Source organism: Aeromicrobium sp. YIM 150415 (assembly GCF_016918125.1).
Lineage (GTDB): Bacteria > Actinomycetota > Actinomycetes > Propionibacteriales > Nocardioidaceae > Aeromicrobium > Aeromicrobium piscarium.
The window spans coordinates 1-54098 of record NZ_JAERWM010000031.1 but is presented as its reverse complement, the minus strand read 5'-3'; the positions used below and the strand labels follow the sequence as shown (position 1 = coordinate 54098).

Below are 54098 nucleotides of genomic sequence, written 5' to 3'. Positions count from 1 at the left end.
CCGTCCCATCATGGGTGACGACTTCGCGTGACGACGAGCTCGCTGATCGAGGACCTGCTGCGCCAGGAGGCGCCGCAGGTCCTCGGTGCGATCGTGCGGCGGTTCGGCCACTTCGATATCGCCGAGGAGGCCACTCAGGAGGCGCTGATCGCCGCCAGCCAGCAATGGCGGGACGACGCGATCCCCGATGACCCGAGATCGTGGCTCATCCGCGTCGCCTATCGGCGCATGGTGGACGCGCTGCGGGCTGAGTCATCCGACCGCCGGCGCGAAGAGCAGTACGTCGTCGCGGCGTCACCCGAACCCGCGCGGCTCTCCGGTCACGACGACAGCCTGAACCTCCTGCTCCTCTGCTGCCACGAATCGCTCTCATTCGGATCGAAGATCGCTCTCACGCTGCGTGCGGTCGGAGGACTCACCACCGCCGAGATCGCCCGCGCCTACGGTGTCACCGAACAGACGATGGCCGTGCGGATCAGCCGCGCCAAACGACACATCCGCGCGAGCGGGACACGTTTCGAGATGGCGGCGGAGGACGACGTCGAGCATCGGGTCTCGGCGGTCATGCGGGTGCTGTACCTCATCTTCAACGAGGGCTACACGGCGACAGCCGGTGACCGGCTCAGTCGCACCGACCTCACCGCTGAGGCGATCCGGCTCGCCCGGCTGCTGCGCGACCTTGCCCCAGAGCGCGCCGAGCCCACAGCGCTGCTCGCCCTCATGCTCCTCACCGACTCGCGCCGTGCGGCGCGGACCACGGCGGACGGCGAGCTGATCCCCCTCGCGGAGCAGGACCGCAGCCGTTGGGATCACGCGATGATCGCCGAAGGGACCGAACTCGCCCGTGCGGCCTGGGCCTCAGATGGCACCGGCCCCTATCGGCTGCAAGCCGCCATCGCAGCGCTCCATGCGTCCGCGCGCACGGCGGAGGAGACCGACTGGGAGCAGATCGCCGCCCTCTACGTGCCCCTCGAACAGCTCGAGCCCACCGGTCCGGTGATGCTCTCGCGCGTCGTGGCCGTGGCGCACGCCTTCGGCGCGGGGCACGCCCTCGACCTGCTCCATCGCCTCGACAGCGAACACGGCCTGCTTCAGCGCCCGCTCACCCGGCATCGGGCTCATGCGATCCGCGCCCATCTCCAGGACGCGGTGGGCAGGGGAGCGGAGGCGCGCGCCGACTTCCTGGCTGCCGCCGACATGACCCAGAACGAGACCGAGATCCGCTATCTGTCGGGGCAGGCGGGTCGAGCTCTGTTCTCGGGCTCAGACCCGGACTCGCAGGCGTAATCTGATCTCATGTCCGATGTGGCGCGGTGGCGTGCGGACCTGATGCGGCTGGACCGGTCGTCCTGGCCGGAGTTCCTCGACGCGCACTCGGGTCTGCCGGGCCCCCGCGCGAATCTTGCGCTGGCCGCCGCGGTGGCGGATCTCGCCGATGCCGAGCTGACCGACGCTCTCCTCGGCAGCGACGATGAGTACCGCGTCCTGTGCGGCGCGGTCGCGCTCGGGGCGCTCGCGGCCCAGCCGGGGGTGGCGGCACGGCTGCGGGAGCTGGCTGCCGACCACCGGTGGCGCGTGCGCGAGGGGGTCGCGATGGGGCTCCAGCGCCTCGGGGACACCGATGTCGCCGCGCTGGAATCGCTGGTACTGGACTGGGCCGATGATCCCGAGCCCTTGGTCCAACGGGCCGCCGCCGCGGCGATCTGCGAACCTCGGTTGCTCGGCACGGCCGCGGCCGCCGCGACGGCCATCGAGGTCTGCCGCCGCGCGACGGCGAGTCTGGCCGCCAGGCCGCCGTCCATGCGTCGACAATCCGAGCTGCGCACGCTCCGCCAGGGTCTCGGCTATTGCTGGAGCGTCGCCATCGCCGCCGATCCGGGCCCGGGGCTGGCCGCCTTCCGGGAGCTCGACGAGCGCGATCGCGATGTCGCGTGGATCGTGACCCAGAACCGGCGCAAGGCTCGGTTGGCACGCCTCGTCGAGGACACGTGATGCCCGACGAGCGGTCCCCTTCGGCCGCGCCGACGGAACACTCCGGGGTCGGCCAGGCGATGGTCGTGCTGTGGTGGATCCCCGTCGGGGCCGGGGGACACGTGGTGCGCCGTACGAGCCGCTGGTGGGAGCTGGCGCATGCCACGATCGAGCACCGAGCGCCTCGGCGGCTGTTCCACGCCGCGCTGGAGGTGGCGGCGGACGGCGCACGGTATGTGATCGAGGTGACCCCGGCATGGGGTGTTCCGCCGGGACCGGATCGCGGGGTCGTCCGGGTCGGGCCCGTGGGGATCGGGGTCCTGGGACGTTGGCGTCTGTTCCGTTACGAGATCCGATGCTGGCGCGATGGCATCATCCCCGACCTGAGGTGGGCCGTGGGCGGCCCGGTCATGCTGACCGACGACGCGCTGATCGCTCGCCAGCTCGTCGAACGGGTCCAGGAGGTGCCGGCGCCGGTGTGGGGGCGCGCGGTCGGGACCACAGGAGACATGTGGAACTCGAACTCGGTGGTCTCCTGGCTCATCGCCACCGCAGGGCTCGACGCATCGGGCCTCCGCCCGCCCGATGGCGGGTGGGCCCCCGGCTGGGAGGCCGGACTGGTCACTGCCGAGGATCGAACGACCGGCGCGGTGGGGTCACCCGGCCAGGGCGACGTAGGCGACGACGACGGCGACGATCACATCGAGCACGGCGCAGAACTCGGCGAGCGACCGGTTCACGACCCGTCCCGTCCTGCGGTGGTGCACGTCCCAGCCCGCGTGCCCGAGGAGGGCCGCCGCGACGACCAGCCCGCCGGCGACGGCATCGAGCCGGGTGGCGACGAGGGCAGCCGTCGCGAGCACGAGCATCGCCGCGGTCTGCAGCGGTAACGACCACAGTGGTCGTCGTCGGCGACCGGCGATGCCGACGAGGACGAGGACGGCCGCGAAGGCGAGCAGCCACGGTGTCGCATCGAGCCCGACGGCGGTGTCGAGTCCGATGAGAACGAAGGTGACGCCGAACGCTGCCCAGCCCGCCCAGCGGCGTCCGGTGGCGGCGGCCGCCAGGTAGACGACCCCGGACGCTGCGACGACGGCGGCCAACTCCCGCCCGTCGGTCACTCCGTACGTCGTGCCCGCGGCCACCACCACCCCGAGGGCGGCCGGCCAGGCCGCGCGCCAGTGCGTGCCGGGGCGGACAGGCCTCGTGCGGGTCGTCGAGCTCTCCATCGTCGCCTCTTTTCTTGAACAGCCATGTTCGAGTTACTCCGACTGTACGTCCTGGACCGGGCGGAGGGAAGGGGCCGCGAGACGTCAAGGGGCACGGGCAGCGGGTAATCTGAACACCGATGTCCACGCTCGGAGAAGGTCGCGCCACCGGATCGGATGACGCTCGCGCTCGTCCGAAGCGCGCCGACGCGCTGCGCAATATCGAAGCGATCATTGAGGCGGCGACGCGGCTTTTGGCGGTCGACCCCGATGTCAGTGTGAACGAGATCGCCCGCGAGGCCGGGGTGGGGCGGATCACGCTCTACGGGCACTTCGACTCTCGCGCCACGCTGCTGCGCGAGGTGACGGACCGAGCGATCGCCCAGACCGAGGAGGCCTTGGCGCAGGTCGATGTCGAAGGGGACCCCCGGCAGGTGCTCGGCCGTCTCGTGGAAGAGACCTGGCACCTGGCGCACCGCTTCGGTGCCCTGGTGGTCGCCGCCTCGCAGGCGCTGTCGCCCGAGCAGGTGCGGCGAGCGCATGATGAGCCCGCCGCCCGTGTCCGTGCGCTGCTGGAGCGCGGACGGTCGATCGGTGAGTTCCGCGATGATGTGCCGGTCGAGTGGCAGATCAGCGTGATCCAGGCGATCCTGCACGGCGCGTCCGCCGCGGTGCACCGCGGGGAGATCGACGTCGCCGACGCGCCGGTGCTGGTGCGCGACACCGTGCTGGCGGCGCTCGCCGCCTGAGCGGCGCCCGTCCCTTCCTCGACGCTCTTGTCGTACACGCATGTTCGGCTTAAATTAGCCGTACAACGCTGTTCGATATGGCCGCGAGGTGGTGACCGTGACGACATCTCTGCTCCCCGATGGAGCCGGATCTCTGTCCACGGGTAGATGTGCGACTCGGCCCGTGACCGCTTCGCTGGGGACCATGGATGTTCTGCAGGGCACCGAGCCCGATGACAGTGCCGTCGTGAGCGTGCGGGGACTCTCCAAGTCCTACGGCGGGACCCTCGTGGTCGATGCCCTCGACCTCGACGTCTTCCCCGGCGAGATCGTCGGCATCATCGGCGCCAACGGTGCCGGCAAGACCACCGCGGTCGAGTGTCTTCAGGGCCTGCGTCGCCCGGATGCCGGCCGCCTGCGCGTCCTCGGGCTCGACCCTTCGCGTGACGGGCAACGGCTCCGGACGCGGATCGGCAGCCAGCTGCAGGACTCCGGGCTGCCGGACAGGATGCGCGTGCGCGAGGCTGTGGACCTGTTCGCCGGCCCCGGCGCCGCCGACCCGGACGCGCTGATGGAGAAGTTCGGGATCGCACACCGGGCGAGAACCGCGTTCGCTGGGCTCAGCGGGGGAGAGCGCCAACGCCTCTTCCTGGTGCTCGCGCTGCTGAACCGACCCCGACTCGTGATCCTCGACGAGCTCACCCAGGGCCTCGATCCCGCGGCCCGGCGCGGTGTGTGGGCCGCCGTCGACCAGCTCCGCGCCGCCGGCGTCACCGTCCTGCTGGTCACCCATGAGCTGTCCGAGGCAGAGGTCCTGTGCGACCGCGTCATCGCGATGCGTGCCGGACGCGTCCTCGACCGCGGAACCCCGGCCGAGCTCATCGGGCGTCATGCCGGACAGGCCGTCATCCGGTTCAGCCTGCCCGAGACCGATGACGCGAGCCTCGCCCTCGCCGTGCGTGAGCTAGCAGCCTTGCTCGACGTCCAGTCGGTCGACCAGCACGGGAACACGATCACGGTGAGGGGCACTCGGAGCTCGATCGCCCACGTCGGCGCATGGCTGACCTCGCGCTCCAGACCGATCCCATCGGATCTCGACGTCGATCTGCCCGATCTGGAGGAAGCGCTGCTCACGCTCCTCGAACGCGATGAGGACGAGGTGGTCTCATGACCACGGCCGACCTCGACATCCCCGCCACCGACCGGCGATCGCGATCGGTGACCCGGCGGCTGCTCACCCAGGAGCTCCGGCTCGTCGCCCGCGATCCCTTCACCCTCGCGTTCACGCTGGCCTTCCCGATCGTGGCGATGCTGATCGTCGGCGGCGCCTTCGGCAGCGAGACGGCCCACGGATTCCCGCTGAACCCGTCGCACTGGTACATCGCCTCCTATTTCACCGTGATGATCGGTGCCACCGGCCTGGTCCTGCTGCCGGTGCACATCGCCTCGTACCGGGAACGAGGCGTCCTGCGGCGCTTCGTGGCCGCCGGCTTTCCTCGCTGGTCCTTCGCGCTCGCCGAGCTGTGCCTCGGACTCATCGCCATCACCATCGCCGGTATCGCGTTGCTCCTCGTCGCCGCCCCGGTCTACGGGATTCCACCCGTCCAGGACCCGCTCCGGGTGGCGGCGGGCATGGTCGTCGGCTCCCTGGCCTTCGTCGGCATCGGCGTGTTCCTCGGCACGCTGCTTCCCTCCGCGCGTGCGGCACAGGCCGTCGGACTGCTGCTGTACTTCCCATCGTTGCTGCTGGGAGTCGGCGGCCCGCCACCCTTCGTGATGCCGCCCGGGCTCCGATCGATCGCCGAGCATCTTCCCCTCGCCCTCGTCAATCAGTCGATCCGCGACCCCTGGCTCAGATTGGGGAACGGCACCTCCGCACTGCTGATCGTCACCGTCATCGCGGTGATCGCGATCGTCCTCGCCAGCTGGCGGAGCCGGCTGTGAACGGGCCCCGGCCGATCAGCCACGCACGCAGCATCGCCCCGGCGGTGCTGGCGGTGCTCACGGCGATCGGCGCGAGCCGGACGGAGACCCCTCCTGGCGTGACCGTGTGGCTCGCGGTGATCGTCCTCGGCGCCTCCGGCGTGACCGCCTGGCGCGTGGCCGCCGCGGGGCCGACGATCATCGGACTCACCGTCGTGGCGGCCGGCGTCACCGTCGCCTGTTACGGCGACCCGCGGAATCTCGGATGGTTCGGCCTGTGCGTCGTCGCCGGATGGGTCGCACTCGAGATGCCGCGACCGATCGCGGTACTCGCCGGCATGGGGGTGGCCGCCGTCTTCGTCGTCCAGCTGGTCACCGTGAGCGCGGAGCCCGGGTGGGTCACCTGGATCGCCGGGATCGCGTTCACGACCGGGGCGTGCATCTTCGCCCGACGCCAGCGGATCCTCGTCGAGCGACTGCACCGGGCACAGGCGGAACTGACCCAGCGTGCGCGAGACGACGAGCGGCACCGGATCGCCCGGGAGATGCACGATCTCGTCGGCCACCGGCTGACCGTCGCGGTGCTGCACGTCGGCAGCGCCCGGCTGGCCCTCGACGACGACCTCGGGTCCGCGCGGTCGTCCTTGGCGGCAGCCGAACAGGCGGCCCGCGACGGTCTCGACGATGTGCGCGCCGCCCTCGGGCTCCTACGCGGCGCCGGTTCGCCCACCGGCTTCCCGGCCCCGGCGTCCGCGGACGTCGGCGATCTCGTCGAGTCCTATCGGAACGCGGGGGCCCGGATCGAGCTCGACCAGCGCGGTGACCTCGACGCGCTCTCACCGAATCGGAGCCTCGCCGCCTTCCGCATCGTCCAAGAGTCACTCACCAATGCCGTCCGTCATGGCGACGGCCGTCCGATCGAGGTGCGGATCCATGTCGTGGCGGGCCGGGTCCGGATCGTCGTCCGCAACACCACCCGGGCACGTCCCACCCGCCGGTCCGGTACCGGCATCGTCGCGATGGGCGAGCGTGCGGGAGCCCTCGGCGGGCACCTCGCTGCCGGGCCCGGACCGGACGGCTGGCTGGTGGAGGCGGTGATCCCGGCGTGACCGATCACCTCGTGCGTGTCCTCGTCGTCGACGATCAGGAGCTCGTCCGCGCCGGGCTGCGCGGCATCCTGCGCGAACGCTATGGATTCACGGTCGTCGGCGAGCTCGGTACCGGCGCCGGGCTGCTCGACGCCGTCATCCGCACGCGCCCGGACATCGTGGTGATGGATGTGCGGATGCCCGAGGTCGACGGTGTCGCCGCGACACAGGCGCTCACCGCCGCGGCTGAGGCGCCACCGGTGCTCATCCTCACGACCTTCGACGATGACGCGGTCCTCGCCGGCTCACTCCGGGCGGGAGCGGCGGGCTTCCTGCTCAAGGATGCTCCGGCCGAGGACCTTCAGCGTGCCGTCCGTGCTGTGGTCGCGGGCGGAAGCTGGCTCGACCCCGCCGTGACCGGCCGCGTGCTCAGCGGCTACCGGGAGCGAGCGCTGACGACCGGGTCGAGTCCCCGGGTGGAGCTCCTCACGCCGCGCGAGAAGGACGTCCTCGACCTCATCGGCGCCGGTTTCACCAATGCCGAGATCGCGGCCGAGCTCTTCCTCGGCGAGGGCACGGTGAAGACCCACGTCGGCCACATCTTCGCCAAGCTCCACCTCCGTGACCGTTCCGCCGCGGTCGTCTTCGCCTTCGATCACGGACTCGTCAGGCCCGGTGAGCGACGGCCGTCGGCCGCTGCGGACGGACGCGCCGGGGCGCGGGGGCCGCAACGCCATCTCCAGGAGATCCCATGAGAACCCGTACCACCGCCGATATCGTCGCCCGTTTCCATCGAGCCTTCGCCGACCACGACGCCGGCCTGCTCGCCGGCCTCATCGGGGAGGAGTGCGTCATGGAGGCCATCTCACCGGTGCCGGACGGCGCCCGCACCGAGGGGCGCGACGCCTGCCTGGCCTTCTGGCGGGCGCTGGCGGAGGACCGCACGACGCAGTTCGAGGCCGAGGAGGTCGACGTGTCCGGCGAACGGGCCACGATCCGCTGGCGCTACCGGTTCGGCACCAGTCCATCGGAGTCGGTGCGCGGCGTGACGCTGATGCGCGTCGTCGGGGGCGTCATCGTCGAGGCTCTCGGCTATAGCAAGACCGGGGAGGTGCCCCTCGCCGCGGAGACCGAGGGCGGCAGGAGCGAGGACCACGCGGCCGGTACCCGCACCGTGCGCGAGGTGCTCGACCGATACAACGAGGCCTTCGAGGAGCGCGACCCCGGCCTGCTGACCGATCTCATCGCGGACGACTGCGTGATCGAGGACTCCGGGCCGGCGCCGGACGGAGCGCGGCATGTGGGCGGGGCAGCCTGCCGCGCTCGATGGACGGGCCTCATCGAGGATCCCTCGTTGACGTTCGCCCCGGACTCGCCGGAGATCTTCGGCGATCTGGCGATCCAGCCGTGGACCTTGCGCTGGGGGAGCGCCGAGGACGAGCGGCTCCGTGGAGTCAACCTGCTCCGCATCCGTGAGGGGAAGATCGTCGAGGCCCGCGGCTACGTCAAGTCCTGACCGAGGGGCCCTTCCGGACACCGACCACCGACCTGAGGAGAGAGATGATCATCATCGCCGGCCATGAGATCGTGGCGGCCGATCGCCGCGACACCTTCGTCGACGCCTTCCGCGGCATGGTCGCGCGGGCTCGCGATGCCGATGGATGCCTGCACGCCTCCATCACCGCCGACTCCGTGGACCCCGAGCGAGTCGACGTGCTCGAGATCTGGCGCGACGAGAAGGCGCTGAAGGCCTGGCGCAAGCGGGCGAGAGGACCACGGGTCGAGCAGCCGGAGCACGTCGAGATCCGCCGCTACGAGGCCACGGAGGGCGGCCCGCTCTTCTGAGCCGGCCCGCCGGCAGACCGGCGGAATGTCGGTGCTCGGTGGGAGGATGCGGGCATGATGCTCTCGGAGCTGGTCGCCGCGACCCAGGAGGTGACCGCCACCTCCTCACGGCTCGCGAAGGTCGACGCCCTCGCGCGCGTGCTGGAGCGAGCGGAGGCCGAGGAGATCGAGCCGGCCGTCGGGATGCTGATCGCGGCGCCCAGGCAGGGGCGCATCGGCGTGGGATGGCGGGGCATCGCGGCTCTCTCGGTGCGGCACACCGATGCCCCACGATTGACGATCGCCGATGTCGATGCGGTGGTGGACGCACTCGCCGCGGTCGCCGGGAAGGGCTCGGTCGCGGCGCGGGGCGAGCTTCTCGAGGATCTCGCGTCCCGTGCCACCCCCGAGGAGTGGGACTTCCTCGTGCGGGTGATGCTCGGCGAACTACGGACCGGCGCCCTCGACGGCGTGCTCCTCGATGCGGTCGCCCGGGCCTCGGAACGCCCGAAGGACGCGGTCCGGCGGGCGGCGATGCTCTCCGGTGATCTCGGCGAGACGGCGCGGATCGCGCTCACCGGCACCGCCGAGGATCTCGACGCGATCGGTCTGGTGGTCGGACGCCCCGTGCTGCCGATGCTCGCGTCCACCGCCGCCACACCCGCGGACGCACTCGGCATCACCGGCGAGGCATCGGCCGAGTACAAGCTCGACGGCGCCCGTATCCAGGTGCATCGCCGAGGCGACGAGGTCGGCATCTTCACCCGCAACCTCGCCGACATCACGCACCGTGTGCCCGAGATCGTCGAGATCGTCCGCGGCCTCCCCGCCCGCGAGCTCATCCTCGACGGCGAGACCCTGTCGCTGAGCGAGGACGGCAGCCCCCGCCCGTTCCAGGAGACGATGGCGCGCTTCGGTGCCGAGGTCGCGCGCGATGTGGCGTTGCGACCGTGGTTCTTCGACCTGCTCCACATCGACGGCCGCGACCTCATCGACGAGCCGCTGCGCACCCGGCTGGCCCAGCTCGACCGTGTCGCGGGGCAGTGGCGTATGCCCGGCGTCGTCACCGCAGATGCGGATGAGGTCGAGCGACTGTCGAAGGATGCCCTCGCAGCCGGCCACGAGGGCATCGTCGTCAAAGCCATCGACTCCGCCTATGTCGCGGGCCGGCGCGGCAAGGCCTGGGTCAAGGCCAAGCCGGTGCACACCTATGACCTCGTCGTGCTGGCCGCGGAATGGGGATCGGGACGCCGTCGCGGATGGCTGTCGAATCTGCACCTCGGGGCCCACGATCCGACGGGGGAGTTCGGCGATCCAGGGGGCTTCGTCATGGTCGGCAAGACCTTCAAGGGGCTCACGGACGACCTCCTGCGCTGGCAGACCGAGCATTTCGCGGAGTTGGAGACCCGCAGCACCCAGTCCACGGTGTTCCTGCGCCCGGAGACCGTCGTGGAGATCGCGATCGACGGGGTGCAGCGTTCGCCGCGCTATCCGGGAGGCATCGCCCTGCGCTTCGCCCGGGTGAAGCGCTACCGCCCCGACAAGCGTGCCGAGGACGCCGACACCATCCAGACGCTCCGCGGGCTGGGATGATCGATCCCATGATCGCTGATCCGGGTCGATCTGTCGGTCAGTGCGCGGGGGACCCGACATGACCGACGCGATCGACCTCAAGAAGATGCTTCCCGGCTATCGGGCGCCACGGGGGCGCTTCGAGATCATCGATCTCCCCGAGATGCGCTACCTCATGGTCGACGGCCACGGCGACCCGAACACCTCGCCGGCCTATGCCGACGCCCTCGCGGCCCTCTACCCGGTCGCCTACACCCTCAAGTTCACCAGCAGACAAGAGCTGGGGCGGGACTATGTGGTGCCCCCACTGGAAGGGCTGTGGTGGGCGGAGGACATGGAGGTCTTCACCACCGCGCGGGACAAGTCTCAGTGGAGCTGGACGATGATGTTGATGGTGCCCGACTGGCTGGACGAGGACGATGTCGAGTCGGCGCTCGACCGTGTGCGCGCCACGAAGGCCCCCTCCCGCCTGGCGGACCTCCGCGTCGCATCGCTGGCTGAAGGACGCTGCGTACAGACCCTCCATGTCGGCCCCTTCGAGGACGAAGGACCGGTGCTCGCGCGGATGCACCACGAGTTCATCCCCGATCAGGGGCTCCGCCTCGCCGGTACACACCATGAGATCTATCTCGGCGATCCCCGCAGGGCCGCGCCCGAACGGCTCCGCACCATCCTGCGCCAGCCCGTCACGGCCGCTTGATGCCTTAGCGCGGTCCGTATCGCTCGTAGGCGGTGTGGAACAGCCGCACCGTCTCGTCCTCGCTCAGCCCGTCGATGCCGGGCAGCAGCAGATAGGGCACGTCGGCACGCAGATAGGGTCTGGGGCCGACGAGCAGCGCCTGCGCCGTGACGTGCGCGTTGATCCGCGCGTGGCCCTGCGGGGTGAGCGGCATGACCGCGCACCGTCCGTTCACATCGTTCTTGGTCACGATCCTGCGGTACTCGGGCGGAAAGAGATCGCTCCAGAGGAGCGGGCCGATGCCCCGCAACCAGACCCCTGCGGGGTCGAGGACGACCGGAGCCGTCTCCGCCTCCCTTCGGAAGCCGTGGGCGCTGCTCACCAGCGCGAGGACGCCGGCGATGATCAGACCGGCGAACACGAGAAAGCCACCGACGGGGAGCAGGATGGCCCAGACCCCGACCTCGCGCAGCACCAAGCCGATGACGATTCCCACGACACCCGCGACCGCGATGAGCACGGCTACCAGGAGAGTGGCACGACGGCGACCGACCCACCGCCGGAACGGCTCGGAAGGGCGACCGTCCGCCGCGACGGTGCCGTGGAGGTCGAGCTGACGCAGCAGATCGGGTAGCTGCTGAGTGGCCATGCGGACAGGCTACTGCGCCCTGCGTCTCGCGACGCTCGTCGGCGCACGCTGCTCACAGTCCCTCCACGTCGGCCACGTCGACGACCGAATACCGGTGCTCGCGCGGGTGCACCACGGGTTCATCCCGAGACAGGGGTCCCACCTCGCCGGGACGCGCCGAACGGCTCCGCACCGTCGCGTGGCAGCCGGTGAGAAGAGGTGCGTTCCGGCGGCGCGCCTACGATGCTGCTAGCGTGCTGCGCAATCGAGGGGATCTGGGAGGTAGGTTCGCTCATGCTCTCGGCCGATGATCTGGGGATCTTCCTCGAAGTCGCGCGCCGCGGTCGGCTGACCGAGGCCGCCAAGCATCTCGGGATCAATCACACCACGGTCGGTCGCCACATCTCGCGCCTGGAGCGGATGGTCGAACAGCGATTGTTCGCCCGCGAGCCGTCCGGCTGGGTGCTGACCGAGCCCGGGACACGCCTTCTCGCCCATGCCGAGGCCGTCGAGGCCGCGGTCCTCGCCGCGCGCGAGGACTGCCTCGAAGGCGGTTCGATGCTCTCCGGCTCGGTGCGCGTCATCGCGCCTGACGGTTTCGGCTCGTTCCTGCTGCTGCCCGGACTCGCCTCGATGGTCGACGAGTTCCCCGAACTGACCGTCGAAGTGGTCACGGCCAACCGCCACGCGTCGCTGACGTCCCGAGAATTCGACCTCGCGGTCACGATCGAGCGGCCCGAGGCGCGTGCGGTGTCGGTGCGCCGGCTCGGCGACTATCAACTGCGGCTGTACGGCGCGCCGGAGTATCTACGCCGGGTGCCGCGGGTGAGCGTGCTCGAGGAGCTCACCGTGCACCACGACTTCATCTGGTATGTGGACGAGGCTCTCGGCGCCGCGACCTTCCGCACCCTCTACCAACTCGTGCCGGAGGCTCGCCCCCGCATCCAGACCAATAGCATCGCCGGGCAGATCGAGGCGGCACGCCAGGGCCTCGGGCTGGCCTTCCTGCCCAGCTACCTGGCCGACCGTGTCGAGGGGATCGAACGTCTCACCGATGTCGATGCCTTCGTGCCTCACAGCTACTGGCTGCTGACACCCAATAATCTGGACCGGCTGGCCCGGGTGAACGCCGTCGGCCGCTGGATCACTCGACTGGTCGCCTCCACTGAAGGTCTCGAGCTGAACCTTTCGGCTTCCTGACCAGCGGCCTTTCTCGCTGGTATCGCAGGGCGTGTGCACTTCTGCACAGCGCTGTGACGAGTTGGTCGTTGCCCTGAACGGTGGCGCATTGCTTATCTGGTCATGCCGCAGGGTGTGACGCAGGACACCCTCGCAGAAGACCCAGCGGCGTGAGATCTCACGGTTCTGATCGGACCGCCTCCGTCATGTCCAGTCGACACCGGCACTGCCGGGTGTCCGCTTCTGTCGAAGCGCCATCGAACGGTGAAACCAATGACACAATCCGCTACGCCTCCACCGAGGAACTCCGTCAAGAAAGTGGCCCTCGGAAGCTTCGTGGGCACCACCATCGAGTGGTACGACTTCTTTCTCTACGGCACCGCCGCGGCACTGGTCTTCAGTCCGCTGTTCTTCCCCGATGTCTCACCCGCGGTCGGCCTCATCGCCTCCTTCGCCACCTATGCCGTCGGCTTCCTGGCCCGCCCGCTCGGCGCCCTCGTCGGCGGCCACGTCGGGGACCGTGTCGGCCGCAAGGCGATGCTCGTCGCCTCGTTGCTCATCATGGGCGTCAGCACCACCCTGATCGGCGTGTTGCCGACCTACGGGCAGGTCGGCATCTGGGCCCCGATCATGCTGCTGGTCCTGCGCCTGGCGCAGGGCTTCGGCGTCGGCGGCGAATGGGGTGGCGCGGCCCTCATGTCGGTCGAATCGGCCCCCGCCGACAAGCGCGGCTTCTACGGCAGCTTCACCCAGATCGGCGTGTCCGGTGGCATGCTCCTCGCGACCGGGATCTTCATGCTCACCCGTATGTCGATGTCCCACGAGGCCTTCCTCAGCTGGGGCTGGCGACTGCCCTTCCTGCTCAGCGGCGTGCTGGTCCTCGTCGGGTTCATCATCCGCGCCAAACTGCACGAACCCGAGTCCTTCCAGCAGATGAAGGATGACAACACCCTCGCCGCCAACCCTCTGGCCGATGTCGTCAAGAACGAGCAGCGGGCGGTCTGGCTGACGGCCGGCATGCGGATGTCGCAGAATGCGATCTACTACCTGCTCACGACCTTCGGGATCGCCTATATCGCCCGTTCGGTCGGCGACGAGTCCAATATCGGCCTGAACTCCGTGCTGATCGCCTCGGCCATCGGGCTGGTCTCCGTTCCGATCTGGGCGGCACTCTCGGACCGGGTCGGACGCCGCCCCCTCTATCTCTTCGGCACCGTGACCTCGGCACTCTTCGTGGGCCCCTTCTTCCTCCTGGCCGATACGGGAAACCCGGTACTCATCACGCTTGCCATGGTCATCGGGCTGAACGTCTTCCACGACGCGATGTACGGACCGCAGGCGGCCTTCTTCTCCGAGATGTTCTCCACCGGCGTCCGCTACAGCGGCGCATCGATGGGCTACCAGTTCGGTGCCGTCCTGTCGGGCGGGTTCGCCCCGCTCATCGCCACCTCCTTGCTCGCGGCCAACAACGGACGGCCGTGGTTCGTCGTCATCTACTTCCTGTTCCTCAGCCTCATCACCGGGGTCTGCGCGTATCTCGCACCGGAGACGAACCGCCACGACATCGACGAGGTCTCGACGTCTCGCGGCCACGCGGCTCGTGTCTGACCCCGCCTTGACCACCCGCATCACCACGAAGGAGACATCCATGACCACCGACCATGCGACCACCGATCTCAACGGCGTCGACCTGACAGCACTGCGCGAGACGCAGGACGCCGTGCGGGCACGACCAGAGCTCGCGCAGGTGACCTTCGCCCTCGGCTCACAGTGGCTCACCGGTTGCCGCCAGCAGGCGACCACCGGTGAGGTGCTGCAGAATGGCGCCGTCGTCGAGGACCGTACGGCCCGCTACACGCTCGAATCCGACGAGCCGGCCGCGCTCCTGGGAAGCGACCACGCGGCAAGTCCGGGCGAGTACGTGTTGCAGGCTCTCGCGGGATGCTATGCGGTCACCTTCGCGGCGAACGCCACCTCCCGCGGTATCGAGCTCAGCGCACTGTCGCTCGACCTGGAGGTCGACTTCGATCTCCAGGGGTTCCTGGGTACTGACGATCGGGTGCGGCCGGGAGCGCAGGCGATCCGGGTGACGGTGCGCGCCGCCTCACCGAATGCATCTCGCGAGGAGCTAGAGAGCCTGGTCGGCGCCGTCGAGGCGCATTCGCCCGTCCGCGACACCCTGGCGAATCCCGTCGAGGTCGTCACGACTCTGGCGGACTGATGTCGTTCCCCTTGACGATCGACCATCTGTTGTGGCGGATGCGCCATGTGCATCCCGATGCGCGGGTGCTCGACGTGGTCGGCAGCGCTGATGGTCGCGACATTCAGTCGATGACCTTCGCCGGTCTGGCGGACCGGGTTCGCGCCCTGTCCGCCGGGCTGGCGAGGCGCGCCGGCGTCGCACCCGGTTCGACCGTCGTCACGATGAGCTTCAACACCCGGGTGCAAGCCGAGCTGATGTTCGCCGTCCCCGCGGCCGGAGCCCGGCTGGAGTGCTTGAACGTCCGGATGTCCAGCGACGTGCTCCTCGAGCAGATCGCCAGCTCGGATCCGGTTCTGGTCGTCGTCGACCGTGAGGTGCTTGATCACCCGGGTATCGGGCCGGTCGCCGCGGAGGTCGTTGCTCAGATGGCACCCGGCATCCACGTCCTGCGGGTCGATTCCCGCGGAGGTCCGGAGTACGACGAGATCATCGCGACGGGGGAGACCGCGAGCGGGGAGACGCCGGTCGTGGATGAGAACGTCCCCGCCTTCGTCTTTCACAGCAGCGGCACCACCGGCCGCCCGAAGGCCTATGAGGTCAGCCACCGCGAGCTCGTCCTGCACAGTCTCAGTCAGGCAGCGGACGGTGCCTCTGGGCTCACGACGACCGATCGTGTGCTGCCGCTCGCGCCGTTCTTCCACGTCAACGGGTGGGGGCTGCTGTTCACCAGCACGATGACGGGCGCCGACGTGGTCCTCATCGGAGGCGACCTGGCGCCTGGGCGGATCGCTGATGTGATGAGCGACCTCGGCGTCACCGTGGCCGCCGCGGTGCCGACGGTCTGGCACGACGTGTGCGGGGTCATCGCACAGAGCCCGGAACGGCGTCCGGCGCGTCTTCGCGAGGTGCTCAGTGGCGGAAGCGCGGTACCCCAGTCGGTCGTCGGCGATATCGAGCGACATCTCGGCGCCACGGTGGCGACCGCATGGGGCATGACCGAGACGATGGCCTGCAGCACCTATGAACGGTCTGAACCGGCGACCACCGCTGGCCGGCCGATCCCCCTGATGGAGATGCGCATCGCCGGGCCCGCGGGCCCGGCGGACGCCGGAGAACCGGGCAGCCTGGAGGTCCGCGGTGCCTTCGTCATCGGAGCCGCGTCGGACGACGGCTGGATGAGCACCGGCGACATCGCCTCGTTGGACGCTCGAGGACGACTGACCCTCCACGATCGCGAGAAGGACATGATCAAGTCCGGCGGCGAGTGGATCCCGTCGGCCGAGATCGAGCTGTGCCTGTGCGAGATCACCGGTGTGCAGACGGCGGCGGTCGTCGCCCGACCCGATGCGCGATGGGTCGAGCGGCCGGTCGCCTTCGTCGTGCTCGATCCGGCCGGTGGCGCGCCCATCGGACACGAGGTCCTGCGAGCCCATCTACAGCAGCACCTCCCGCGGTGGTGGGTGCCCGACGAGATCACCATCATCGATGACCTTCCCAAGACGGCGGTGGGCAAGATCGACAAGGTCGCCCTCCGCAGAGCACAGCACGCCGAGACGAAGAGCGAGGAAATGGCATGACCACACGACAGTACGAGTTCGTCGAGACCGAGGTCCGCGACAACATCGCCTGGCTGACGATCTCCCGGCCCCGCAAGCTGAACGCCCTGTCGGTTCAACTGATGGGTGAGCTCAAGGATGCTCTGGCGCGAGCCGAGGCCGATGACGCGGTGAGCGTCGTGGTGCTGCGCGGCGGCGAGACCTCCTTCAGCGTGGGGTACGACATCGCCGAGGAGGTCGAGCTCGGCGTATCCACAGCCGAGCAGTGGCACGCCGGCCTGACCAACAACATCGGCCTGACGATGCAGGTCTGGGGGCTCAGCAAGCCCGTCATCGGCGCGGTGTCCGGATGGTGCCTCGCGGGGGGATGCGAGCTGGCCATGGCCTGTGACATCCTCATCGCCACCCCGGACGCCCAGTTTGGCGAGCCCGAGATCAGATTCGGCTCCGGTCCGGTGACGCTCCTGATGCCCTTCCTCATCGGCCAGAAGATGACCAATGAGCTGTTGTTCACCGGAGACATCGTCGACGCCGAACGTGCTCGTGAGCTCGGGCTGATCAACCGGGTCGTACCTGCAGGCGAGCTGGAGGAGACGGTGTCCCGGCTGGCGGCCACGATCGCTCTGACACCGCTGTCGATCCTGCGTTATACCAAGCGTGCTCTCACCCGTGCCTACGAGGAGATGGGACTGCGTGGGGCCGTCGAGGCCAATCACGACATCGCCGCCGTGCTCAACTCCGCGGACACCCCCGAGCGGGCCGAGTTCACCGAGCTCGTCGCGACGCGGGGGCTCGGCGCAGCCCTCGCCTGGCGCGATGCCCGCTATGCGCCCAGCGAGTGATCCGTCCGCTCCAGCACCCACCCTTCGCACGACCACGAGATTGGAAGATCGCCATGACTGACCCCACCGACCGCAACCCCGTCGCCCACGGCCCGGAAAGCGCCGCCGATCTCGGTACGCTCCCGCCGCTGGGAGAGGTGCCACGGCAGATGCACGCGCAGATCGTGCGGCCGGACCGCTACGGAGACCCGACGCACGCCTTCCGGCACGAGGTGGTCGACACGCCGGCCATCGGCCCCGACGAGGTACTGGTGGCCGTCATGGCCGCCGGCGTCAACTACAACAATGTCTGGGCGGCGCGCGGCTATCCGGTCGACCAGGTCGCGGTGCGCCAGAAGCGCGGCGAGACCGAGGACTTCCATATCGGCGGATCGGATGCCTCCGGCATCGTCTACGCCGTCGGCGATCGGGTGGAGGGCTGGTCGATCGGCGACGAGGTCGTGGTGCATCCGGGTGTGTGGGATGCCGATGACCCCTGGATCGCTTCCGGCAAGGACCAGATGATCGCCCCGAGCGCGAAGATCTGGGGTTACGACACGAACTTCGGTGCTTTCGGGCAGTTCGCGCGGGTCCAGTCCCATCAACTCATGCCGAAGGCGGAACACCTGACCTGGGCCGAGGCCGCGGCACCGACCCTCGTCGGCACGACCGCGTACCGGATGCTGCACGGGTGGCAGGGCAACACGGTGCAGGAAGGCGACCTCGTCCTCGTCTGGGGAGGGTCGGGAGGTCTTGGCACCCAGGCCAGCCAGTTGGTGAGCGCCGCCGGCGGACGGGCCGTAGCGGTGGTCTCGGACGACGAGCGGGGCGCGTACGCGATGAAGCACGGGGCGATCGGCTATATCGATCGCCGCGATTTCGGCCACTGGGGTGTTCCGCCGCTCGTCGATGACGCGGCCGGGCAGAAGGAGTGGACCTCCGGTGCGCGCGCCTTCGGCAAGAAGCTGTGGGAGATCGCCGGCGGTCGCGAGGATCCCGCGATCGTCTTCGAGCACCCCGGGGCAGCGACCATCCCCACGAGCATCTTCTTGTGCCAACCCGGCGGGATGGTCGCCATCTGCGCGGGTACGACGGGCTTCGATGCGATGGTGGACCTGCGCTATCACTGGACCCGGCAGAAGCGACTGCAAGGTTCGCACGGCACGAACGACGCTCAGGCGTACGCGTACAACGATCTGGTCCGCCAGGGCACGATCGACCCGGTCCTCGGTCGGGTTCTCGCCTTCGACGAGATTCCTCGGTCCCACGCGGAGATGGGGCGCGGGGAGGAGGTCTTCGGCAACACCGTCCACCTCGTTGGCGCCGCTGATCCCGAGTCCGGGCGTCGGTAGTCTCGCGGCGACGTGTCCCCTCGGCCCGCGGCGCCAGCCGCCGCGGGCCGATGGGACACGATCTAGGCTGGTCGCGCCCAGTGGGCAGACCAGCCAGGGTTCGGCGATACCGTCCGATCTCGACCAGGACGGAGCACGATGGCAGAACCGATGGCTCGACGGACATGGGTGCGTCGGCGCGGCTGGCTTCTCGTCCTCGTCAGCGTCATGCTCGGGGCGGCCGCCCTCGGCGCGCGTTACGTTCCCCAGTACTTGGACCGCCGCGAGGTGACCGCGACGGTGTCCGGGGCTGCCGAGGTGGTCGAGGCACTCCCCGGAGTCACCTCGGCCGAGGCGACGGTCGATCACCGCATCCGCAGCCACCGCCAGGAACGCCGCGAGCGACTCACCGGCGCCGTCAGACCGCGCGGCGAGGTCACCGTCGACATCGTCCTGGCCTCGGACATCGTCCCTGAGCAGCTCGCCGAGGTGCTGCGGCATGTGCGTTCCGAGCTCGCCGACTCCGCGCTCGAGCGTCACGCGGTCTCGATGGAGTACACCCAACTCGGCAGCGAGCGGCGGGTCTTCGATGGTTGGGGAGTGGCCGAACCCGTGGTCTCCCGCTCGGCCGAGCAGCTCGACCGGATTGCGGCCTATGCGCTCGGCCTGCCCGACGGCGCGTGGTTCGATCTCGATCCGGCCACCTTCGAGCAGGGGCAGTTCACCGACGCAGGGCCGCCGTTGTTCCGCGAGCTCCTCGGACGAGAGGTTCACGGTGGTTTCACCGTCGGGGCGCGCCTCGGCTCCGTGACCGTCGGCGAGGCACTCGACGAGGCGGTTCGTCTGACGAGCGATGCCGCAGACGTCCTCGACGGTCCGACCGCTCTGCATCTGCTCGGCCCGAACGACATGATCGTACGTACGGCGACGGAGCCGGAGGGACTCGATGAGGCATGGCGCGAGATCGCGGTGCGTGCACATCAGCTCGCCGAGGCCGATGAGCTGAGCCTGTCATTCGAGGCCGCACGGGAATGGCCGATCGGCGGGGACGCCCTCGAGGGCACGACGACGGTGACCCTCACACTGGAGGGTGCCGGAAGCTGCGCGGACGACGATGCCTATCGGTCGTTGAGCCGCGACGCGGCGCGGATCCTCGATGAGCAGTCGATCCAGCACGCTGTCGACATCGTCGGTTGCCCGTAGACGTCAGGGCGGCGGTTCGCCGGGAGCGTACTGACCGGAGATCCACCGGCAGATCGCCTCGACGACGTAGTCCCTCTCCGCCTCGTCGAGGGCGCGGCCGGCGGGGATGCCGTGCCAACGGGCCAGGCAGGTGCGGCAGCAGGTCGCGGTCGCGTGCTGTGCCACGAACACCGGGTGTCCGCGATACGGCGTCTGGCGTCCGTCGTTGCGTGGCTCGGCCGGGGCCAGCCGACGATCGATCAGATCCCGGGCGTGCCGGCGGACGGTGGCGATCCCGCGTAGGTCGACGACGGCCCGGTCCCGGCCGTACAACCGGAATCGTGCGCGGAACCGCTGTCGGCCGATCCGGTGCAGGCGGGCGTCCAGCTCGTCGGTCACCGAGCAGCCCGTGTCGCGCAGCCGATGCACCGGCGCGCGGCCGGCTGGGCCAGTAACCGCTCGTGGGCGATGGGCTCGCCGCAGTCCTCGCATCGCCCGTACCTGCCCTCGGTGATCCGCGTCAGAGCGGCGTCGACATCGTTCAGGTGAGTGGTGGCAGACGCAAGCAGAGCGCTAGCCTGCGAACGGTCGAAGGCGATCGTGGAGCCCTCGGGATCGTGCTCGTCGTCGTTGGCGCCGAGTTGTGTCGTCTCGACGATCGACGTGACATCGCGTCCGAGCGCGGCCATCCTGCGCACGGTGCGCTCGCGGTCGGCGGCGAGCAGTCGCTCCAGCTCGGCGAGGTCCGCGGGGGAGAACGCCGGGTCGTTCTGGTTCGCCGGTGTCATCGGTCTCGCCTCCTGACGGGATCGTCGATATCGGTCCGTGCGTCGGCGCCCGAGTGGCGCGTGGAGACCGATGATGATGCGTTACGGCCGCTATAGCCGCCGTAACGCATCATCATCGATCCCCGGCTCCCATCAGTGCCGGGCGTTTCCCAGGGATCAGATCGTGCGGCGGACCTTGCGGACGCCGATGACCAGGCCGACCGCGCAGGTCGCGATTGCGGCGAGGAGTCCTTGGAGCACGTCGGCGTGCCAGAGCGTACCGGTGAAGAGCATCCGCTCCGCGTCCACGATGTAGGTCAGCGGATTCGCCTTCGAGACGATCTGCATCCACGTCGGTCCGGTGTCGAGGGGGAGCATCATCCCGCCGAGCAGCAGTAGCGGGAAGATGACCGACTGCTGGACGCCCCAGAACAGCCACTCGCGGTCCTTGGACAGCAACCCCAGCGTGTACGACAGCGAGCCGAGGCCGATGCCGAAGATGCCGAGGATCACGAGGCCGACGAGCACGTGTCCGGGATAGAAGGTCAGGCCGAAGGGGATCGCGACCAGCGTGATCACGAGGGCCTGCACGACCAGCGGGGCGAACTCCTTCAGCGCACGGCCGACGAGGATCGAGGCGCGGCTGATCGGCGTCGCGAGGATGCGCTCGTAGGCCCCGGTCATCAGCTCGTAGAGCAGGTTGCTGCCCACCATGCCGGTACCGAAGACGGCGATCATCACCAGGATTCCGGGCAGAAACCATTGCAGGGCGGATGAGCCGTCGATCCCTGAGCCACCGAGCAGGCCGTCGAGCAATGGGCCGAAGAGCGCCAGGAACATCAGCGGCTGGAGGAGGGAGAAGATCAGCGAGAAGGGGTCGCGTAGGAGGAGCAGGATCTCCCGGGTGAAGACCGCGCCGGTGTCGTGGGCGAAGGTGCCCACCGGCGAGCGCTGGAGAAGTGGCGTCGCGAGCGAGGGCATGGGTGTGTCGGTGGTGGTCATGCTGCGTCCTCTCGAAGGCTACGACCGGTGAGGTTCAGGAAGACATCGTCGAGGCTGGCCTGTCTCACGTCAGCCGACGCCACGGTGAGACCGGACGCCTCGAGTGCCCGGAGCGCCGGCGGGACCAGGTCGGGCCCGTTCGCCGAGCGCAGGCGCAATCGCACCGATCCATCGGGCCGAGCGGTGTGCTCGCTCGACGCGGCCAGTGCCGGGATCGCCGAGAGGGCGCGCTCCGCGATATCCCCGCCCTCGCCGGTGAGCTCGAGGGTGACCACGTCGTCGGCGTATTCGCGTTTCAGCGCCGCGGGTGTGGCATCGGCGATCACCGTGCCGTGATCGATCAGGACGATCCTCTCGGCCATCGAGTCGGCCTCGTCGAGGTAGTGGGTCGTCAGCAGCATCGTCATGCCGGTCTCCTCGCGGAGTCGCAGGATGTGCTCCCACAGATTGGCGCGGGCATGCGGATCGAGGCCCGTCGTCGGCTCGTCCAGGAAGAGCAGTCCCGGACGGTTCATGAGCCCCATCGCGACGTCGAGGCGTCGTCGCTGCCCGCCCGATAGCGACACGACCGAGCGTTTCTCGAGTCCGGTGAGCTCCAGCGCCGCCAGCAGCTCGGCGGCGCGTGTCTGCGTGGTCGCACGGGGGACCGAGTAGAAGCGTCCCTGATTGTGCAGCTCGTCGAGGACGCGGTAGGAGTGCCCGGCCGCATTGCCCTGGCCGATGTAGCCGATGCGGGCGCGTACCTCGCTCGGATGGGTGCGGATGTCGTAGCCGGCGACCGTGGCGGTGCCGGCGGTCGGGTGGAGGAGGGAGGTGAGCATGCGGAGGGTGGTGGACTTGCCGGCCCCGTTGGGACCGAGGAAGGCCACCAGCTCTCCGTCGCCGACCTCGAGATCGATGCCCTTGACGGCTTCGACGGTCTCTTTCTTGCGGGTGAAGGTCTTGGTGAGGCCGCGGGCCTGCACCATCGGATTTATCGTACGGCGTACTGAATCTGCCATAGGGATAATGGTACGGCGTACGATAAAGGCACGCAAGCGCCGGGTGAGATGCTGGTGGGGTGGACCCGATGAGTGACGAGAGCGCGGCCGTCGAGCAGGCGAGACGGCGCATCGCCGCGCTCTGGGGCCAGGCCCCGGCCCCGACACGGGGTCGCCCCGCGCGGATCACGAGGGACGAGGTGATCGAGGCGGGGATCGCCCTGGCCGACGCCGAGGGGCTCGATGCCGTCTCCATGCGCTCGGTGGCACGGAGGCTCGAGGTCGGCGCCATGACGCTCTACTCCCATGTCGACGGCCGCCGCGAGCTGCTCGACGCGATGGTCGACCGCGCCTATGCCGATTTCACGATCCCCGATCCGGATCTGCCGTGGCGCGCCGGACTGGAGCGCTATGCCCGAGAGATGTGGGCGCACCGTCGTCGTCATCCCTGGCTGGCGGATGTGAACTCCTGGCGGCTGCCGCTGGGACCGCACGTGTTCGATGTCGAGGAGGCGGGCTACCGCACGCTGGTGGACACCGGCCTCAGTGCGCGGCGGGTCGCCGAGATCGTGGGCGTCGTCCAGAACTTCGTGCTCGGCTTCGCGCGTTCCGTGGCCGCCGAGGAGGCCGAGGCCCGCGACGAAGGCATCGACTACGAGACCTACTGGCGATCCACCTCGGACTTCTGGGAGCACCACTTCGACCCTGAGCGGTACCCGAGCATGACCCGGCTGTGGTCCTCCGGCGCCTTCGACGAGGATCAGGGCCCCTTCGACGTGCCGCTCAGTGGTCTCCTGGACACCATCGAGGTGCTCATCGAGCGGGCCCAGGCCGAGGGCGCATCACCGATCCCCAGCTATGAGGACTGCATGGCGCGCTACGACGAGGAGGTCGCGCGTCAGATCGAGGAGTTCGAGGGCCGGGCGTGATGGCGTGACATCAGCCGGTGGCGCGCTGCACGAGGGTGCGGAGGCGGGACATCATTCGCCATGTCATCACGGCGCTCACGAGGCTAACGATCTCGCCGCCGAGCCGGTCGCTGCGACGGCTCGCGGCGTACCGCTCACGCAGGTGAAGCCGGGTGAGGGGACGCCCGCCGGGCCCTCGTGACGGCGAGAGGCAGAACGCCCAGGTCATGTCGAAGTCTGCATGGCCCGGGGCATCCCCACCTTGTGAGGTCACGACGAGATGGTGGCCCGGCTCGACGGTGGCGACTCTCAGCGCCACCTGCGGATGCAAGCGGAAGGGATCGCCGACGTGCAGCTCCTGCCACTCATCGTGCACCCGGTCGGCGCCGACGATGCGACAGCCGACAAGGTTCTCCAGCAGTTCGAAGGAGTAGAAGCCAGCTTTGTCCTGTCCGAGCTGGACGATCCAGGGCCACACGTCCTCGGGAGCAGCCCCGATAGTGCAGGCGCGGTCGGCCTGCACGATCGGGCCGGCAAGGAGTTGGTCGCCGGGACGTGGAGCGGTGGCCTCATCGAGACTGGCTCCGAGCCGTCGGTGCCGGCCCCGGGCCGCGATGGCTCCAACGGCTGTGATGGCGGCTCCGGCGACCAACGCTCGTGGACCAGGACCCTTCATCTCATTCCTCCCTCAGCAGCTGCCGGAGCACAGCGGCGTGGCTGATCTCGACGCTCTTCGTCGCGGTCAGCAGAGTGAGGGAGCCGGCGTCGGCATAGCGACGCAGCTCGTCGAGGGCCTCGGGATGGTCGCCCAGCTCGACGCGGTAGCGCTCGGCGAACTCCTCGAAGCGATCCGGATCGTGTCGGTACCACCGGCGCAGCTCGGTCGAAGGAGCCGCGCCCTTGCACCATGAGTCGAGCTGCGCGCGCTCCTTGCTGATGCCGCGCGGCCAGAGCCGGTCGACGAGGACACGGGCTCCGTCCGTGGACTCGGGATCCTCGTAGATCCGACGGATCCGCACCGTCATGAGGACTCGCTGGTCAATCCGGCCAACCCGCGGGCGTGGGTGAGGACGTCCTCGAGCATCGCCGGCGTGAGACGTCCGGTGAAGGTGTTCTGCTGGCTGACGTGGAAACATCCCAGCACCGTCAGGGTGCGTCCGTCGGGATGGACGAGTTCCACTACGGCGCCGTGCCCGAAGCGCGGTCGTGGCCGCGGCACCTGCCAGCCGGCCTGGCTGAGGACGCCGAACAGCGCCTGCCAGCCGAAGCCGCCGAGCACCACCGCGACCTCGAGGGTGGAGGCCAGCAGCTCGAGCTCGCGAGTGAGGAACGGCGCGCAGGCGTGCCGTTCGGCCGGTGTCGGCTTGTTGTCCGGGGGTGCGCAGTGCACCGGAGACGTCACCCGCGCGTCGATCAGTCGTAGCCCGTCGCCGGCGCTCACGGCATGCGGCTGACTGGCGAGCCCCACGGCATGCATGGCGGCGAACAGCACGTCGCCGCTGCGATCGCCGGTGAACATCCTCCCGGTGCGATTCGCGCCGTGGGCGGCCGGTGCCAGACCGACGATGAGGATCGAGGCATCGGACGGGCCGAAGCCAGGCACGGGTCGCCCCCAGTACTCCTGATCGCGGAAGGCCGCACGCTTCTCACGGGCCACCTTCTCCCGCCAGGCCACGAGGCGCGGACAAGCGCGGCAAGAGGTGATCAGCGCCGCGAGACCGTCGATATCGGTGACGCGGTCGGCCCGGTCGGGCGCGGTCGTGGGATCGGCCATCTCCCTCACTGTAGGACCACGTCGCCCTTCCGGCACGGCCTCAGCGTCACAGCTCGGGCGGAGGGGACACGGGGATGACCTCGCCGGTGGCGAGACCGTCGTCATCGAGGAGATGTCCGAGGTGCTTGTGGATGCGCATGACCACCGAGCGATCGTCGATATGAGCACCGGGGACCGCCCGTTCGAGCGCGGCCTCGAAGCCGTGGATGGAGGCCAGGTCGCGCAGCCATACGGCCAGCACCAGGTTGTAGCGTCCGGCAGTCAGTGCGGCGAGCCGCACCTCCGGGACGGTCGTGAGCGCGGCGCGCAAACGCGGGACCGCGCTCGACGGCACCTGGACGAAGTACCAGGTGTAGACCGGCCAGTCCGAGACCCGCCGCGAGATGTCCGTGCGCATCCGTAGCCGGCCGTCCTGGCGCAGCACCGCGATCGTGTCGCTCACGCGCTGCGCCGGGACGTCCCACCGCCGACCGATCTCGGTGGGGGTGGCGCGCCCGTCGAGGGAGAGCTCGTGGCGCACGACGTCGACGAGGTGCGGTGGCAGCGTCTTCGGAGCGCGCGGGCGCGGCTTGGCCGGGCCGGGGATGGCTGCGGCCTCGGCGGGGGAGAGCTCGCGGAGCCGCCAGGTGCCGCCCTCGATGAAGATGTCGACCACGATGTGGGTGCGCACCGCCCGCACCCCCGTGGTCTGCGTCAGCCGGTCGACGATGAAGCGCGACAGCTGGTCGGCCGACCCTGCGTTGACGGTCAGGAGCAGATCACGGCCTCCCGCGGTCCGCTCGATCGTGATGATCGCGTGATCGCGGGCGAGCTCGTCCGCGACGGCGGTCAGGCGGCTCGGCTCGCAGTCCACGTCGATGAGGGCGAAGCCATCGAGACCGCGGGTGCCGGACACGCCGGTGATCCAGACGTACCCTCCCTCGCGCAGCCGGCTCCAACGCCGCGACACCGTCGCCGGGTCGGTGCGCAGCGCCGCGGCGATATCCGAGAACGAGGCCCGCGGGTCGATCTGCAGCGCATGCAAGAGGCGCAGATCGGCGGGATCGAGCGTGGAAACGTGCATCGAACCGATTGTATCGCCGGTTTTCATGCAATGTCACCGGGTGGAAACCTCCTCCCGCGCACCATCGTTCCCGTACGTCATCCCTGTGTGAGGAGTCACATGTCATCGCCGACCGAACCCGCGACCACCGTCACGACCACGTTGAAGGGCCGCGTGGCCGAGGAGCTCGCCGCACGACGCGAGCAGCTCCTGGCGCTCAGCCACGCCATCCACGCCGATCCCGAGCTCTCATGGCAGGAACACCGTGCCGCCGCCCGGGTCGCCGACATCCTGCGGGAGGCCGGGTTCGCCGTCGAGGTCGGTGCCTACGGTGTCGAGACCGCGGTCGAGGCGGTGATCGGCGACGGTGACCTCTCGGTCGTCATCTGCGCCGAGTACGACGCCCTCCCCGGGGTCGGACACGCCTGCGGCCACAATGTCATCGCGAGCGCCGGCGTCGGCGCGGCCCTCGCCCTCGCTCCGGTGGCGGAGGAGGCCGGCCTGCGGGTCACTCTGCTCGGAACGCCCGCTGAGGAGCACGGCGGCGGCAAGGTCTCGCTGCTGCAGGCGGGCGCGTGGGAGCACGCCGACTTCTCGATGATGGTCCACGGGATGACCGGTCCGGATCGCGGCGCGGCCAGCTTCCGCTCGACCGCCGTCGACCGTTTCGAGGTCGAGTTCACCGGGGTGGCCGCCCACGCCGCCGGAGCACCGGAGCACGCGGTGAACGCGGGTGCGGCCGCCTCCCTCGCCATCACGGCGATCGCGATGCTGCGCCAGCACATCGTGTCGACATCGAACCTGAATGCCTTCATCTCCTTCGGCGGTGAGGCCACGAATGTGATCGCCGATCGTGCCGTCCTCCAGGTCGAGGTCCGCGCCGCCGAGCTCGACGAGTGGGCCGAGCTGAGGCGACGTGCGCTGGCCTGCTTCGAGGGCGCGGCGATCGCCACCGGCTGCTCCTGGAGCCACCGGCCGACCGAGCATGCCTACGCACCGATGCGACCCGACGAGACCCTCGCCGGGCTGTGGGACGCCAACCTCGAAGCACGCGGACGGACCATCGTCCACGAGGAGGGCATCGGCGGCGGATCCACGGACATGGGCAATGTGTCCTGGGTCGTGCCGACGATCCACCCCGTCATCTCCTTCATCGGGGAGGAGACGGTGCCGCATCATCCCGACTTCGCGGCCTCCGCCGTCACCCCCGCGGCCGATGACGCCGTCATGGACGGCGCGGCGGCCCTCGCCTGGACTACCCTCGACATCGCCCTCGACCCGGTCGTGCGCGAGGACTTCCGCCAGCACACCGCGCAGCGTCCCGCGGGTGCGACCACCCAGCCGCTTCCCGGTGCTCCCGCCACCCTCACCCATGCCGACATGGAGGCCCTGCGATGAGCGACTCGACCAAGCCACAGCCGGCCACCACGCCGATGTCATCGCGGACTCATCGGCTGGTGCCTGCCGCCCGTCCGCTCGGGGTGCTGATCGCTCTCATCGCGCTGATCTCGGTGGGAGCCCAGCTCATCGGCCCGCTGGTGATCCCCGTCGGAGTCGCCGCGATCACCTTCCTGCCGATGATCTGGGGGCTGTTGACCGGCATCCTGGTCTCGGCCCAGCGGGTCCGTCCGATGCCGGTCTACCTGCAGGACGCCGCCGGTGTCATCATGAGCGTCGCCGTCCTGGTGCTCTGCGCCCGTCTCGCGTTCACCATCGGGCCGAACATCCCGCTCGTGCTCGACGCCGGCCCGGCGCTTCTCCTGCAGGAGGTCGGTCACCTCTTCGGCACGATCCTGCTCGCGCTGCCGCTCGCGGTCCTGCTGAAGATGGGACCGGCGACGATCGGCGCCACCTTCTCGATCGATCGCGAAGGCTCCTTCGCGATGGTCAGCGAGCGCTACGGCCCGTCGTCGCCGCAGTATCGCGGCGTGTTGTCGATGTACGTCTTCGGCACCGTGTTCGGTGCGCTGCTGGTCAGCCTCATCGCCTCGCTGGCGTCCTCGCTGGGGATCTTCGATGCCCGGGCGCTCGCCATGGGGGCCGGCGTCGGCTCCGGGTCGATGATGGCCGCCGCGGCCGCGGCGGTGGTGGCACAGCATCCGGACCTGAGCGACCAGGTGCTCGCACTCGCCGCCACCTCGAATCTCATCACCGGCTTCCTCGGCCTCTACGTGGGTGTCTGGATCGCCCTGCCGTTGGCCGAGAAGTTCTACCGCTTGCTGGCCCGTGACCACGGCGATCTGTCCGATGACGAGGGGACGGCCACCACGCCCGAGCCCACGCAGACGGCGGTCGTCGCCCCTCCGCGCGTGCACGTTCCGCTGCTGACCACGATGGCGGTGCTGATCGGGATCGGCTTCATCGTCTCCTCGGTGGCGGCAGGCCGGATCTCGCTGTCGATCCTGGTGGGCTATCTGGTCATGGCGGCCCTGGTGGCCGTCGGCATCGGGGTCGCGCGGGTCACCCGCGGCAAGCTGCCCGCCATCATCGTCGTCGTCACCGTCGGAGCCCTGCTCAGTTCGCCGGCCTCGCCCGTCGACACCTGGATGATCGGGCAACTGGAGAGCATCGACTTCCTGTCGGTGTGCACTCTGCTGCTCAGCGTCGCAGGCCTGAGCCTCGGCAAGGAGCTGCCGATGCTGCGCAAGATCGGCTGGAAGATCATCCCGGTGGGCGTCGTCTCGATCACCGCGTCCTTCCTGCTCTCGGCGGTGGTCGCCGAGTTCGCGCTCGGGCTGTGGGGCTGACGGCCACCCAGGTCGGGCACGGGGTCTACGTCTCCGTGCTCGACCTGTTCTCCATCGGCATCGGCCCGTCGAGCTCGCACACGGTGGGGCCCATGCGGGCAGCGGCCCGCTTCCGGCAGGTGCTGGGCGATCGGCCGGTGGACGCTCTCCAGTGCACTCTGCACGGCTCCCTCGGTGCGACGGGCCACGGACACGGCACGCCCGCGGCGGTCGTCGCGGGACTGGCGGGGGCTGCCCCAGAGTCGGTCGACCCCGACACGGTCCTGGAGCGCTGGACACGGCTGCAGGCCGGTGGCGTCGAGACGATCCTCGGCGCGCGACTCACCGCCCGCGACATCGTGTTCGCTCCGCGCGAGCGGCCCTTCGGTCACCCCAACTCGATGACCTTCGAGGCGTGGGCAGGGGAACGGCTGATCGAGAGCCGGTCGTATCTGTCGGTCGGGGGCGGGTTCATCGAGGAGATCGGCGCGGAGAACGCGGCTCCGGAGGGACCGGCATCCTCGTACTCGTCCATGACGGAGCTGCTCGTGCTCTGCGCGGAGGCGAGCATCCACGAGATCGCGTGGGCGGACGAGATCGGTCTGCGCGACGCCGAGACGCTGCGATCAGGCATCGCCGAGATCTGGTCGACGATGTGCGGCTGCATCGAGGAGGGCCTGAGTCTGCGCGGAGAGCTGCCGGGTCCGTTGCGGGTCCGTCGTCGTGCCGCGGAGGGATGGGCGACGCTTCCGTCGGAGGCTGTGGAGGAGCGGCTGGCGCTCTACGCGATGGCCGTGAACGAGCAGAACGCGGCGGGCCGCCGGGTGGTGACCGCCCCGACGAACGGCGCGGCGGGAGTGATCCCGGCCGTCATGTACCACGCCCTGGGCGGTGGGGCCGCGCCGCGGAAGCACGTGGAGACCTTCCTGCTCACGGCGACCGCGGTCGGCTCCATCATCAAGGCGCGAGCCTCGATCTCGGGAGCTGAGGCAGGGTGCCAGGCCGAGGTCGGGAGCGCCTGCGCGATGGCCGCGGCGGGGCTGACCGCTGTCCGCGGCGGCACCCCGGCGCAGGTGGAGAATGCCGCCGAGATCGCGATCGAGCATCACCTGGGCCTGACCTGCGATCCCGTCGGTGGGCTCGTGCAGATCCCGTGTATCGAGCGCAATGCGGTGGCGGCGTCGACCGCGCTCACCGCCTCGCGGCTCGCACTGCTCGGCGACGGATCCCACGTGGTGCCTCTGGACACCGCGCTGGAGACGATGCGCCAGACCGGCGCGGACATGTCGAGCCGGTACAAGGAGACCAGCCTCGGCGGCCTGGCGGTCAACGTCGTCGAATGCTGACGGGTCAGACGTAGAAGCCCTCGCGCAGGTTGATGCCGTGCTCGACCCAGGCCTTGAGCGCGGCGAGCATCCCGGTCCAGCCCTGGCAGTTGCCCATCGCCGCACCGAGCCCCTCGGGAGTGACGGTCCAGGAGGACTCGGTGATGGTCACGAGGGTGCGGGTGTCCCCGTCGAGGGGTTCGAGCTCGAATACGACGGTCGTGGTGCCGGAGGCTTCGACCGCGCCCTCGCTGTCCCAGGCGATGACGATGCGTCGCGGCGGTGTCGCCTCGACGACGCGCACCGGGAAGGCTCCGGGGAAGTCGGCGAAGTCCCACGTCACGGTGGCACCGGATTCGAGACGGCCACGCGCTCCGGCCGTCGTGAAGTACTGCGAAAGCTGGGCGGGGTCCGCGATCGCCTCGTAGACCTCTGCGCAGGGACGGGCGACGCGCCCGGACACCGTGAAGGTGATCTCATCGAGTTCAGACATGTTGTAAAATTACAACATGTCTTCGACGAAGGCCAGCGATGCCGAGGACGACCGTGTGTTCAAGGCTCTCGCCTCGGCGACCCGGCGTCGCATGCTCGATGCTCTCCGTGCGTCGTCCTGCACGACGGGGGAGTTGTGCGGGCAGTTCCCCGAGCTGGATCGCACCACCGTGCTGCAGCACCTCCGAGTCCTGGAGGATGCCGAGCTGGTCACCGGGCGCAAGGTGGGCCGCGAGCGGCACCTGGCGCTCGCTCCGTTGCCCATCCGGCGCATCCATGACCGGTGGATCGGCGAGTATGCTCGGGCAGCGGTCGACCTGCTCGACCGACTCGACCAGGAGGGTGCATGAGCGATGTGGAGGGGATCGACCCCGATCTCCCGTCTCCACGCCCCGCGTACCACGCCCCTTCGTCGATCGCTCTGGTGTTCGCCGGCGGCGTGCTGGGCACCGGTGGGCGAGAGGCGTTGAGCCTCGCCATCCCACCCGTGGACGGTGTGCCGCTCACGATCCTGGGTATCAACGTGGCGGGCGCCTTCTGTCTGGGTCTGCTGCTCGAGGGACTGCACCGCCGCGGACCGGACCACGGTCGCCGGCGGCGGTTGCGGTTGCTGGCGGGCACCGGCTTCCTCGGTGGGTTCACGACCTATAGCGCGCTCGCTGCCGACACCGCGATGCTCCTCGGCGACCGCCCGTCCGGCGTGGGCCTGGCCTATGCGCTGGGGACCCTCGTCCTCGGCGCTGCCGCGACGTGGGCGGGGATCGCCGCCGCCTCCGCCCGCACGGGAGGTCGAGCGCGATGACCGCCCTGGTCTTCACGGCCACGGCCCTGGCCGGCGGCCTTGGCGCGGTCTGCCGGCTGTTGCTCGACGGACTGATCCAGGGCCGTGCCTCCGGGCGCTTCCCGTGGGGCACGATCGCGATCAACCTCACCGGATCCTTCGCGCTCGGATGCGCGATGGGATGGGCGGGCGGAGAACTGGTCCCCGGCGGGATCGCCTTCGTGGTCGGCACCGGCTTCCTCGGCGGCTACACCACCTTCTCGACGGCGAGCCATGAGACCGTGCGGCTCGCCCGGGAGGGGCGCTGGGCGGCGAGTGTCGCGAACGGACTCGGCGTGCTCGTCCTCGCGGTGCTCGCCGCCGGCTGCGGCCTGGCCATCACCAGCTGATCGTGCGGGGATGAGGCGTCACGCCGCCGGCGAGGCCGCTCAACTCGTGTTGTGGGCGCCTGGCCCCCGAGTGCGGCTCCTTCACGAGGTCGCGCATGACGTCAGGGGAGAACTCCACGATCGGCCAGACATAGACGCCCTCTGGTGCCTTGAACTGCAGCGTCACCAGTGCCGGATTGCCATCGTGCTCGGTGTAGAAGTACAAGAAGCGGCAGAGCGTGAACGCCGAGCAAAGCTGATCTCGTGGCTAGGTGGTGAGCGTCACGCCGCCTGCGGGTCGAGTTCGCCGCGGAGCCGGTCGAGGATCCGGCGGAGCCGTCGGCAGACCTGCATCTGACTGCACCCGATCGCCGTCGCGATCTCACGTTGACTGAGCTCCTGGCCGAAACGCATCTGCAGCAGACGGGCGTCTTCCGGTTCCAGGTAGCGCAAGGCGCGGCGGAGCTCGACGCGGTCGACCACGCGGTCGAGGGCGTCGTCCTCCCTCCCGAGCTGTTCGATCGCCTGCTCGCCGTCCGATGTGGTGGGGGAGGTCGGCGCGAAGCAGTAGTGGAGCGAGGCCGCGCGCCGGACCTCGTCGACCGGCTCGCCCAGCCGCTGCGCCAGCAGGGCGGTGGACACCTCGTCGCCGTGACGGCTCTCGATCTCCTCGCGGAGCGAGTTCAATCGTGTCTGGAGCTCCTGCAGGCGGCGGGGCGGACGGATCGTCCAGCCGGAGTCACGGAAGTAGTGCTTGATCTCGCCGTGGATCGTCGCGGTGGCGAACGGCGCGAAGACGCCCTGGTCGGCGTCGAAGCGCTGCGCCGCGCGCACGAGCCCGGTCAGCGCCACCTGTTCGAGGTCCGCGAGCTCGACTCCGCGCTGACGGTAACGCCGTGCGAGAGCCAGGGCGAGATGGTGGTGGTCGTGGACGAGAGCGTCCACATCGTCACGATGAGTCAGGGTGCGCATGGCACTCCTCGGATACGTGATCGGAAGGCCGCGTCCTGACCTGCTCTCACTGTGCCCCGCCTCGGCGTCCCTCGCAACGTCGTGGATCGCGGATCCCTGGATATACCCGCGTTACGAGCGAAAGAGAGGAGTGGCCGACATCGCCACCGGTGAGACCGGATTCGACGGCGCCACCCGGGAGATCGCCGACCTCTTCGAGCGGGTACGTGAACCGGCGACGGGTCCGCTCAGCCCGCCGGCGTCCCCCGCGAGGACATCGCGGTCCCAGCGGAGATGCCCGCCCAGCAGCTCGAGATCTCGGTCGCCACCCCAAAAACCCGGCGCCTTCGCGTGCCGGTAGGCCTCGGCGATCATGGGGCGTGCCGACTTACCCCTCGGGTGGTGGTGAGACGGCGTCCGGTTGGGCGTCGACCTCACGCCCTGTCGCGGTCCGAGGCCCGGGAGCGCTCTGGTCGGGCTTCGGATAGGGCTTCTCGTCACCTGGTTCGGTCGGCTGCTCGCGTGGAGGGGGCACGGCCCCGGGAGCGCCGGGCGGCCGCATCGGTTCTTGGCTCATGATCGGTTCCTCTCTCGCGATGTCATCGCTCGCCTGGCGTGACGTGGCGATGTGCTGCGAGTGCCCGGTTGGGGGCCGAGGTGAATCAGCCGGCCGCCTCTGGGGCGGACACCGATGAGCCGTCGACCGGTCGTGGATCCCCGGGCCGTTGCGCCGGACCGGACAGGCCGTCGACGCTGCCGCTGGTGACCAGCTCGTCGGCGAGGTCGGCGAGCTTCACATTGCGGTGCTGGGAGATGCGACGGAGGACGGCGAAGGCGGGCTCCGGCCGCAATCCGAATCGCTCCATGGTGATGCCTTGGGCCTGCCCGACCACCGTCCGCGTGGTGAGGGCTCGCATCAGATGCTCGTGCCGCCGGACCAGCGCGAAATGCGCCGCGACGTGCGCGGGCAGCGTGCGCGGCAAGTGGGCGGCGTCCTCCGGCCGGTCCGTCCAGAGCTCCAGGACGCCGACGATGGACGTTCCGTGGTGCAACGGGAAGGCCCGCACCGCGCCGGCGTCACGGACATCCGCCCACGTGGCCGCCGACCATCGCGGCCAGCGGTGGCGGAGATCGATCGCGCTCGCGCTGACGGTCGCCTCACGCTCGAAGGCCTCCATGGAGGGACCCTCGCGGAGCCGGAACTGCTCCTGCCAGGGGGTCGGGTCGAGGCGACCCGCGGCCCGCAGGGGAGTGAGCCGGCCTTTGCGTCCGGCCTGGCTGAGCCCGGCGAGCACCCCGCCGGAGATCTCGACACAGAATCGGACACAGTCGTGGGCGAAGCTCGCCAGGTCGTCGTGGTGCGACCAGTGGGCAACAGCGGAGGCGAGCTTCTCGGCGAAGCTGTCGTTCAACGCGCGCCTAACGTCTCGACGCCCGATGGCCACGTTCTGACCGATGCGTCGAGTGAAGGTTACGCGTCTCGTAGAGTGGAAGAGTCGGCAGGCCAGGATGTCGCCGGCGTCGCGGCGGACGGAGGAGGGGCCATGGAGTTCGAGATGCGCGATCTGACCGGCCTCGTCATGGAGCTCGCCGACTTTCCCGGGTTGGACAAGTCGGTGGCACGGATCACCGAGACCGCCCGTTGGCTCTTCGAGGCGGACGATGCCGGCATCACCCTGATTCGCGGCAAGCGTCTCGAGACGGTCGGGCCGACCCAGCTGGTCGCCCTCCGCGCCGATGAGCTGCAATACGAATGGCGCGAGGGCCCCTGCGTCGACGCGGCCACCGAGCAGCAGCTGGTGATGTCGGATGACCCGGCCGGTGACAGCCGCTGGCCGCGATGGGGTCCCGCGATCAGCGGGCTCGGCATCCGCAGCGTGCTCGCTGCCGATCTGACGACCGAGAACCGTCGCTTCGGTGCACTCAACCTCTACGGGCACCGGCACGAGCAGTTCGCCCACCTCGATCATGACGAGCTGCGTCTCTTCGCCCACCATGTCACCGCCTCGCTGGCGGCGGCGAAGGCGATCGACTCACTGGAGACCGCGCTCGTCCAGCGCACGGTGATCGGACGCGCCGAGGGGATCTTGATGGAGCGCTTCTCGATCGACGCGGTGGCGGCGTTCGCCGTCCTGAAGCGGGCATCCCAGCAGTCGAACGTCAAGATCGGCGAGATCGCCCGGCTGCTCGCCGATGAGGGCGATGACTCGTACATCCGCGGCGACGATCGCTGAGCCGACGCCGCGCACGCGCGCGTAACAGCACCCCGCCGGCTCCGTGGTGGGCGGTGATCCTCCGGCGCTCGTTCCGGTCTCGTTAGCGTGGCATCACTCAGATTCGCCTCCCGAGACGAAGGAGTCACCGCCATGAACGACACCCATCCGATCCTCGCGCGGCTCTACGCGCTGAAGGACGCCGACGAGGCCCGCGAGGTGTACGACGCCTGGGCCGCCGACTACGACCACGACACCGTCGACGACATGGGATACGTCGCCCCGGCGCTGGCCGCCGAGGCGCTGGCCGAGCGCATCTCCGACGGCGCCACGGTGCTCGATGCGGGCTGCGGTACCGGCCTGGTCGGAGCCGAGCTCTCCCAGCGCCGTGAGGTGGCCCTCGACGGCATGGACCTCTCCCCGGGAATGCTGGAACGGGCTCGCGCGCGTGAGGTCTACCGCACCCTGGAGACCGCCGACCTGACACGAGAGCTCGCTGTAACTGACGATGCCTACGATGCGGTGATCTGTGTCGGCACGCTCACCGGCGGTCACGTGGGCCCAGGCGTGCTGGCCGAGTTCGTGCGCATCACCGCCCCGGGCGGGGCGATCGTCGCGACAGTGCACTCCCACGTCTGGGAGGACGGCGGTTACCGGGCGGAGATCGAACGCCTCGCTGGGGAGGGACTGGTGAGCGCCGAGGTGTGGGAGCGGCCGTATCACGTGCGTGAGCAGATGAGCTGCCGGCTGTGCGTGCTGACCCCGCAGTGATATGACATTGCTAATGTCACATTGCTGTTGACAGCGAGTCGGCGGTGGCCGAGGATGGCGATAAGTGCCAGCACCCGGCGGGCGACCAGGACCGGGGGACGAGGAGACGGCCATGACCACCGACGCCACCGATCGACTGCTGCTCGACCAGATCGACTGGGACGCCCCGGAGATCCCCGAGGGCCTCAGCGATGCCGAGTACGATGACGTGCTCCACCGGCTGTCCGTGGCATCCGTGGAGCGGCATTTCGACGCTTTCATCGACATCGACTGGGACCACCCGGACTTCGAGATCCATCACGACGACCCGCGCTGGCGTCTGCCGGAAGTCGACCCTCTCGGCGGCAGCGCCTGGTACCGGGCCCAGCCCCTGGACAAGCAGATCGCGATGGGGCTGTGGCGCCAGGCCAATATCTTCAAGGTCGGCTGGCAGTTCGAGAGCATCCTCATCCGCGGCATCCTGCAGTACAACTTCAGCCTGCCGAATCAGTCGACCGAATACCGCTACCTCATGCACGAGGCGACCGAGGAATGCCACCACATCCAGATGTTTCAGGAGACGGTGAACAGGATCGGCATCGACGTCTCGGGGATGCCGCGCTGGATCCGGGCCGTCAGCCCCTTCCTGCCCCTGGTCGCCAACCGGCTGCCGGTGCTCTTCTTCACCGGTGTCCTCGCCGGTGAGGAGCCGATCGACCACATGCAGAAGGCCGTGCTGCGAGGCCGCCGCGAGCTGCATCCGGTGATGGGCCGCGTCATGGAGATCCACGTCGCCGAGGAGGCGCGTCACATCTCCTTCGCCCATGAGTTCATCAAGCGCCATGCTCCCCGACTGAACCGGGTCGAGCGGTTCCTGGTGTCGCTGCTCTATCCGATCATCATGCGGATCCTGGGCGACGCCATCCTGCTGCCCCCGAAGGAGTTCGAGCGCCGATTCGACATCCCCGAGGGCCTCATCAAGGAGCTCTACTGGGAGTCGGAGGCCTCGGAGCGGTTCCTCGGCGACACCTTCGCCGACGTGCGCATGCTGGCCGAGGAGTCGGGCCTGATGAACCCCGTCAGCCGCCGGCTCTGGAAGCGCCTGCGGATGCTGGGCCGCCGCCCGTCGCGCTTCCGCAGCGAGCCTCCGACCGCCTTCGCCGCCTGAGCGCCGTCGATGCCCCACGTCGTCACCCGGTCCTGTTGCGGCGACGCTTCCTGCGTCTACGCCTGCCCGGTCAACTGCATCCACCCCACCCCGGACGAGCCCGGCTTCGCGACGGCGGAGATGCTCTACATCGACCCGGCATCGTGCGTCGACTGCGGCGCCTGCGTGAGCGCCTGCCCGGTCGGGGCGATCAAGCACCACACCAAGCTCACCGAGGCCGAGCTGCCCTTCCTGGAGATCAACCAGCTGTTCCACGCCGATCCCGCGCCGCGTCCAGCGCAGGCACCCACGCCCGTGCACGAGCCGTTGCGCACCGGCGGAGCCACCCTGCGCGTCGCGGTCGTCGGTGCGGGGCCGGCGGGACTCTACGCGGCCGATGAGCTGCTGAAGCACGATGCCGTCGAGGTCACGGTCATCGATCGCCTGCCGACCCCGCATGGGCTCGTCCGCGCGGGCGTCGCGCCTGATCACCCCGATACCAAGGCGGTGGCCAAGCTCTTCGCGAAGATCGAGGAACAGCCCGGCTTCTCGTATGCCCTCGGCGTCGAGGTCGGCACGGATGTCACGCACGAGGCCCTGCTGCGTCACTGCGATGCGATCGTGTATGCCACGGGAGCCTCCGCTGACGCGCGACTCGGCATCCCCGGCGAGGAGCTCCCCGGCAGCCGTCCGGCGACGAGCTTCGTCGGGTGGATCAACGGCCATCCCGAGCACGCCGGGGCGCAGGTCTCGCTGCCCGATCGGGTCGTGATCGTCGGCAACGGCAATGTCGCCCTGGACATCGCCCGTCTGCTGGCGACCGACCCGGGCCGGCTCGCCCCCACCGACATCTCCGATCGCGCCCTGTCGGCGCTGCGCGCGTCGCGGGTGCGCGAGATCGACATCGTCGCGCGGCGCGGGGTGGCGCAGGCGGCGTGCACTTTGCCCGAGCTGACCAGTCTGGCGCAGCGCGAGGACCTCGTCGTGGCGGTCGAGGGCGATCTGCATCTCGACGACGAGACCGAGAGGGCCCGCCGTGGCGGCCTGCTCGATCCGCTCGTGGAGCACAAGATCGCCGCCTTCGAACGTCTGGCCGCTCGTCCGGACCCTGGTGACGATCGCCCACGTATCGTGTTCCGGTTCGGGCTCACTCCGCTGGAACTGCAGGGGGCCGGGCAGGTCGAGCGGATCGTGCTGTCGGAGAACTCGGTCCGTCACATCGACGGCCGGGTCACCGCCGAACCGACCGGCGAGCAGCTCTCGATCGAGACCTCACTGGTGCTCAGATCGGTCGGCTATCGCGGGGTGCGGCTGGCGGACCTGCCTTTCGATCCGGTGAGCGGCACGGTGCCGCACGAGGCCGGCCGGGTGCGACACGACGACGCGGTGGCTCCGCGGACCTATGTCACCGGCTGGATCAAGCGCGGGCCTTCGGGCTATATCGGCACCAACAAAACCGACGCGCAGGAGACGGTCGCGAGTCTCGTCGCGGATGTCAACGCCGGGCGTCTGCAGGTCGGCGGGTCGTCACGTGAGCGCCTGACGGCCTTCCTCACCCGGACGATCCCCGGTGTGGTGGACCTGCGCACCTGGCGCGCGATCGAGCGATTCGAGCGCGCCCGAGGCGCTGCGGTCCAACGCTCGCGCCGCAAGATCGCCGAACCGGAGCTGATCGCCGCGGTGGCGGAGCGGGTAAGCCGACCGGCAGAGATGAGATCGCGTCGGCCGGTGCGATGACGGTAGGGTGACGCCCACGCTCGAGAAAGGCCGGGGGCCATGTCCGATCAGACCTGGGAGATCGCCGCACTGGGCATCTACTTCGCCCTGATGCTCGCCATCGGTTTCTACGCCTACCGGCGGACCACCGATCACGAGGATTACATGCTGGCCGGGCGCAACCTGCCGCCTTGGGCGGCAGCGCTTAGTGCCGGCGCCTCAGACATGTCCGGATGGCTCATGATGGGCCTTCCCGGGGCGATCTACGTCGCCGGGCTCATCGAGGCGTGGATCGCCATCGGTCTCACCGTCGGCGCGTATCTCAACTGGCTGATCGTCGCGCCGCGACTACGGGCCTACACCGAGGTCTCGCGAAACTCGATCACCATCCCGAGCTTCCTGGAGAACCGGCTGCGTGACACCACGCGACTCCTGCGCATCGCCGCGGGGCTGGTGATTCTGGTGTTCTTCACCTTCTATGTGTCGTCGGGCATGGTCGCCGGAGGGGTGTTCTTCGAGAGCTCGTTCGGCTCGACCTACCTGCTCGGCATGCTCCTCGTTGCGGGGGTCACCCTGATCTACACCCTGTTCGGCGGATTCCTGGGCGCCTCGCTCACCGACGTGGTCCAGGGGTTGATGATGATGGTGGCCCTGCTCATCGTCCCCGTCATGGCGATCATCGCGGTCGGCGGACCGGCCGAGGCATGGTCGATGGTGCGCGAGCTGGAGCCCGACCACCTGTCCTTCGTCGGGGGCGGCGCCTTGACGGGAGCGGCGGTCGTGAGCATCATCTCCGCCCTCGGCTGGGGCCTCGGGTACTTCGGCCAGCCGCACATCATCGTGCGCTTCATGGCGCTGCCGGATCCCTCCGGCGCGCGGAGCGCCCGCCGGATCGGCATCACCTGGATGATCCTGTCCCTCCTCGGGGCGGTCACCGGCGGCCTGGTGGGTGTCGCCTACTTCGCGCAGTCCGATGTCGATCTCGGCGATCCCGAGACGGTCATGCTGACCATGTCGCAGATCCTGTTGCACCCGATTGTCGCCGGATTCGTTCTGGCCGCGGTCCTGGCGGCCGTGATGAGCACCGTCTCGAGCCAGCTGCTGGTGTGCTCCTCCGCCCTCGTCGAGGACCTGTACAAGGTGGTGGCCAAGCGGCCGCCGGAGCCGGGAATCCTCGTGCTGCTCGGCCGCGGCGGGGTCCTCGTCGTCGCGGTGCTGGCCGCGCTGCTCGCCCTCGATCCGAATGGCAGCATCCTCGAGCTGGTCTCCTTCGCATGGGCCGGTTTCGGTGCCTCCTTCGGTCCGATCATCCTGCTGAGCCTCTTCTGGCGACGGCTCACCAACTGGGGAGCTCTCGCCGGTCTCGTCGTCGGAGCGGTGACGGTGTTCTCGTGGAACGCCTGGGGCACCGAGCTCTACGAGATCATCCCCGGTTTCATCGCCAATGTCGTGGTCGCGGTGATCGTGAGCCTGGCCACCTACCGCCGCGATGAAGAAATCGAGGAGGAGTTCGATCGCGCGACCGGTCTCGCCAAGGTGCGCGCCGTCGCCGCCTGAGCGACCTCAGCGGCCCCGGAACCAGTCGAGGTCCCGGCGCTCTTTCTTGGTGGGTCGACCTGTGCCCGGGTCTCGGCGCGGCATCGCGAGTCGCCACTCCCGTGGCTCGGGGGCAGGGGAGTGATCCGCGTAGCACTCGCGGGCGATCGCCGCCCCGACGCGCTTGTCGAGCAGTCGCTTCACGACCACCACGCGCTCGCCGGAGGGAGCGGTCGCCTCGATCCGGTCGCCGACCGCGATCCGCTGTGCCGGCTTGGCCCGCTTGCCGTTGACCTGCACCTTGCCGCCCTTGCACGCAGTAGAGGCCGCCGAACGACTCGGGAACAGGCGCACGGCCCAGACCCAGACATCGGCTCGCACGCTGCTCGGCTCCATGACCCGAGAATAGGCGGTCGGAAGAGGGGTGACGACCGCGCGCGGGCCGGCTCCCGACGGATCGGGCACAGTGGTGTCATGCCCGAATCCGAAGACATCGCCATCACCTCGGACGTCATCCGGCTGGGACAGCTGCTGAAATTCGCCGGACTGGCCGAATCCGGGGCCCACGCCGCGGCGATCATCGCCGACGGCGAGGTACGGGTGAACGACCAGACGGAGACGCGCCGGGGCCGGCAACTGCGTCCCGGCGATGTCGTGAGCATCGCGACACCCGTCGGCGCCCTCGAACTACGGGTGACGGCCGACGAACCGGTGTGACGACCCGGCCCCAGCGGTACGTCGTCAACCCCATCGTCGAGCGGAAGGGTTGACCACGTACCTCCACCGCTGCGGAAGGGTTGACGAGGTACCGCTCCTCAGGTGAGGCGCTGTCGCCAGGACTCGGCGTCGGGGACGACGAAGGCCGCCGCATCGCCCATGCCCTGCGCGTCCCAGGTCACGACGAGCAGGGGGCGTGAGGCGGCCCGGCCCATGAAGCTGGTGTCCACCTGCGCGGAGGTGATCTCCTCGCGTGGCACGCGCACCTCGCGTTGAGGAGCGACCTGCACGAAGATCAGCGTCTCGTCGCCGAGGCCGAGGGTGCCCGGCCCCGGCCGCTGGGACCGTCGATCCGAGGCCACGCCGAAGAGCGTGGCCGCCGTGGACTCGCTCACCCCGGCGGCGGCGAGCGCTCGCCGATGCCCGCGGCGCATCCGGGCGACACGCAGCGCACCGACGATCATCAGCGTCACGACGACCAGGCCGAGGGCAGCGAGCACGTACAGCACGACATCGAGCATGCGGTCATCTTGCCGCATCGGCGATGCCGGCCCGTACGATGCCGGGGTGCCTCCTCGTTCCCCGCTGCCGTCACGACACGGTCTGGACGCCGCCTGGCTGCGCACGCCCGATCGTGATCGCACCGCACCGGCACCGTGGCCCACGATGGGGGACTGGCTGAGGGAGCGGCTGCCGGACCGGCTGGACATCGAGGGCATGCTCGCGGATCGGCGTTTCGTCTACGACAGCGGCCGGCCGGTCGGCGATGACGACCCCTATCTGCCGCACACCTTCGTGTGGTTCCATCGGGACCTCCGCGACGAGATGCCGGTGCCGGGTGCCCTGCCGATCCTGTATCGCGACGATCGGATCGTCGTCGTGGACAAGCCGCCGTTCCTGGCGACCATTCCCCGTGGGCGGCACATCCGCGAGAGCGTCGTGGTCAAGCTACGGGCGCAGCTGGGGCTGCCAGAGCTCACACCCGCCCACCGGCTCGACCGGATCACCTCGGGCATCCTCGTGCTGGTCGCCGAGCGACGGTGGCGCGGGGCCTATCAGACCTTGTTCCAGCAGCGCCGCGTCGAGAAGGTCTACCGAGCGCTCGCGCCCCTGGACGAGAGCCTCGTGACCCCTCGAACCGTGCGCAACCACATCCAGAAGACGCGCGGCGACTGGCGCGCGTACGTGGTGGACGGGGCGCCGGTGAACGCCGAGACCGAGCTGATGCTGGAATCGCGGGTCGACGGGCAGGGCGTCTACCGGCTCCTCCCGCGGACGGGGCGCACTCACCAGTTGCGGCTGCACCTCGCCGGTCTCGGGCTGCCGATCGTCGACGACCCGCTCTATCCGAGCATCACCCGCACCGACCCGGACGACTTCTCCCGGCCCCTGCAACTGCTGGCCAGCGAGCTGTCCTTCGACGACCCGGTCGACGGCTCGCCCCGCCACTATGCGAGTGCCCGTCGGCTCCCGCTGCGGTCCGAACAGTAGAGCTTCGACGACGGATCTGAAAAAGTTGTCACGACGATGTCGATCCGGTGTCACGTCGTTCGACGTCTGAGTAGAGGACGCTGACAGGCGGCGTCCCGATGAAGGGACCACACCCATGAAGTACATGCTGATCATGCGTTCGACCGCCGAGGCCGCAGCCAGCTTCGAGGAGATGGACTTCGAGGAGATCATCAACCAGATGGGCCGCTACAACGAGGAGCTGATGAACGCGGGCGTCCTCGTGGCAGGCGAGGGTCTCAGCGATGCCGGTGAGGGCTTCGTCGTGGACTTCTCGGCCGAGACGCCGATCGTGTCCGACGGACCCTACGGGGAGATCCACGAGCTGTTCAACGGCTTCTGGATCCTGCAGGTCGCGAGCCGCGAGGAGGCGGTCGAGTGGGCCAAGCGCGCCCCGCTGGGAGCGGGCGCCAAGCTCGAGGTGCGCCGTGTGACCGACGAATCGGACTTCGCCGACTACGCCGACAACGAGTACGTGCAGAAGGAGGAGGGCTGGCGCGAGCAGCTCGGCACCCAGTGAGCGAGCGGAGCGAGCGAGTCGTTGGGGCTGGTTCATGCCGGTGGCCGCGTAGCGTGTGTTGTTTCCTGCGGGTACCGGCATGAGCGAGCGGAGCGAGCGAGTCGTTGGGGCTGGTTCATGCCGGTGGCCGCGTAGCGTGTGTTGTTTCCTGCGGGTACCGGCATGAGCGAGCGGAGCGAGACCCGCCGCACCCTCGACGCCATCTGGCGGATCGAGGGTGCGCAGGTCGTCGCCACGGTGGCCCGCGTGGTCGGCGACCTCGGCCTCGCCGAGGATCTCGCCCAGGACGCGCTCGCTGAGGCACTCGATCAGTGGCCGGGTTCCGGGATACCCCGGAACCCGGGGGCCTGGCTCACCTCCGTCGCCAAGCGGCGCGCGATCGACGGATGGCGTCGCCGCGAGCGGCTGGACGATCGTTACCGCGCTATCGGCCGCGATCTGAGCGAGACCGTGGAGCACGACTGGGAGCCCATCCGCGATGACGTGCTCAAGCTCGTCTTCGCCGCCTGCCATCCGGTGCTGAGCCGCGATGCGCGGGTGGTGCTGACGCTGCGGGTCGTGGCCGGGTTGTCGAGCGAGGAGATCTCCCGGCTGCTGTTGGTGCCCGTCTCGACCGTCCAGCAGCGGGTGGTGCGGGCCAAGCGCTCGCTCGCGGCGGCCCGGGTGCCGTTCGAGATCCCCGAGACCGGGGAGTGGCCCGAACGACTCGGGGCGGTGACCTCCGTCGTGTATCTGATGTTCACCGAGGGCTATGCCGCCAGCAGCGGCGAGGAATGGGTGCGCCGCGACATCGCCGACGAGACCTTGCGCCTCGGGCGGATCCTGGTCTCGCTGGTGCCGCGCGAGGCGGAGGTCCACGCACTGCTCGCACTGATGGAACTGCAGGCATCGCGGTTCGCAGCACGTCGAGGTGTCGATGGCGCGCCGGTCCTGTTGGAGGACCAGGATCGGCGCCGCTGGGATCGGGGCCAGATCGACCGTGGCGTGCGGGCCTTGGAACGCGCCGATGCGCTCGGCCGGGGACGCGGACCGTACGCCCTGCAGGCCGCCATCGCCGCCTGTCATGCGCGAGCGTCGAGTGTCGAGGAGACCGACTGGCACGAGATCGTCGCGCTGTACGAGGCCTTGGAACAGGTGACGCGCAATCCCGTCGTGACCGTGAATCGGGCGGTCGCGATGGCGATGGCGAGCGGCCCGCTGGTGGGACTGCGGTTCCTGGACGATGCGGATCTCTCAGCCCTGCGGTCCTCGTATCTGGTTCCGAGCGTGCGCGGTGAGCTGCTGCGGCGCGCGGGACGACGAGGCGAGGCCGCCGAGGAACTGCGCCGGGCCGTCGAGCTCCTGCGGGACGGCCCGCAGAGGCGCGTGATCGAGGCCAAGCTCGCCGCCCTCGCCCCCACGTGACCCGTACCCCTCGGACAGCGCGAGCGGTGACCTACGCACCTCTCGACCCGCCCGAGGGGTGCGTAGGTCGCCGCTGCCCGGGCGAGGCCGCCATGAGAGGTGCGTAAGTCACCGCTCCCGGGGTGAGTCGAGGGCGGTGCGAGACTGAGGACATGAGCGATGACGTGCGCGACTTCTGGGACCAGCGGTACGGCGAGCGGGAGCAGTCCTGGTCCGGACGGCCGAATGCGGCTCTCATCGACACAGCAGAGGACATGCCGCCCGGGCGGGCCCTCGACCTCGGCGCGGGGGAGGGAGGTGACGCGATCTGGCTGGCCCGCCAAGGCTGGCAGGTGACCGCCGTGGATATCTCCCGGGTCGCCCTGGACCGAGCCGCGCGGGCCGCCGCCGAGGCAGGGATCGATGCGGAGCGCATCGAATGGGTGCCCGCCGATCTCGCCACCTGGGAGCCGGCCGGACAGGTCGACTTGATCTCGGCCTGCTTCTTCCAGTCCCCGGTCGAGCTCCCACGCGACGAGGTGCTGCGCCGTCTCAGCGGCAGTATCGCACCGGGCGGACACCTTCTCGTGGTGTCGCACGCGTCGCCGCCGCCCTGGGCCAGGGATCACGAGGGGCACGGCCCGGCTCTGCGCAGCGCCGAGGAGGAGGTGGCCGCGCTCGACCTGCCGTCCCGGGACTGGGAGGTCTTGGTCGCGGAGGATCGGCCCCGTGCGGTGACCGGTCCGGACGGGCAGGAAGCGACGATCGACGATGCCGTGGTCCTGTTCGGGCGTCGCTGAACGCGTCTCGCCCGGCGGAGACCGGCTGGACCGGCGTGCTTCGATGGAGACATGCTCGTCGCCTTCAGTATCTCGCCCATGACCCCCGATGACTCCGGCAGCGTGTCCAGTGCCGTCGCCGAGGCGGTCCGCATCGTCCGTGCCTCGGGCCTGCCCCACGAGACCAATGCGATGTTCACCAATCTCGAGGGGGAGTGGGACGAGGTGATGGGGGTGGTCAAGTCCTGCGTCGACGCCCTCACCGCACAGCACCCGCGGGTGAGCCTCGTGCTGAAGGCCGACATCCGTCCTGGTCACGACGGCCAGCTGACGGCCAAGGTCGACCGGCTCGAGCAGCAGCTGGCGGGGGACGCCGATGACTGACGACGCTCGGCTGGCAGCCTCGCTCGTCACGGAGGCTGCCGGTCTCGCCGCCCGGATGCGGTCGGAGACCGATCTGCGCATCGCGCAGAAGACGTCGATCTCCGACATCGTCACCTCCGCCGACACCGCGGCCGAACGTCACATCGTCGAGACTCTGGCCGCCGTGCGACCTGAGGACGGCATCCTGGGCGAGGAGGGCGCCGCTGCCGAGGGCACGAGCGGGCGCCGGTGGATCATCGATCCGGTCGACGGCACCTATAACTTCGCCTCCGGCTCGGACTACTGGTGCTCGGCGATCGCGCTCGTCGACGGTGACGAGCTCGTCCTCGGGGCGGTGGCACACGCGTCGACCGGAGACGTCTACGTCGGCGGCCCGAAGTACCCCACCACCGTGAACGGCGCACCCGCCGGCCCGATGCCCGACCTTCCGCTCGCCGGCATCAGCGCCGCCACCTATCTGCACCCTCCACGTCTGCGTGAGCCGGAGATCGCCGATGCCTTCGCGCGCGCGGCGTCCCTGCCCGCCACGCTTCGGATGCTGGGATCGGGCTCGATGGACCTCGTCGGGGTCGCCACCGGGCTGCTCGGCTGCTGGTTCCAGCACAGCGTCGCGACCTGGGACTGGTTACCCGGTGCGGCCCTCGTCGCCGGGGTCGGCGGAGCCACCCGTCAGGTCGATGTGGGATCGGTCACATGGTCCGTCGCTGGGCCTCCCACGGCCGTCGAAGAGGTCGTCTCGGCGCTCGGCTCTGAGGTCTGAGTACGCTCCGTCACATCCCGGCATCTGGTGGCCCCGAGCGTCGGGTAGTGTGCCCACCAAGTAGAACGCCGATCACAGTCGAGACTGGAGCGACTGGGGCGGTGGGTGTTCGTACGAGAGGACAGAGACAAGCCGATGGTCGATGTGGACAAGGTCCTGGACGAAGCCGGTCTGACGAACCCACACGTGCGCGAGTACGTGAAGGAGTGGGCGGCAGTCACGACGCCCGAGCGGATCGAGGTCGTCAGCGCCGCCGATGATGCGCGGCTGGTCGCCGAAGCCCTGGAGTCGGGCGAGTTCAAGCCGGCGGGAGAGGGTCTGTACTACTCGCAGTCCTATTACAAGGACACGGCACGCTCCGAGGAGCGCACGATCGTCGCGACGAACGATCCGGCGGACAAGGGTATCTACAACAACTGGCGCCCGGCGAGCGAGATGAAGCCGAAGCTCATCGAGCTGATGACCGGCGCTTCAGCGGGCAAGACGATGTACGTGATCCCGTACCTGATGTCCCCCAAGGGCTCGCCGCTCGCGGAGTTCGCGGCCGGTGTCGAGATCACCGACAACCGTTCGGTCGTCATGCAGATGATCCGCATGGCGCGCGTGGGCGCGGAGTACATCAACGATCTGGGTGACTCGTTCGTGCGGGCCGTGCATGTCACCGGCGACCTGCCGAACCTCGGCCAGGGCACGCCCGATGACAAGCGTTACTTCGTGACGGTCGCCGACGAGCGCACGATCCTGCACTTCGGCTCGTCCTACGGCGGCAACGCGCTGCTGGGCAAGATCGCCCACGGTCTGCGCCAGGGCTCCTACGACGGCTGGAAGAACGGCTTCCTCGTCGAGCAGTTCATGCTGCTGGGCATCACCGACAAGCAGACCGGCGAGAAGTACAACATCTGCGGTGGCTTCCCGAGCGCCTCGGGCAAGACCAATCTCGCGATGACGCTCGCCCCCGATGCGCTGGGCGACCGGTACTACGTCGAGTTCTACGGCGACGACATCGCCTGGCTGTGGGTCGGCGAGGACGGCAAGCTCTACGGGATGAACCCGGAGAACGGCGTCTTCGGCGTGGCCAAGGACACCAACGAGGCCACCAACCCGACCGCGCTGGACTCGATCCAGCCCGGCAGCGGTGCGATCTTCACGAATGTGGCCTACAACGTCAGGACGCAGGAGGTCTGGTGGGAGGGCAAGACCAAGAACCCGCCGGAGGACCTCGACGGCTGGCATGACTGGAAGGGCGAGGCGATCGCCGATCGCACGCCCGAGCAGGCCGGCGAGCCGTGGGCGCACCCCAACAGCCGCTTCACCACGACGATGGGCAATGTCCCGAATGTCGCCAAGGACTACGAGGACCCCAAGGGCGTCGAGATCCACGGCATCATCTTCGGCGGCCGCACCCGTGACCGTGAGCCGCTGATCCGTGCGATCGACGATGTCGCCGAGGGCGTCTACGACGGCCTCACGCTCGGTGCCGAGGCGACCTTCGCCGCTGACGGGCTCGACGGCCAGCTGCGCTACGACCCGATGTCGATGCGTCCGTTCATGTCCTACCCGGAGGCCGACTACGCGGCCCACTGGCTCGAGGTCATCGGCCGGGCGTCCGAGAAGCCGGTCTTCGCGCACGTCAACTGGTTCCAGCGCGATGCCGAGGACGGCCACTTCCTGTGGCCCGGCTACCGCGAGAACCTGCGGGCGCTGCTGTGGCTCATGCAGTACAAGAACGGCCAGGTCGAGGGCCGCCGCACCGCGGTCGGCGTCCTGCCCACCGAGGAGGAACTGAACCTCGAGGGCCTCGACCTCCCGCGGGAGGATCTGGACCGGATCCTGACGATCGACGTCGATCGCTGGCGTCAGGAGATGGGCTTCCGCGAGGAGCACCTCAACCAGTTCTCGGGTCTGCCCGAGGAGATCTGGGAGGCCCATCGCCGCGTCGCCAAGGCACTCGACGACGAGTCCTGATCGGTCAGAGCGAAGGGGCGGGGACGCGTGTCCCCGCCCCTTCGCCATGTGCCCCTGCCCCCTTGGGCGGTGGGTCAGCGTCCGTTCTCAGCGCGGGGCGGTGCATGAGCGCCCAAATGCTTCGGGTGAACGGACGCTAGCTCACCTTTGTTCCGTGATGACTGTTCCGCGATGACGGAGGATGTGCCTCTGTGGTTGTCATGGCAACCGCCGAAGCACATCCTCCGTGCGGGCTCGGGAGACGATGTGCCTCTGTGGCAGCGGGAGCGACCCTGAAGGCACATCCTCCGTCATCGGCTCCTCGCGGTGGGGGAGCCGGACGGGTGGGCGGTGGGTCAGCGTCCGTTTTCGGGGTGGGGTGGTGCGTCAGCGTCGGTTGGCCCGAGGCGATGGACGCTAGCTCACCGCTATACCTGGCCGCGATCGCTACGGCCGCTCCCACGTGTCGTGACCGCGAGCGGTGATGGGATGCTCGGGGAGTGGAGCAACATGTTGTCCGAGTCGCCGCGGCGATCATCCTCGACGAACAGGACCGGGTGCTCACCGTCCGCAAGCGCGGCACTTCGGTGTTCATGCAGCCCGGAGGCAAGCCGGACCCGGGGGAGACGGCGATGGACACGATTCGCCGCGAGCTGGCTGAGGAGCTGTCCCTCGAACTGGCGCCCGATGAGCTGAGCTATCTCGGCCGCTTCGTCGCCGATGCCGCCAATGAGCCAGACCACCAGGTCGAGGCGGAGGCCTTCTGGGTGCACGTTCGCGCACCCGAGGTCGCGATCGCCGCCGAGATCGAGGAGCTGCGCTGGATCGAGCCGGCCGACCTCGGCCACCTCCCGATCGCCCCGCTCAGCATCGACCATCTGCTCCCGCTCGCCTGGCCCACCTGACCGTCCGGGTTCGACCTTTGCCGGGTTGTCGCCCTTTCTCGGCACTGGAAAGGGCCACAACCCGGCAAAAGGTGGGCCGGAGGCCTCAGAGGCCGAGGGTGCGCTGGGTGGCGAGCAGGGCCTCGGCCGAGGCGTGGAGGGAACGCTCCTCCGCGGCCGACATCGTCAGGTCGAGGACGTGCTCGACCCCACGCGCGGTTACCACGCTGGGTACGGACAGGGCGACACCGTCGAGTCCGCGATACCCGCGGTGGACCGTGCTGACCGGCAGCACGGCGTGCTCGTCGTGCAAGATCGCCTGAGCGATCCGCGCTCCGGCGAGTCCGATCGCATAGTTGGTCGCTCCCTTGCCCTCGATGACCCGATAAGCCGCCCCGCGCACCGCTTCAGTGAGCTGTTCCAGCTCGCCGTAGGAGAAATGGTCGCCCTCCGGCGAGGTCCAGTCCAGGATCGGCACCGGGCCGATCCGGGCCTGCGACCACAGGGCGAACTCCGAGTCCCCGTGCTCGCCGACGATGTCCGCGTGCACGCTGGCGGTCGACACCCCGGCTCGATCGGCGAGCAGCCGTCGCAGCCGGGACGTGTCGAGGACGGTGCCCGAGGAGAAGATGCGCTCGGTGGGCAGACCGCTGATCTGCTGGGCGGCCACCGTGAGCACATCGCACGGATTGGTGACGATGCAGTAGATCGCCTCGGGCGCGTGTTCGAGCAGCGCCGGCAGCAGCGTGCGCAGGATGCCCACATTCGTCTCGGCGAGATCGAGGCGGGTCTGCCCCGGCTTCTGCTTGGCTCCCGCCGTGATGACGATCAGATGCGATCCGGCGGCCACCGCCGGATCGGCCCCACCGCTGATCTGGCTGGCCCCGGTGAACTGCGTACCGTGCGCCAGATCGAGCACCTCGGCCTCGACCTTCGGTCCGTCGATGTCGTAGAGCGCGACCTCCCGCGCCACACCGCGGATGAGCGCGGCATAGGCCAGGCTGGTGCCGACACTCCCCGCCCCGACGACGGTGAGCTTCGCATTCCGGCGTGCCAGCGCTCCCGGGCTACTCACTGAGCGCCTCCGCGAGGGCGGCGAGGGCCTGATCGATCTCCTCGCGCTCGATCACCAGCGGGGGAGCCATGCGCAACGTGCGCTCGTGGGTCTCCTTGCAGAGCACGCCGCGATCCCGCAGCAGCATGGAGACCTCGCGGCCGGTCTTGGCCCGCGGATCGATGTCGACGCCGGCCCACAATCCGCGCCCGCGCACTGCCGCGATGCCGTGTCCCTCCAGCTCTCTCAGCCCGGCGTGCAGATGCTCGCCGAGCTCCTTGGCGCGCTGTTGGAACTCGCCGGTCGAGAGCAGGTCCACCACGGCCCGGCCCACCGCGCAGGCGACCGGATAGCCGCCGAAGGTCGAACCGTGCTGGCCCGGCTTGAGGACGCCCAGCACATCGGAGCGCCCGACGACCGCCGAGATCGGCACGATGCCGCCGCCGAGGGCCTTGCCGAGGGTGTAGAGATCGGCGCGCACGCCCTCGTGGTCGAGGGCGAACAGCGTTCCCGTCCGGGCCAGCCCGGACTGGATCTCGTCGGCGATGAGCAGGACATTGTTCTCATCGCACGCGCGCCGGACATCGGACCAGAAGCCGGCGGGCGGGACGATGACCCCGGCCTCGCCCTGGATGGGCTCCATCAGCACTGCCGCGGTGTTCGGCCCGATAGCGGCGCGCACGGCATCGGGGTCGCCGTACGGGACGGTCACGAAGCCGGGAGTGAAGGGACCGTAGTTGTCGTGGGCGGCCGGGTCGTCGGAGAAGGACACGATGGTGGTCGTACGCCCGTGGAAGTTGTTGGTGGCGACGATGATCTCGGCACGATCGGTCTCCACCCCCTTGACCTCATAGGCCCACTTGCGGGCCACCTTGATCGCCGACTCGACTGCCTCGGCGCCGGTGTTCATGGTCAGGACCATCTCGGTGCCGGTAAGTGCGGCGAGCTCCTCGCAGAAGAGACCGAACTGGTCGTTGTGGAAGGCCCGGGAAGTGAGGGTGAGCCGGTCGAGCTGCTGATGCGCGGCGTCGACGAGTCGGCGGTTGCGGTGGCCGAAGTTCAGTGCGGAGTACCCGGAGAGGAAGTCCAGATAGCGGCGTCCGTCGACATCGGTGACCCAGGCGCCCTCTGCCTCGGAGATCACCACGGGCAGCGGGTGGTAGTTGTGCGCCCCCCAGCGCTCGTCGCGCGCGATGTACTCGGCCGTCTGCTGCTGCGTGTCGGTCATGACCCCACACTAGGCAGCCTGATCGGCGCGCACCAGCACGCCGGTATCCTCGAGGTGCCCCTACCTCTTCCTCTGGAGTCGTCATGTCCGCGGCGCGTCGTCGTCTGTTGATCCTGTCGTTCGCCGCGACGGTGCTGCTGCTCGGCGCACCGGCGGCAGCCACGTCCGAGGGACCTGTGTCCGTCGATCCCGCCGATGGTGCCGAGCTGGACGAGGTGCCCGCCGCCGTCAGCTTCACCTTCGACGAGCCGGTCAGTGATCCCGCCTATGCGAGTGTCATCGTTGACGGGCATCCGGTGACCCTGCCGGCAGGTGATCCGATCGTCGACGGCGAACGTGTCGTCGTGGACCTCTCGGGTGTCGAGACCGCGGGGCGCGACTGGCTCGTGGCCTACCGGGTCCCGGCGCAGAGCGGTGTCCTGGACGGCAGCACCCGTTTCTCCGTACCCACCGCGGAGGTCAACGACGAGCCGATCGCGCAGGGAGTGCAGGAGGACGAGAGCGTCTGGGGGACGCCGTGGCCCTGGGCCGGGGTCGTCGCGCTGGTGCTCGTGCTCGCGGTCGTCCTCGCCCGCGGCGGACGCCGGGAGAGGAACGCCCGATGAAGCAGACCGTCCGGCTCGCGTCCGCGGGCCTGATCGTGGCGCTGGCCGTGGTGGCACTGGCATTGGTGATCCCGGGCAACGCCCCGGAACCGGCACCGCCGGGGATCCCTGACCCGGGTCAGTTGGTCGGCTGGGGACTCCCCGTCGCCCGACTGGTCGCCGATCTCGGATCCCTCGCCACCATCGGCTTCCTCCTGGCCGCCGTCGTCCTGCTGCCGTCCGGTCCACGTCTGGAGGGACTCGCGGTCCAGGCGGTACGGATCGCCTCGTGGTTCGCGATCGCCTGGGGGATGGCCGCGGCAGCGCTGCTCGTCCTCAATGTCGCCGATGTCTTCGCCCGGCCCCTCGGCGATCTGAACATCGACCTCATCGCCTCCTTCGTGCTGGACTTCGGACCCGGCCGGGCGCTCGCTCTGCAATCCATCGGCGCCTTCACCGTCGCCGTGGCGTGTCGCTGGACCCTCGGCATCCGTCCGCTCGCGGTGACGCTCGGGATCGCGCTGGCGGCCGTCGTCCCCGTCGCGCTCGCCGGTCACGCCGCCAATGCGGGTTCGCACACGCTGGCCGTGTTCAGCCTGATGCTGCACCTGCTCGGCGTGATGGTGTGGGTCGGCGGGCTGCTCGCCCTCGGATGGGTCGCTCTGCGTGGCAGCAAGCGGCTCGACGAGGCAGTGACGCGATATTCCACGATCGCGCTGTGGGCTTTCGTCACCGTGGGCGTGTCCGGCGTCGTCAACGCCTCGATCCGTCTCGGCAGCTGGAGCGAGATCGCCAGCGACTACGGCGCGCTCGTGGCGGTCAAGGCCGTCGCCTTCGCGGCCCTCGGCGTGTTCGGCTGGGCCCAGCGGCGACGCATCGTCGCCCGTGGGGCCGGGTTCGCGCGGCTCGCGGTGACCGAGGTGTTCATCATGGTCGCGACGATCGCCGTGGCCGTCGTCCTGTCGCGGACACCGACTCCTGTCGGCGAGGACGTCCTGCAGACCCCCGCCGAGCGGCTGCTCGGCGGCCCGATGCCGCCCGCGCCCAGCGTGCGCGAGATCTTCCTGGGGTTCAGCCCGAACGGGTTCGGTCTGGCCTTCGCCGCCTTCGCGGTCTCCCTGTACGCCTGGGGGCTCATCGTGCTGCATCGGCGTGGCGACCGCTGGCCGATCGCCCGCACGGCCTCGTGGTTCACCGGGGTCGTCATCGTGGCATGGGCGACCTTCGGCGGCATCGGCCAGTACTCGCACGTCATGTTCAGCTGGCACATGGTCTCGCACATGATGTTGTCGATGATCGCGCCGATCTTCCTGGTGCTCGCGGCGCCCATGACGCTCGCGCTGCGGACGCTCCCGGGTGCCCGGCGGCCGGGGGAGCAGTCGCCGCGCTCCCTGCTGATGGCCTTCCTGCACTCGCGGGTCGCGCGCTTCTTCACCCATCCGGTGGTCTCGGCCGCGATCTTCATGGGCAGTCTCTACGTGCTCTACTTCAGCAACCTGTTCGGCACGCTCATGCAGTCGCACTCCGGGCACGTCTTCATGGAGTTGCACTTCCTGCTCGCGGGCGTGCTCTTCTACTACGTCGTGATCGGCGTCGACCCCTCGCCGCGCTCTGTGCCTCCGCTCGTGCGCTTCGGGCTTTTGATGGTCTCGATCCCGTTCCACGCCTTCTTCTCCGTGGCGGTCATGAGCGCCAGCTATGTGATCGCCGAGAGCTTCTACCAGGTGCTCGACCGGCCGTATGCGACCGATCTGCTGCACGACCAGTACGTCGGCGGGGGGATCGCCTGGGCGACCGGCGAGATCCCGCTGGTCCTGGTGCTGATCGCGATCTTCGCGCAGTGGGTCCGCTCGGACGCGCGGGAGGCCAGCCGTCACGACCGCCAGGCCGACCGCGACGCCGATGCCGAGCTCGAGAAGTACAACGCCTACCTGGAATCACTCGACCGGGAGTGACGACGGCGCTCGCCCCGGCAGGGGCG

The 54098-nt window shown here is 69.4% G+C and carries 60 protein-coding genes (1 of these 60 running past the window's edge); 42 read left to right on the top strand and 18 right to left on the bottom strand.

All coding sequences use genetic code 11. The features are described 5' to 3' along the window. The 3 genes in view from JL108_RS18165 to JL108_RS18155 are tightly spaced (at most 9 nt apart) and all read left to right on the top strand, a layout consistent with a single transcriptional unit that may run on beyond the window. Window positions 1-31: the end of a YciI family protein gene (locus JL108_RS18165; RefSeq protein ID WP_205199535.1), read on the top strand. Its footprint begins 338 nt before the window's first position; only the last 31 of its 369 coding nucleotides appear in the window; its start codon lies off the left edge, out of view; it ends in the stop codon at window positions 29-31. After that, window positions 28-1287 (top strand): RNA polymerase sigma factor, encoded by a 1260-nt coding sequence (locus tag JL108_RS18160; protein WP_205199534.1) that lies wholly within the window; start codon window positions 28-30, stop codon window positions 1285-1287. Before JL108_RS18165 ends, JL108_RS18160 begins: the two co-directional genes overlap by 4 nt. Before the next feature lie 9 nt (window positions 1288-1296). Further along, a complete protein-coding gene (locus tag JL108_RS18155) occupies window positions 1297-1992 on the top strand; it encodes a HEAT repeat domain-containing protein (protein ID WP_205199533.1) in 696 nt (231 codons plus the stop codon). A 635-nt stretch (window positions 1993-2627) separates the two neighbouring features. Here the strand turns inward: JL108_RS18155 and JL108_RS18150 are convergent. Beyond that, entirely contained in the window at window positions 2628-3200 is a 573-nt protein-coding gene (locus JL108_RS18150) for a hypothetical protein (protein ID WP_205199532.1), read from the bottom strand. A 119-nt stretch (window positions 3201-3319) separates the two neighbouring features. Between JL108_RS18150 and JL108_RS18145 the strand changes: the two genes are divergently transcribed. The 9 genes from JL108_RS18145 to JL108_RS18105 all read left to right on the top strand — a co-directional run bounded on the left by JL108_RS18145 (window position 3320) and on the right by JL108_RS18105 (window position 11014). Then, window positions 3320-3928, top strand: coding sequence for a TetR/AcrR family transcriptional regulator (locus JL108_RS18145; protein ID WP_205199531.1), 609 nt, complete (start codon window positions 3320-3322; stop codon window positions 3926-3928). A gap of 184 nt (window positions 3929-4112) precedes the next feature. Beyond that, window positions 4113-5078 (top strand): ABC transporter ATP-binding protein, encoded by a 966-nt coding sequence (locus tag JL108_RS18140; RefSeq protein WP_205199530.1) that lies wholly within the window; start codon window positions 4113-4115, stop codon window positions 5076-5078. After that, window positions 5075-5851: an ABC transporter permease gene (locus tag JL108_RS18135; RefSeq protein ID WP_205199529.1), complete on the top strand. Its 777-nt coding sequence runs from the start codon at window positions 5075-5077 to the stop codon at window positions 5849-5851. Before JL108_RS18140 ends, JL108_RS18135 begins: the two co-directional genes overlap by 4 nt. Further along, entirely contained in the window at window positions 5848-6939 is a 1092-nt protein-coding gene (locus JL108_RS20060; protein WP_205199528.1) for a sensor histidine kinase, read from the top strand. Before JL108_RS18135 ends, JL108_RS20060 begins: the two co-directional genes overlap by 4 nt. Next, window positions 6936-7673 carry a response regulator transcription factor gene (locus JL108_RS18125; protein WP_205199527.1) on the top strand — a complete coding sequence of 246 codons (738 nt, stop codon included), beginning with the start codon at window positions 6936-6938 and terminating at the stop codon, window positions 7671-7673. The genes JL108_RS20060 and JL108_RS18125 overlap by 4 nt, the downstream gene beginning before the upstream one ends. Then, entirely contained in the window at window positions 7670-8434 is a 765-nt protein-coding gene (locus JL108_RS18120) for a nuclear transport factor 2 family protein (protein WP_205199526.1), read from the top strand. The genes JL108_RS18125 and JL108_RS18120 overlap by 4 nt, the downstream gene beginning before the upstream one ends. A 44-nt stretch (window positions 8435-8478) precedes the next feature. Further along, a complete protein-coding gene (locus JL108_RS18115; protein ID WP_205199525.1) occupies window positions 8479-8763 on the top strand; it encodes a putative quinol monooxygenase in 285 nt (94 codons plus the stop codon). A gap of 54 nt (window positions 8764-8817) precedes the next feature. Continuing rightward, complete coding sequence (locus JL108_RS18110; protein ID WP_205199524.1) at window positions 8818-10335, top strand: ATP-dependent DNA ligase; 1518 nt, start codon at window positions 8818-8820, stop codon at window positions 10333-10335. A gap of 58 nt (window positions 10336-10393) precedes the next feature. After that, window positions 10394-11014, top strand: a complete 621-nt coding sequence (locus JL108_RS18105) for a GyrI-like domain-containing protein (protein WP_205199523.1) — start codon at window positions 10394-10396, stop codon at window positions 11012-11014. Window positions 11015-11018: 4 nt separating this feature from the next. Here the strand turns inward: JL108_RS18105 and JL108_RS18100 are convergent, their stop codons facing one another. After that, the gene (locus JL108_RS18100) at window positions 11019-11642 is read right to left on the bottom strand and encodes a hypothetical protein (RefSeq protein ID WP_205199522.1); all 624 of its coding nucleotides are present in this window, start codon (window positions 11640-11642) and stop codon (window positions 11019-11021) included. Window positions 11643-11915: 273 nt separating this feature from the next. Between JL108_RS18100 and JL108_RS18095 the strand changes: the two genes are divergently transcribed. The 7 genes from JL108_RS18095 (at window position 11916) to JL108_RS18065 (ending at window position 19914) form a co-directional block, all read left to right on the top strand. Continuing rightward, window positions 11916-12821, top strand: a complete 906-nt coding sequence (locus JL108_RS18095) for a LysR family transcriptional regulator (protein ID WP_205199521.1) — start codon at window positions 11916-11918, stop codon at window positions 12819-12821. Window positions 12822-13136: 315 nt separating this feature from the next. Continuing rightward, window positions 13137-14408, top strand: coding sequence for an MFS transporter (locus tag JL108_RS18090; protein WP_205199520.1), 1272 nt, complete (start codon window positions 13137-13139; stop codon window positions 14406-14408). A gap of 40 nt (window positions 14409-14448) precedes the next feature. After that, the gene (locus tag JL108_RS18085) at window positions 14449-15021 is read left to right on the top strand and encodes an OsmC family protein (protein ID WP_143914394.1); all 573 of its coding nucleotides are present in this window, start codon (window positions 14449-14451) and stop codon (window positions 15019-15021) included. After that, window positions 15021-16580, top strand: coding sequence for an AMP-binding protein (locus JL108_RS18080; RefSeq protein WP_205199519.1), 1560 nt, complete (start codon window positions 15021-15023; stop codon window positions 16578-16580). The genes JL108_RS18085 and JL108_RS18080 overlap by 1 nt, the downstream gene beginning before the upstream one ends. After that, window positions 16577-17401, top strand: coding sequence for an enoyl-CoA hydratase/isomerase family protein (locus JL108_RS18075; protein WP_205199518.1), 825 nt, complete (start codon window positions 16577-16579; stop codon window positions 17399-17401). The genes JL108_RS18080 and JL108_RS18075 overlap by 4 nt, the downstream gene beginning before the upstream one ends. A 53-nt stretch (window positions 17402-17454) precedes the next feature. Further along, window positions 17455-18732, top strand: a complete 1278-nt coding sequence (gene ccrA / locus JL108_RS18070) for a crotonyl-CoA carboxylase/reductase (RefSeq protein WP_205199517.1) — start codon at window positions 17455-17457, stop codon at window positions 18730-18732. A gap of 138 nt (window positions 18733-18870) precedes the next feature. After that, complete coding sequence (locus tag JL108_RS18065) at window positions 18871-19914, top strand: hypothetical protein (protein ID WP_205199516.1); 1044 nt, start codon at window positions 18871-18873, stop codon at window positions 19912-19914. A gap of 3 nt (window positions 19915-19917) precedes the next feature. On the opposite strand, the gene JL108_RS18060 is transcribed toward JL108_RS18065, so the two are convergent. The 4 genes from JL108_RS18060 to JL108_RS18045 all read right to left on the bottom strand — a co-directional run bounded on the left by JL108_RS18060 (window position 19918) and on the right by JL108_RS18045 (window position 22630). Continuing rightward, window positions 19918-20292 (bottom strand): DUF4186 domain-containing protein, encoded by a 375-nt coding sequence (locus JL108_RS18060; RefSeq protein ID WP_205199515.1) that lies wholly within the window; start codon window positions 20290-20292, stop codon window positions 19918-19920. After that, window positions 20289-20681 carry a TraR/DksA family transcriptional regulator gene (locus tag JL108_RS18055; protein WP_205199514.1) on the bottom strand — a complete coding sequence of 131 codons (393 nt, stop codon included), beginning with the start codon at window positions 20679-20681 and terminating at the stop codon, window positions 20289-20291. Before JL108_RS18055 ends, JL108_RS18060 begins: the two co-directional genes overlap by 4 nt. A gap of 156 nt (window positions 20682-20837) precedes the next feature. After that, window positions 20838-21662, bottom strand: a complete 825-nt coding sequence (locus tag JL108_RS18050) for an ABC transporter permease (protein WP_205199513.1) — start codon at window positions 21660-21662, stop codon at window positions 20838-20840. Continuing rightward, window positions 21659-22630 carry an ABC transporter ATP-binding protein gene (locus JL108_RS18045; RefSeq protein ID WP_143914402.1) on the bottom strand — a complete coding sequence of 324 codons (972 nt, stop codon included), beginning with the start codon at window positions 22628-22630 and terminating at the stop codon, window positions 21659-21661. Before JL108_RS18045 ends, JL108_RS18050 begins: the two co-directional genes overlap by 4 nt. 101 nt (window positions 22631-22731) lie before the next feature. Between JL108_RS18045 and JL108_RS18040 the strand changes: the two genes are divergently transcribed. Then, window positions 22732-23571 carry a TetR/AcrR family transcriptional regulator gene (locus JL108_RS18040; protein WP_205199512.1) on the top strand — a complete coding sequence of 280 codons (840 nt, stop codon included), beginning with the start codon at window positions 22732-22734 and terminating at the stop codon, window positions 23569-23571. A 10-nt stretch (window positions 23572-23581) separates the two neighbouring features. Here the strand turns inward: JL108_RS18040 and JL108_RS18035 are convergent, their stop codons facing one another. Genes JL108_RS18035 through JL108_RS18020 form a run of 4 tightly spaced genes read right to left on the bottom strand, consistent with a single transcriptional unit; the run spans window position 23582 to window position 26387 of the window. After that, entirely contained in the window at window positions 23582-24226 is a 645-nt protein-coding gene (locus JL108_RS18035) for a hypothetical protein (protein WP_205199511.1), read from the bottom strand. A gap of 1 nt (window position 24227) precedes the next feature. Beyond that, entirely contained in the window at window positions 24228-24575 is a 348-nt protein-coding gene (locus tag JL108_RS18030; protein WP_205199510.1) for a DUF488 domain-containing protein, read from the bottom strand. Continuing rightward, window positions 24572-25324, bottom strand: coding sequence for a uracil-DNA glycosylase (locus tag JL108_RS18025; RefSeq protein ID WP_205199509.1), 753 nt, complete (start codon window positions 25322-25324; stop codon window positions 24572-24574). Before JL108_RS18025 ends, JL108_RS18030 begins: the two co-directional genes overlap by 4 nt. 46 nt (window positions 25325-25370) lie before the next feature. Beyond that, window positions 25371-26387, bottom strand: coding sequence for an Lrp/AsnC family transcriptional regulator (locus JL108_RS18020; protein WP_205199508.1), 1017 nt, complete (start codon window positions 26385-26387; stop codon window positions 25371-25373). 99 nt (window positions 26388-26486) lie between these two features. Between JL108_RS18020 and JL108_RS18015 the strand changes: the two genes are divergently transcribed. From JL108_RS18015 to JL108_RS18005, 3 genes are read left to right on the top strand one after another with little or no spacing between them, the layout of a single operon-like run. Further along, on the top strand, window positions 26487-27764 hold the full coding sequence (locus JL108_RS18015) for an amidohydrolase (RefSeq protein WP_205199507.1): 1278 nt from the start codon (window positions 26487-26489) through the stop codon (window positions 27762-27764). Beyond that, a complete protein-coding gene (locus JL108_RS18010) occupies window positions 27761-29113 on the top strand; it encodes a DUF3100 domain-containing protein (protein ID WP_205199506.1) in 1353 nt (450 codons plus the stop codon). Before JL108_RS18015 ends, JL108_RS18010 begins: the two co-directional genes overlap by 4 nt. Further along, window positions 29104-30438, top strand: coding sequence for an L-serine ammonia-lyase (locus tag JL108_RS18005; RefSeq protein WP_307837316.1), 1335 nt, complete (start codon window positions 29104-29106; stop codon window positions 30436-30438). The genes JL108_RS18010 and JL108_RS18005 overlap by 10 nt, the downstream gene beginning before the upstream one ends. Window positions 30439-30442: 4 nt before the next feature. On the opposite strand, the gene JL108_RS18000 is transcribed toward JL108_RS18005, so the two are convergent. Beyond that, the gene (locus JL108_RS18000; protein WP_205199505.1) at window positions 30443-30910 is read right to left on the bottom strand and encodes an SRPBCC domain-containing protein; all 468 of its coding nucleotides are present in this window, start codon (window positions 30908-30910) and stop codon (window positions 30443-30445) included. A 16-nt stretch (window positions 30911-30926) separates the two neighbouring features. Here JL108_RS18000 and JL108_RS17995 point away from each other — a divergent pair, with 16 nt between their 5' ends. The 3 genes from JL108_RS17995 to JL108_RS17985 are packed head-to-tail and all read left to right on the top strand — an operon-like array spanning window position 30927 to window position 32079. Continuing rightward, window positions 30927-31259, top strand: a complete 333-nt coding sequence (locus tag JL108_RS17995) for a helix-turn-helix transcriptional regulator (protein ID WP_205199504.1) — start codon at window positions 30927-30929, stop codon at window positions 31257-31259. Beyond that, window positions 31256-31711, top strand: a complete 456-nt coding sequence (locus JL108_RS17990) for a CrcB family protein (protein ID WP_205199503.1) — start codon at window positions 31256-31258, stop codon at window positions 31709-31711. The genes JL108_RS17995 and JL108_RS17990 overlap by 4 nt, the downstream gene beginning before the upstream one ends. Next, window positions 31708-32079 (top strand): CrcB family protein, encoded by a 372-nt coding sequence (locus tag JL108_RS17985; protein WP_205199502.1) that lies wholly within the window; start codon window positions 31708-31710, stop codon window positions 32077-32079. The genes JL108_RS17990 and JL108_RS17985 overlap by 4 nt, the downstream gene beginning before the upstream one ends. Here the strand turns inward: JL108_RS17985 and JL108_RS17980 are convergent. From JL108_RS17980 to JL108_RS17970, 3 genes are all read right to left on the bottom strand, one after another. Next, window positions 32069-32284 carry a hypothetical protein gene (locus JL108_RS17980; protein WP_205199501.1) on the bottom strand — a complete coding sequence of 72 codons (216 nt, stop codon included), beginning with the start codon at window positions 32282-32284 and terminating at the stop codon, window positions 32069-32071. The two genes, JL108_RS17985 and JL108_RS17980, sit on opposite strands and share 11 nt — an antisense overlap. A 56-nt stretch (window positions 32285-32340) precedes the next feature. Then, a complete protein-coding gene (locus tag JL108_RS17975) occupies window positions 32341-33030 on the bottom strand; it encodes a sigma-70 family RNA polymerase sigma factor (protein WP_205199500.1) in 690 nt (229 codons plus the stop codon). A 641-nt stretch (window positions 33031-33671) separates the two neighbouring features. Then, window positions 33672-34421, bottom strand: coding sequence for an ANTAR domain-containing protein (locus JL108_RS17970; protein WP_205199499.1), 750 nt, complete (start codon window positions 34419-34421; stop codon window positions 33672-33674). Window positions 34422-34553: 132 nt separating this feature from the next. Here JL108_RS17970 and JL108_RS17965 point away from each other — a divergent pair, with 132 nt between their 5' ends. From JL108_RS17965 to putP, 5 genes are all read left to right on the top strand, one after another. Then, on the top strand, window positions 34554-35243 hold the full coding sequence (locus JL108_RS17965) for a GAF and ANTAR domain-containing protein (RefSeq protein WP_205199498.1): 690 nt from the start codon (window positions 34554-34556) through the stop codon (window positions 35241-35243). Between the two features lie 132 nt (window positions 35244-35375). Further along, window positions 35376-35993 (top strand): class I SAM-dependent methyltransferase, encoded by a 618-nt coding sequence (locus tag JL108_RS17960; protein ID WP_240191468.1) that lies wholly within the window; start codon window positions 35376-35378, stop codon window positions 35991-35993. Between the two features lie 112 nt (window positions 35994-36105). After that, on the top strand, window positions 36106-37140 hold the full coding sequence (locus JL108_RS17955; protein ID WP_205199497.1) for a diiron oxygenase: 1035 nt from the start codon (window positions 36106-36108) through the stop codon (window positions 37138-37140). Between the two features lie 9 nt (window positions 37141-37149). Further along, window positions 37150-38856: an FAD-dependent oxidoreductase gene (locus JL108_RS17950; RefSeq protein ID WP_205199496.1), complete on the top strand. Its 1707-nt coding sequence runs from the start codon at window positions 37150-37152 to the stop codon at window positions 38854-38856. Between the two features lie 39 nt (window positions 38857-38895). Next, entirely contained in the window at window positions 38896-40392 is a 1497-nt protein-coding gene (putP, locus tag JL108_RS17945; protein WP_205199495.1) for a sodium/proline symporter PutP, read from the top strand. A 6-nt stretch (window positions 40393-40398) separates the two neighbouring features. Here the strand turns inward: putP and JL108_RS17940 are convergent, their stop codons facing one another. Next, a complete protein-coding gene (locus JL108_RS17940) occupies window positions 40399-40767 on the bottom strand; it encodes an RNA-binding S4 domain-containing protein (RefSeq protein WP_205199494.1) in 369 nt (122 codons plus the stop codon). 78 nt (window positions 40768-40845) lie between these two features. Here JL108_RS17940 and JL108_RS17935 point away from each other — a divergent pair, with 78 nt between their 5' ends. Beyond that, window positions 40846-41088, top strand: coding sequence for an RNA-binding S4 domain-containing protein (locus JL108_RS17935; RefSeq protein ID WP_205199493.1), 243 nt, complete (start codon window positions 40846-40848; stop codon window positions 41086-41088). Between the two features lie 98 nt (window positions 41089-41186). Here JL108_RS17935 and JL108_RS17930 read toward each other — a convergent pair whose 3' ends face one another. Next, window positions 41187-41609 carry a hypothetical protein gene (locus JL108_RS17930; protein WP_205199492.1) on the bottom strand — a complete coding sequence of 141 codons (423 nt, stop codon included), beginning with the start codon at window positions 41607-41609 and terminating at the stop codon, window positions 41187-41189. A 145-nt stretch (window positions 41610-41754) separates the two neighbouring features. Here JL108_RS17930 and JL108_RS17925 point away from each other — a divergent pair, with 145 nt between their 5' ends. The 8 genes from JL108_RS17925 (at window position 41755) to JL108_RS17890 (ending at window position 49272) form a co-directional block, all read left to right on the top strand. After that, on the top strand, window positions 41755-42579 hold the full coding sequence (locus JL108_RS17925) for a pseudouridine synthase (protein WP_205199560.1): 825 nt from the start codon (window positions 41755-41757) through the stop codon (window positions 42577-42579). Between the two features lie 115 nt (window positions 42580-42694). Then, window positions 42695-43117, top strand: coding sequence for a YciI family protein (locus JL108_RS17920; protein WP_205199491.1), 423 nt, complete (start codon window positions 42695-42697; stop codon window positions 43115-43117). 162 nt (window positions 43118-43279) lie between these two features. Continuing rightward, complete coding sequence (locus JL108_RS17915) at window positions 43280-44521, top strand: RNA polymerase sigma factor (RefSeq protein WP_205199490.1); 1242 nt, start codon at window positions 43280-43282, stop codon at window positions 44519-44521. A 152-nt stretch (window positions 44522-44673) separates the two neighbouring features. Next, window positions 44674-45300 (top strand): bifunctional 2-polyprenyl-6-hydroxyphenol methylase/3-demethylubiquinol 3-O-methyltransferase UbiG, encoded by a 627-nt coding sequence (locus JL108_RS17910; protein WP_205199489.1) that lies wholly within the window; start codon window positions 44674-44676, stop codon window positions 45298-45300. A gap of 51 nt (window positions 45301-45351) precedes the next feature. Beyond that, entirely contained in the window at window positions 45352-45663 is a 312-nt protein-coding gene (locus JL108_RS17905) for a thiamine-binding protein (protein ID WP_143914430.1), read from the top strand. Then, a complete protein-coding gene (locus JL108_RS17900) occupies window positions 45656-46423 on the top strand; it encodes an inositol monophosphatase (protein WP_205199488.1) in 768 nt (255 codons plus the stop codon). Before JL108_RS17905 ends, JL108_RS17900 begins: the two co-directional genes overlap by 8 nt. A gap of 135 nt (window positions 46424-46558) precedes the next feature. After that, complete coding sequence (locus JL108_RS17895; protein ID WP_205199487.1) at window positions 46559-48388, top strand: phosphoenolpyruvate carboxykinase (GTP); 1830 nt, start codon at window positions 46559-46561, stop codon at window positions 48386-48388. A 479-nt stretch (window positions 48389-48867) separates the two neighbouring features. Continuing rightward, window positions 48868-49272 carry an NUDIX domain-containing protein gene (locus JL108_RS17890; protein ID WP_205199486.1) on the top strand — a complete coding sequence of 135 codons (405 nt, stop codon included), beginning with the start codon at window positions 48868-48870 and terminating at the stop codon, window positions 49270-49272. 85 nt (window positions 49273-49357) lie between these two features. Here the strand turns inward: JL108_RS17890 and JL108_RS17885 are convergent, their stop codons facing one another. Then, window positions 49358-50326 (bottom strand): L-lactate dehydrogenase, encoded by a 969-nt coding sequence (locus tag JL108_RS17885; protein WP_205199485.1) that lies wholly within the window; start codon window positions 50324-50326, stop codon window positions 49358-49360. Then, a complete protein-coding gene (rocD, locus tag JL108_RS17880) occupies window positions 50319-51533 on the bottom strand; it encodes an ornithine--oxo-acid transaminase (RefSeq protein WP_205199484.1) in 1215 nt (404 codons plus the stop codon). The genes JL108_RS17885 and rocD overlap by 8 nt, the downstream gene beginning before the upstream one ends. Window positions 51534-51616: 83 nt before the next feature. On the opposite strand from rocD, the gene JL108_RS17875 reads away from it, so the two are divergent. Next, on the top strand, window positions 51617-52138 hold the full coding sequence (locus tag JL108_RS17875; protein ID WP_205199483.1) for a copper resistance protein CopC: 522 nt from the start codon (window positions 51617-51619) through the stop codon (window positions 52136-52138). After that, window positions 52135-54072, top strand: coding sequence for a cytochrome c oxidase assembly protein (locus tag JL108_RS17870; RefSeq protein WP_205199482.1), 1938 nt, complete (start codon window positions 52135-52137; stop codon window positions 54070-54072). The genes JL108_RS17875 and JL108_RS17870 overlap by 4 nt, the downstream gene beginning before the upstream one ends. Window positions 54073-54098 lie beyond the last annotated feature (26 nt).

What these genes read in the sequence shown, in the direction of transcription:
- JL108_RS18155 (WP_205199533.1), top strand. Translation starts at nt 1,297, where the DNA reads ATGTCCGATGTGGCGCGGTGGCGTGCGGACCTGATGCGGCTGGACCGG.
- JL108_RS18150 (WP_205199532.1), bottom strand. Translation starts at nt 3,200, where the DNA reads ATGGAGAGCTCGACGACCCGCACGAGGCCTGTCCGCCCCGGCACGCAC.
- JL108_RS18145 (WP_205199531.1), top strand. Translation starts at nt 3,320, where the DNA reads ATGTCCACGCTCGGAGAAGGTCGCGCCACCGGATCGGATGACGCTCGC.
- JL108_RS18140 (WP_205199530.1), top strand. Translation starts at nt 4,113, where the DNA reads ATGGATGTTCTGCAGGGCACCGAGCCCGATGACAGTGCCGTCGTGAGC.
- JL108_RS18135 (WP_205199529.1), top strand. Translation starts at nt 5,075, where the DNA reads ATGACCACGGCCGACCTCGACATCCCCGCCACCGACCGGCGATCGCGA.
- JL108_RS18120 (WP_205199526.1), top strand. Translation starts at nt 7,670, where the DNA reads ATGAGAACCCGTACCACCGCCGATATCGTCGCCCGTTTCCATCGAGCC.
- JL108_RS18115 (WP_205199525.1), top strand. Translation starts at nt 8,479, where the DNA reads ATGATCATCATCGCCGGCCATGAGATCGTGGCGGCCGATCGCCGCGAC.
- JL108_RS18110 (WP_205199524.1), top strand. Translation starts at nt 8,818, where the DNA reads ATGATGCTCTCGGAGCTGGTCGCCGCGACCCAGGAGGTGACCGCCACC.
- JL108_RS18105 (WP_205199523.1), top strand. Translation starts at nt 10,394, where the DNA reads ATGACCGACGCGATCGACCTCAAGAAGATGCTTCCCGGCTATCGGGCG.
- JL108_RS18100 (WP_205199522.1), bottom strand. Translation starts at nt 11,642, where the DNA reads ATGGCCACTCAGCAGCTACCCGATCTGCTGCGTCAGCTCGACCTCCAC.
- JL108_RS18095 (WP_205199521.1), top strand. Translation starts at nt 11,916, where the DNA reads ATGCTCTCGGCCGATGATCTGGGGATCTTCCTCGAAGTCGCGCGCCGC.
- JL108_RS18085 (WP_143914394.1), top strand. Translation starts at nt 14,449, where the DNA reads ATGACCACCGACCATGCGACCACCGATCTCAACGGCGTCGACCTGACA.
- JL108_RS18080 (WP_205199519.1), top strand. Translation starts at nt 15,021, where the DNA reads ATGTCGTTCCCCTTGACGATCGACCATCTGTTGTGGCGGATGCGCCAT.
- JL108_RS18075 (WP_205199518.1), top strand. Translation starts at nt 16,577, where the DNA reads ATGACCACACGACAGTACGAGTTCGTCGAGACCGAGGTCCGCGACAAC.
- ccrA (WP_205199517.1), top strand. Translation starts at nt 17,455, where the DNA reads ATGACTGACCCCACCGACCGCAACCCCGTCGCCCACGGCCCGGAAAGC.
- JL108_RS18065 (WP_205199516.1), top strand. Translation starts at nt 18,871, where the DNA reads ATGGCAGAACCGATGGCTCGACGGACATGGGTGCGTCGGCGCGGCTGG.
- JL108_RS18055 (WP_205199514.1), bottom strand. Translation starts at nt 20,681, where the DNA reads ATGACACCGGCGAACCAGAACGACCCGGCGTTCTCCCCCGCGGACCTC.
- JL108_RS18050 (WP_205199513.1), bottom strand. Translation starts at nt 21,662, where the DNA reads ATGACCACCACCGACACACCCATGCCCTCGCTCGCGACGCCACTTCTC.
- JL108_RS18045 (WP_143914402.1), bottom strand. Translation starts at nt 22,630, where the DNA reads ATGGTGCAGGCCCGCGGCCTCACCAAGACCTTCACCCGCAAGAAAGAG.
- JL108_RS18040 (WP_205199512.1), top strand. Translation starts at nt 22,732, where the DNA reads ATGAGTGACGAGAGCGCGGCCGTCGAGCAGGCGAGACGGCGCATCGCC.
- JL108_RS18035 (WP_205199511.1), bottom strand. Translation starts at nt 24,226, where the DNA reads ATGAAGGGTCCTGGTCCACGAGCGTTGGTCGCCGGAGCCGCCATCACA.
- JL108_RS18030 (WP_205199510.1), bottom strand. Translation starts at nt 24,575, where the DNA reads ATGACGGTGCGGATCCGTCGGATCTACGAGGATCCCGAGTCCACGGAC.
- JL108_RS18025 (WP_205199509.1), bottom strand. Translation starts at nt 25,324, where the DNA reads ATGGCCGATCCCACGACCGCGCCCGACCGGGCCGACCGCGTCACCGAT.
- JL108_RS18020 (WP_205199508.1), bottom strand. Translation starts at nt 26,387, where the DNA reads ATGCACGTTTCCACGCTCGATCCCGCCGATCTGCGCCTCTTGCATGCG.
- JL108_RS18015 (WP_205199507.1), top strand. Translation starts at nt 26,487, where the DNA reads ATGTCATCGCCGACCGAACCCGCGACCACCGTCACGACCACGTTGAAG.
- JL108_RS18010 (WP_205199506.1), top strand. Translation starts at nt 27,761, where the DNA reads ATGAGCGACTCGACCAAGCCACAGCCGGCCACCACGCCGATGTCATCG.
- JL108_RS18000 (WP_205199505.1), bottom strand. Translation starts at nt 30,910, where the DNA reads ATGTCTGAACTCGATGAGATCACCTTCACGGTGTCCGGGCGCGTCGCC.
- JL108_RS17995 (WP_205199504.1), top strand. Translation starts at nt 30,927, where the DNA reads ATGTCTTCGACGAAGGCCAGCGATGCCGAGGACGACCGTGTGTTCAAG.
- JL108_RS17990 (WP_205199503.1), top strand. Translation starts at nt 31,256, where the DNA reads ATGAGCGATGTGGAGGGGATCGACCCCGATCTCCCGTCTCCACGCCCC.
- JL108_RS17985 (WP_205199502.1), top strand. Translation starts at nt 31,708, where the DNA reads ATGACCGCCCTGGTCTTCACGGCCACGGCCCTGGCCGGCGGCCTTGGC.
- JL108_RS17975 (WP_205199500.1), bottom strand. Translation starts at nt 33,030, where the DNA reads ATGCGCACCCTGACTCATCGTGACGATGTGGACGCTCTCGTCCACGAC.
- JL108_RS17965 (WP_205199498.1), top strand. Translation starts at nt 34,554, where the DNA reads ATGGAGTTCGAGATGCGCGATCTGACCGGCCTCGTCATGGAGCTCGCC.
- JL108_RS17960 (WP_240191468.1), top strand. Translation starts at nt 35,376, where the DNA reads ATGAACGACACCCATCCGATCCTCGCGCGGCTCTACGCGCTGAAGGAC.
- JL108_RS17955 (WP_205199497.1), top strand. Translation starts at nt 36,106, where the DNA reads ATGACCACCGACGCCACCGATCGACTGCTGCTCGACCAGATCGACTGG.
- JL108_RS17950 (WP_205199496.1), top strand. Translation starts at nt 37,150, where the DNA reads ATGCCCCACGTCGTCACCCGGTCCTGTTGCGGCGACGCTTCCTGCGTC.
- putP (WP_205199495.1), top strand. Translation starts at nt 38,896, where the DNA reads ATGTCCGATCAGACCTGGGAGATCGCCGCACTGGGCATCTACTTCGCC.
- JL108_RS17940 (WP_205199494.1), bottom strand. Translation starts at nt 40,767, where the DNA reads ATGGAGCCGAGCAGCGTGCGAGCCGATGTCTGGGTCTGGGCCGTGCGC.
- JL108_RS17935 (WP_205199493.1), top strand. Translation starts at nt 40,846, where the DNA reads ATGCCCGAATCCGAAGACATCGCCATCACCTCGGACGTCATCCGGCTG.
- JL108_RS17930 (WP_205199492.1), bottom strand. Translation starts at nt 41,609, where the DNA reads ATGCTCGATGTCGTGCTGTACGTGCTCGCTGCCCTCGGCCTGGTCGTC.
- JL108_RS17925 (WP_205199560.1), top strand. Translation starts at nt 41,755, where the DNA reads ATGGGGGACTGGCTGAGGGAGCGGCTGCCGGACCGGCTGGACATCGAG.
- JL108_RS17920 (WP_205199491.1), top strand. Translation starts at nt 42,695, where the DNA reads ATGAAGTACATGCTGATCATGCGTTCGACCGCCGAGGCCGCAGCCAGC.
- JL108_RS17915 (WP_205199490.1), top strand. Translation starts at nt 43,280, where the DNA reads ATGAGCGAGCGGAGCGAGACCCGCCGCACCCTCGACGCCATCTGGCGG.
- JL108_RS17910 (WP_205199489.1), top strand. Translation starts at nt 44,674, where the DNA reads ATGAGCGATGACGTGCGCGACTTCTGGGACCAGCGGTACGGCGAGCGG.
- JL108_RS17905 (WP_143914430.1), top strand. Translation starts at nt 45,352, where the DNA reads ATGCTCGTCGCCTTCAGTATCTCGCCCATGACCCCCGATGACTCCGGC.
- JL108_RS17900 (WP_205199488.1), top strand. Translation starts at nt 45,656, where the DNA reads ATGACTGACGACGCTCGGCTGGCAGCCTCGCTCGTCACGGAGGCTGCC.
- JL108_RS17895 (WP_205199487.1), top strand. Translation starts at nt 46,559, where the DNA reads ATGGTCGATGTGGACAAGGTCCTGGACGAAGCCGGTCTGACGAACCCA.
- rocD (WP_205199484.1), bottom strand. Translation starts at nt 51,533, where the DNA reads ATGACCGACACGCAGCAGCAGACGGCCGAGTACATCGCGCGCGACGAG.
- JL108_RS17875 (WP_205199483.1), top strand. Translation starts at nt 51,617, where the DNA reads ATGTCCGCGGCGCGTCGTCGTCTGTTGATCCTGTCGTTCGCCGCGACG.
- JL108_RS17870 (WP_205199482.1), top strand. Translation starts at nt 52,135, where the DNA reads ATGAAGCAGACCGTCCGGCTCGCGTCCGCGGGCCTGATCGTGGCGCTG.